Below are 57,671 nucleotides of genomic sequence, written 5' to 3' on the forward strand. Positions count from 1 at the left end.
TTTTTTAAATAAATCTGTAAATTCGGTCAATCCGTTCAGGAATCGACCAGTTTTAAACTTATGGAAAATCAGGCTAATAATCGTCGCAGTTTTATCAAGAACGCATCAATAGGTACTATAGCTGCCATCAGCATTCCTCAAATTGTTTCGTCGGCAATGGCTGCTGCGCCAAAGGGCAAAAAAGTAAGTATTGATCAGGGCGATGTAATTTTGTTCCAGGGCGATTCTATAACCGACTCCGGGCGTGGTAACCGTAACGCGTTCTCGGCAAATAATGCAGGCGCTCTGGGCGATGGCTATGCTTTGATAGCTGCCAGTCAGTTGTTAATGAACAATGCCGGCAAGGACCTCAAAATTTACAACAAAGGCGTAAGCGGCAATAAAGTGTTTCAACTGGCCGATCGTTGGGACGCCGATACCCTGGCCATTAAGCCTAACATACTGAGTATTCATATTGGCGTAAATGATTACTGGCATACCCTCACCAATGGCTATACCGGTACGATAGATAATTACATCAGCGATTATAAAAAATTGCTCGACCGTACCAAAGCGGCCCTGCCCAATGTAAAACTAATCATCTGCGAACCGTTCGGTGTGCTGGGCGTAAAATCAGTAACCGATGCCTGGTATCCAACTTTCAACCTATTCAAAAAAGCTGCCCGCGATATAGCCGAGCAATACGACGCGCCTTTTGTGCCTTACCAAGCCGCTTTTGATAAAGCCATAACCCAGGCCCCGCCCGCTTATTGGACAGGTGACGGCGTGCACCCTTCTGTTGCAGGCGCTGCGCTGATGGCGCATACCTGGCTGGAGGCGGTGAAGGGGTAATCCTATCCGTAGAGACGCAATATTTTGCGTCTGCCGGCGAGCGGTAAAAAAGACGCAAAATATTGCGTCTCTACATCGTCTCATTGTGCTTCTTATTGCCTGGTTAACTTCTAATAAACTAATCACCAATCACACTTTAAAGCGCCACGCAAAAACCGTATCTTTGCGCGCAAATGATTGCTATAAATAACCTTACGTTCGAGATTGGTGCGCGGGCATTATATGACGAAGCCAACTGGCATATTAAACCGGGAGAAAAAATAGGCCTGATAGGCGCTAACGGAACCGGAAAAACCACCCTCTTAAAAATTATTACCGGCGAGTATGCCCCAACATCGGGCACCATATCAATGGCTAAGGACCTTACCATGGGCTACCTTAACCAGGATTTGCTGTCTTACTCGTCCGACAAAAATATTGTGCATGTGGCTATGGAGGCTTTTGAGCGCCAAAACCAACTGCATGACGAGATAGAAGTACTGCTTAAAAAGCTGGAAACCGATTACTCCGAAGACCTGCTGCACAAACTTAGCGACAAGCAACACGAGTTTGAATTATTAGATGGCTATAACATCGAATACAAAGCAAAGGAGATCTTAGCCGGTTTGGGTTTCCTGGAGTCGGATAATGAGCGTAAGCTAAGCACCTTTTCGGGTGGATGGCGTATGCGCGTAATGCTGGCCAAAATTCTGTTACAGGCACCTGATATTTTGTTGCTGGATGAGCCTACCAACCACTTAGACTTACCGTCTATCCAATGGCTGGAAGATTATTTGAAGGCGTTTTCTGGTGCTATCATCATCGTATCGCACGATAGATGGTTTTTGGATAAGGTAATTAACCGTACGGTCGAGTCGCGCAAGGGCAAGCTGAATGTTTATGCGGGCAACTATTCTTTCTATCTGGAAGAAAAAGCTTTACGTGCCGAGATTCAACGCGGTGAGTTCAAAAATCAGCAATCAAAAATAAAACAGGAGGAGCGTTTGATCGAGCGTTTCCGTGCCAAGGCTTCAAAGGCAAAAATGGCGCAATCGCGTATCAAAATGCTGGATAAGATGGAGCGTGTTGATGATGTGGATGATGATAACCCTGAAGTTAACTTCAGCTTTAAATTCAGCAAGCAATCCGGTCGCCATGTGGTGACGCTGGAGCACATCACCAAAAAATATCCTACAATTGATATCCTGGATGATGCCGAAGCTATTATTGAAAAAGGTGATAAAATAGCACTGATCGGTGCTAACGGTCGTGGTAAATCAACCTTACTACGTATCATAGCCGGTGCCGATCATGAATTTGAAGGTACCTCACTAACCGGCCATAACGTTACGCAAACTTTCTTTGCGCAGCACCAGTTAGAGAGCTTGCACCTTGAACACCAGATCTTACAGGAGTTGCAGTCATTCGCACCGAAACATACCGATACCGAATTGCGCTCTATTTTAGGTTCGTTTCTGTTTACAGGCGATGACGTATTTAAAAAGATCAAAGTATTGTCGGGTGGCGAGAAATCGCGCGTGGCTTTAGCCAAAGCTTTAACTGCCGACGCGAATTTCCTGGTACTGGATGAGCCTACCAACCACCTGGACATGGCATCAGTAAATATATTGATTCAGGCTTTGCAACAGTACGAAGGTACGGTGATCGTGGTATCTCACGATAGATATTTTCTGGATAATGTGGCTAACAAGATCTGGTTTATCGAAAATCAAAAGATCAAACAATACCCGGGCACCTATGCAGAGTACGACGAATGGTTTGCAAAACGCAAATTAGAGCCAAAAATAGCTTTGCCTGCCGCTCAACCAAAAAAGGAAGAGAAAAAGCCTGAGCCGGTGAAGCAACAGCAACCATCAGAAAATAAACATCAGCAGCTAAAAAAGCTGAACCTGGATCTTTCCAAAATGGAGGAGCAGATCTCCGCTTTAGAAAAATTAGTAAAAGAACTGGAAGCTAAACTGGCTGATGAAAAAATATATAACGCCCCGGCCAAGTTAAAGGAAGCCGACACTGCTTACAGTCAAAAAAATGCCGAGCTTAAGCAAACCCAGCAACAGTGGGAAGAGCTGGCCGAGCAGATCATGGAACTGGAAGCTTAGTTTCTAATCGATAAATAACAAGAAATGCCATCCTGAAAAGGGTGGCATTTCTTGTTTACGGCCAGCTGTAGCAAATAGTATATTTTAATACCTTTATGGCAATCAATTTAAATAAATCTATGCGTTGGCTTAAACATAGTGTAGTTATTTCGTGCCTGGTGTTAATGGTGTTTGCACTTGTTCAATGCAATAGCAAAACCGGTAAGCCCGCTGCCTCAACGCAAGATTTTAGCCCTGCAGATGTAGTTAAGGGGCATGCCCTGGCCGCAAATTATTGCAAGTCGTGTCATCAACTGCCTGATCCATCATTGTTAGACAAAAAAACCTGGGGTAACGATCTGCTGCCGGTTATGGGTACTTATTTGGGTATTAAACGAGGCGGCGGGGGCAACCTGCAGTCCATGGAGAGCGACGAAAGTTATCTGCCAAGCCAACCTGTGGTCGATTCAGCAACCTGGGCACAGATCAAGGCTTATTATATTACCAAAGCGCCGGAACGTCTACCAGCACCAAACCGACCAACACCAATTCATCAGCTGCCTATATTTGATATACAGCCGGCACCGGTGCAATGGGCCTTATCAAAAACACTGGCATCGTACGTTAAAATTGATGAGAGTGTAAAGCCACACAGAATGATTGTATGCGATGGCCTAAATAACAAATTGATCATCCTCGACGAAAATGGGCAAACGCTAAAATCAAACCCGATAGATGGACCGGTTGTCGATCTGCTGTTTCAAAATAGCAAAATTACGGCTACCACCATTGGTCAAAATCTTTGGGCCAACAATTTTAAAAATGGGTTTATTAAAGAGATAGCTATAGATAAAAGCGGAACCTTGACGCAACAACCTCAACCAATCTTCTACAAACTGGGCCGGCCGTTGTCTGTGCAAATAGTCGACCTGAACGGTGACGGCAAGAAAGATTACCTGGTGGCGCAATTTGGTAAAATGGAGGGACGCTTAAGTTGGGTTGAAAAATTACCGCAAGGTTTAAAAGAGCATGTGCTGAGAGATAAGCCCGGTTGCATCAAAACTATCATCACCAAAGGTAAAAATGGCCCGGACATCTGGGCGCTTTTTGCGCAGGGTGACGAAGGTATTTTTCATTACACTAACGACGGTAAAGGCAATTTTACCGAAACAGAGCTGATTAGTTTCCCGCCATCTTACGGTTCCAGCTCATTTGACCTGGTTGATTTTAATGGTGACGGCCATAAAGACATCATTTATACCTGTGGCGATAATGGCGACTACAGCCAGATCTTAAAACCTTATCATGGGCTATACATCTACCTTAATGATGGAAATGATCATTTCAGCAAAAAATATTTCTATCCGATAAACGGTTGCTATAAAGCCATTGCCAAAGATTTTGACGGCGATGGTGATCTGGACATCGCTACCATCAGCAATTATCCGGGAGCGGGTACACCCTGGGAGTCATTCATCTATTTTGAAAATAAAGGCAACTTTAATTTTCAAACCTATACGATGCCTGTAAATACGCCATTTCATAACGGTACCACTATGGATGTGGGCGATATAGACGGTGACGGCAAGCCGGATATACTGTTGGGTAATGGCTATTTTGCAAAAGATACCACCAGGGATGTTAAACAACCGCTTTTTATCGTTCTGAAAAATAAAAGTAAGGGCTTTCGTAAATAATCATACCCTCTAAGTCATCGTGAGCGAGGTATGAGCGTGACGATCTCTGACCGTGCGATCAAAACGGTGTGCCGGAGATTGCCACGCTACGCTCGCAATGACGTACAGGGGAGGGCATATATACCCACCACGTCATTGTGAGCGAGGTACGAGCGTGACGATCCTCTGACCGTGCGATCAAGACGGCGCGCCGGAGATTACCACGCTACGCTCGCAATGACGTATAGTGGAGGGTATAAATCCTCCACGTCATCGTGAGCGAGGTACGAGTGTGACGATCTCTGACCGTGCGATCAAAACGGCGCGCCGGAGATTGCCACGCTACGCTCGCAATGACGTATAGGGGGAGGGTATATATCCTCCACGTCATCGTGAGCGAGGTACGAGCGTGACGATCTAATAGCCAATCCGTCATTGCGTAGTGGCCGCGTAATGACGCCTTTTTTAGAAGATTTGCGCAGAGTAAGAGCGCAATTGGGTCTAACTATTGTTTTATTTGCACCTTATATCAACTGCTTCTGTTTTTTATTAATATTGCCCTATGAGAAAATGTGTTGTATTGCTATTCCTGTTCATTAGCCTTAAAACCCTGGCTCAGCAAACCTATAGCGACAGCGTTTACAATGCGCACATTAAAACGGTGCAGTTTTACAATACAAAAAAGGAAATGTCTTTCCCGGTTATTGTGCTGCAATCGGCAGAGCAAGCTTTATTGACTTTTGATGATCTGCGCGGTGGTACCCGTAACTACTATTATTCTTTAGAGCATTGCGATAGCAAATGGCAACCATCCAACCTGGCTACGGCCGAATTTCTTGAAGGTTTTCAGGATGATAAGTTGTTAGATTATACTTACTCCATCACTACGCTGCAAAAATATACGCATTATGAGCTAAAAGTGCCTAACGATAACATGAAGCCCAAAATATCGGGTAACTACATCCTGAAGGTTTATGAGGATGCCGATCAAACCAAAATGATATTGACGCGGCGTTTGTATGTGTTGAGCAATAAAGTTAGCGTAGCGGCCAGTATTGTGCCTTCAAATGATCCGTCTTTACGGCAAACCAATCAGAAAATCAATTTTCAGGTTGGCTTTGGTGGCTTGATCGTTCAAAATCCAAACACCGATATTAAAGTTTTCGTGATGCAAAATCATCGCTATGAAACCGGCATCTGGAATACTACACCAAACAGCATCCGCGGCACACAACTTATTTATGACGGGATAAATACGAACGACTTTCCGGGTAGGAATGAGTTTCGGCGCTTTGACACACGGAGTCTGCGTTTAAATTCAGAAAGGGTAGGGCACATCTATCGCGATACGGCCTATACGGTTACTTTATTGACAGATCCGCTACGTAACCAGGATGGCTACAGTTTTCAGTACGATAACGACGGCAAGTTCTTTATCATTAATCAGGATGGCAACAATGACGCTAAGCGCGATGCCGATTACGCACATATGTATTTTAGTCTCTTCGCCAATAAAACAGATAAAGAAGGCTCGGCCTACATAGTAGGAAAATTTAACGACTTTAAACTGGATGATAATAGCAAGCTGGAATACGAACCCATTAAAGGCAGGTTTTTTACCAGCCTGTTCTTGAAACAAGGTGTTTATGATTACGAATATGTTTGGGTGGATAAGAATACGGGCTTAGCCGACGACATTCCCATTGAAGGCAATCATTTTGAGACGGAGAACGAATATCAGCTGTTAGTTTATTATCGATCAGTCAGCGGACGGTGGGATGAGCTGGTTGGTTACCGCAGCTTAAACAGCACCAATAAATAATCTGGGTATAAGCAATTGCTTGCGTTTAAATATCAACGCTCATTTATCAGGCAATAGCAAAACTCTGCTTACCTTTAGCCCCAAATGGATAATCAAACCCCGGCGATTGATACTAAGTGGCTCTACCTGTTTATCGGTATAGCTGTTTTGGTGAATTTTAGCGGGTTATTTGTCCCGGTAATTGGTCCGGATGGTACGCTTTACGCCTCCATTGCCAAAACCATGGCTCAAAGTAACAATTTTGTTGACCTGTACGCGTACGGCAAAGATTGGCTTGACAAGCCCCATTTTCCGTTTTGGATAACCGCCTTTTCATTTAAGTTATTTGGTATCAATACCTGGGCCTATAAGTTGCCGGGTATCCTGTTTATGATGATGGGCGCTTTTTATACCTACCTGTTTGGTAAGGCACTTTACAATAAACAAATAGGCTTATGGGCGACATTGATCTTACTGACGGCCCAGCATATTATCCTCTCCAACAACGATGTCCGTGCAGAGCCTTATTTAACGGGACTCATCATTGCTTCGGTTTATCATTTATATAAAGCACAGACTGGCAACAATTATTGGCAACTGCTATTGGGGTGCATTTTTGCAGCCTGCGCGATAATGACCAAAGGCATGTTCGCGTTGATACCGATAGGTGGCGCTATAGTTGGGCATTTAGTTATTACCAGACAATGGAAGCAATTGTTTAACCTGCGTTGGCTGGTAGCTATCGTTTTAGTGCTGATTTTCATCCTGCCCGAGCTGTATTGCCTTCGCCAGCAATTTGATTTGCATCCTGAGAAGCTGGTGTTTGATAAGCATGGCGTATCCAGCGTTCGATTTTTCTTTTGGGATAGCCAGTTTGGGCGCTTTTTCAATACCGGCCCTATTAAAGGCCATGGCGATCCTACTTTCTTTATCCATACCACGCTTTGGGCCTTTTTGCCCTGGTCGTTATTGTTATTTGTGGCGATATTTCAGTTCATTAAAAAAGGCAGTAAGCAGGTTCGGGCTACAGAATGGTTTTGTATTTCTGGTTCCTTGTTGACTTTGCTATTATTCTCGGCGTCGAAATTTCAGTTGCCGCATTATTTGAATATCGTTTATCCATTGTTCGCCATCATCACTGCGCAGTATTTGTATCATGTGCAGCAGGTTAAAAGCATTCGGGCTATCCGCGCTGCTCAAACGGTCATTGTTGTATTATTACTGGTAGTGATTGGTGTGCTGCATTATTTCTATCGGCCAGAAACCTTGACGGTACTTATCGGCCTATGCCTGTTGATCTTATTTATAGCATTGATCTTTTTACCGCAAGCCATCGCTGATAAAACAATATCCAAAATAGTGCTACGCACTTTGCTGGCATCCTTCTTTATCAATATCTATTTAAATACGGTTTTTTACAGTTCACTTTTAAAATACCAGGCCGGTAGTGAGGCTGCGATGTGGATAAATCATAACAACCCGCAGCATTTGCCGGTGGTGCAGTTGAATGATGAGTATGTGTCGTCAGTAAATTTCTATATAGACAGCCCGATCATTACTATCGTCGACGACAATCCCAAAAACTATCCAACCCAACCGTTTATTCTTTATGCTACGGCCGCCAGAATCAAGCAACTGGGGGAACTGGGATGGCAAATTAAGCGGGTAAAATCTTTCGAGAGATATTGGGTGAGCCGGTTGAAACCAAAATTCCTGAACAAAGCAACCCGCGCCCAACAGCTTACCGAAATGCAAGTGGTGATGATTGATCCTGCTATTAAAACATCACACTAAATAAGTGCATGTTATCTTCAAAGTTATAGGTTAGCTTATAACCATATTGCGTACAAATATTTTTGGCGATAGTGAGGCCCAACCCGGTGCCGTCCGAGTTTGCGCCGCGTTTAAATCGTTCAAAAATCTCCTGGTCGTTTAACTTAACAGCGCCACTATTTTGAAATGTCAGCGCGCGTTGGGTAAGCCTTATATACAGTTTACCTTGCGGCAGATTATGTTTAATGGCGTTATTGAAGAGATTGTTCACCAATATTTCAATCAAATAGCGACTGGCCGTAATCGGTTTGTCCTCTAACAGATCTATTAACTCAATGCCTTTGCTTTGGGCCAGTTCTTGTAATTGATGCTCTTTTTCGAGAATCACCTCCTTGATATTAAATGTGCTTTTATCGTCTATCAGATCATTATCAATCTTAACCAGTAATAAAAGCGACTGGTTTAATCGCGATAACTTATTTGCGGCGGTATAAATGCCGTTGATCTGTGCAAACTGATCGGCCTTTAGTTGTTCGTCCTGAATCAGCGTATCCAGCTTTGAAGTGATAACAGCAATAGGTGTCAGCATTTCGTGCGAAGCGTTTTCTGTAAATGCCTTCAAATTCTGGTAATCGGTTTTCACCCTTGTCGACATGACAGATACCGCATCATTCAATTCTTTAAATTCGTCGATGTTGGTGTCGTACGACTTGATATTGTTGGTGTCGGCTACGTTAAAAGCTTTCAGTTGCTGTAGTATGCTATAAAAAGGCTGCCAGATACCGCTAAAAACATAACGATTGGTGAGCGATAAAATAACCAGCAAAAATGCGGTGAGCAAAATGGTGATGCCAATTACCAGCTGCGTTATGTTTTCTGATGCTTCTTTGGAAATTGCGACCTCGGCAAGATAACTCTTACCCCGTAAAGTAATTGAGGTTTGCACAGCCCTGCCCGGTTCGGTTTTATTATTGCGCTTTTTATGGTAAGGTGTATCGTAAAAATTAATCCCGGCCACTGGCTCATTAGTGAGCGTAAATGCGGTTTGGTCCCCTTCAAAATCCAGGGGCAAGGGCAGGCGCTGGTTAGTTTTTACAAAGTCGCGAATCTCTGTTAATTCCTCCATCAAATCATGATCAAGCTGTTTATTAACAATGTAATTAATAAAGGTATAATAGGCTGTGCCCGCAATCAATAACACAATTACGGTGATGATTAAGGTGGCCCGGTTATATCGCCTGGTTAACTTCATAGCTTATATAAATTTGTAGCCAACGCCATAAATTGCTTTGATATAATCTTTGTGAGCAGCTTCCATCAGTTTTTTGCGGATGTTTTTGATATGGGTGTAGATAAAATCGAAGCTATCTGCCAGATCAATTTCATCACCCCAAAGGTGTTCGGCTATAGCGTTTTTGGATATAACTTTACCTTTGTTGGCAATAAAATATAACAGCATATCATATTCCTTACGGGTAAAGATGAGATCGATAGAATTAACTTTTACCTCGCGTGCAGCTAAATCGATATTAATCAGATCATGAACCAATAAATTATTGGTGTTAAATGCCTTACGGCGATAAATAGCATCGATCCTTGCTTTTAATTCTGCCAGGTGAAAAGGTTTGATCAGGTAATCATCCGCACCCAAATTCAATCCTTTGATCTTGGTGTCGAGCGAATTGCGGGCAGAGATAATGAGCACGCCTTCATTCTTTCCATTAGCTTTCAAGTGTTCCAATACTGCAAAACCCTCGCCATCTGGCAGGCCTATGTCCAGCAGTATACAATCGTAATCGTACAAAGAAATTTTACTGATAGCGCTATCTAAAGTGCCGCAACTTTCGCAAAGCACGCCGGCTTCGGTAAAGTATTTTTCTATGCCTTCGCGCAGTCCCGGCTCGTCTTCGATGATGAGTAATTTCAAAAGAATGTTATTTAGATAAAATTACGAATACATTTTGAGTAAAATTTGAAGAAGCCCCACCAAAATAAAGCCTATTTTTGCCGCGCAATGGATACTTCAATAAAAGACAAATACGACAGCATAATTTTTGATTTGGACGGTACGCTTTGGGATAGTTCGGCTAATGTAGTAATAGCCTGGCAAACCGCTAAAGAACAGGTAAACTATATTAGAGAAGACTTTACCCGCCCCATGATCCATTCTATAACCGGGATGACCTATAAAGCCATCTTCGAAACTTTACTGCCTTACTTAAATGAAGAGCAGCGCGAAGAATTTAAAGCTATTGCCGGCAAATACGAACTGGAGATTTTATACGAACGTGGCGGCGAGCTTTATCCGGGTTTAGAAGACATGCTAAAACAACTCTCGGCAAAATACAAACTGTTTATAGTAAGCAACTGCCAAAGCGGTTATATCGAGGTTTTCTTTAAGATCAGCGGGTTTGAAAAATATTTTATGGGCCATCAATGTTACGGTACCAAAAATCAGCCGAAAGCCGAGAATATTATTGATATCATTAATGATCATGATTTAAAAGCTCCGGTATATATAGGCGATACTTTGGGCGATTACAATGCCGCAACCAAAGCCGGCGTACCTTTTATTTTTGTAGATTATGGTTTTGGCAAGGTTGACGAAGGGCCGGTGGCTACTGCATCGTCGTTAACTGAACTGGCCGAAATATTATAGCTGCAAACCTTTCAACCCGATAATAGGTTTAATCAATATAACATTATCGATATGAAAATTACTAAATACCTGCATTCTTGTTTAGTTTTTGAGTTAGACGGCTATAAGCTGCTGTTTGACCCCGGTAAGTTTAGTTTTGCTGAAGGAGAGGTAATGCCCGAAATGTTTGGTGATATCAATGCAATCATTATCACACACATTCATCCTGATCACCTGGATACTGACAATCTTAAAAAAATTGTAGAACTAAGCGATGCGCCGGTTTATACCAATGCCCAGGTAGGTATGGCTTTACAAAAAGAAGCTATTGACCATACCATTTGGCAGGATGATACTTATAAATTAGGTCCATTTAAATTGCAGGCCATGACCGTGGCGCATGAATTGATCATGGATAACCCGTTGCCGCAAATGATGGGATTTGTAATCAATGATGCTGTATTGCATCCTGTAGATTCTATGGAAGATGAGCTATTGCGATTTAAGAATATCGAACTATTGATTATGGTAAGTATGGCGCCTTTCGCTAACGAACCGCGAATAGCTGCTTTTGCCGATAAACTGCAACCTAAACAAATATTACCTGTGCACGATGGCTACGCTAAAGAGTTTTTTATTAAACAGCGTTACGAGGCTTATACCAAACACTTTGATAAACAAGGTATTAAATTCCATAATGTTTATAAGGTTGGCGATAATATAACTATTTGATTATTAGTGTATATGCCTGGCAGTTGTGATTAACCTTTCTTAAAGGTTTAATTGAATTAAACTTTGGTATAATTTTTCTGTACTTTAAGGAAAATCAACCGTAATGAAAAATACCGTCATATTTATCCATGGAATGTTCCAGAATCCTAAAAGTTGGGAGAACTGGATTAAATTTTTCAAAGCCAGAGACTATGAGTGTATAGCGCCGGCCTGGCCAATGCACGACGGAGAACCTGCCGATTTGCGCTCGTTCCCGCCCGAAGACCTTGGCGGGCTGGAATTGCAAAGTATCGTAAATTTAATGGAAGATATAGCCACCTCAGCGGGGGAGAAGCCAATTGTAATAGGCCATTCTGTAGGTGGGCTTATTGCGCAACTACTTGTAAATAGAGGTTTTGCTAAAATGGGCATCGCTATAAACTCTGTTGCACCTAATGCTATGCTTACCTTAGATTGGGGTTTCATGAAAAACAGCGCGCTGATTGCCAATCCTTTTAAAGGCGATGATCCGTTTGTGATGGACCCTGAAAGCTTTCACTCATCATTCACTAACACGTTAAGTGCCGGGGAGTCGGACGCGTTATGGTCAAAATATGCAGTTAATGATAGCCGTAATGTATTGCGCGATTGTATGGGTGAGGATGGCGAGTTAGACGTAGAGAGTACCCACGCGCCGCTTTTATTTATTGGTGGATCTGAAGACCAAATCATCCCTCCATCTTTAAATCAGAAAAATGCGGAAGCTTACACCGATGAGGAAAGTATAACCGAGTTTAAAGAATTCCCTGCGCGTGGTCATGCCATTTGTATACAACCCGGTTGGGAAGAAGTGGCCGAGTATGTTGCAACCTGGCTAAGTAAAAACGAAAAATTTGCACATCAGCCGGCAGAAAGTTTTAAATAAAATACGTAGTTGTTTGATAGCGGAGAGAAATTAGGACTAATACTTTAAGCCTGATTTTCTCTCCGTTTTTTGTTTACAGCTAAATCGCTATTTATACATACTAATTCGTCTGTTTTATAGCGATATTTTTGTTACAAAGTGAAAACATTAGTTTATATGGTCAACTAATATTTAGATTTGCTTTACATAACACCCCGGTATGTCTGCATCTAACTTAAGATATCCTATAATGGGTATCATTTTATTATTATCTGTCGGTTCGGCCCAAAGTCAACAAAAGGTTTTGAGTTTAAAAGAAGCCGAACAAACCGCACTAAATAACTACGCTTCCATCAAAGCCAAAGCTAACCAGCTAAACGCTTCGAAAGCATCGTTCAATGAAACCAAGTCCGAGCAACTGCCGGATTTTAATCTGTCTGCGCAGCAAGATTATGGTACTGTAAATGGCTCAACCGGTCCTTTATATGGTTACAAAGGCGTTGCTGTAGCTTCATCGGGTCCGGCTTTAGCTAATCAAAATTATAATGCCGGTTTTGGCTCGCTGTATTCAAGCAGCATCAACTGGGATTTTTTCTCATTTGGTAAGGCCCGCGAAAAAACAAAGGTTCAAGGCGCCGTAGTTGCTTTAGATGAAACTGATTTAGTACAAGAGCAATTTCAGCATCAGGTGCGTGTAGCCAGTACTTATTTAAATTTATTGGTGGCGCAGCAATTGTATAAAGCACAACAGGATAACCTGGATCGTACCATACAGATACAAACTGTAGTGGTTGCCCGTGTAAAAAGCGGTCTTAATCCGGGTGTCGACTCTTCGCTTGCCAATGCCGAAGTATCAAATGCCCGCATAGCTTTAACCAATGCGCAGCAAACTGTACAAGATCAAAGCAATTTATTGTCGCAGTACTTAGGTCTGCCTCACCAGGGCTTTGTTTTAGATAGCATTTTTGTAACTAAGGCGCCGCCGCAGCCAAATGCCGCGCCGGGTATACAAATAGATCAACATCCCGAACTGCGGTTTTACCGCAGCCGTATAGGCGTAAGCGATGAGGCGGCTAAATACTACAGTACCTTCGCTTTACCCACCTTCAGTTTATTTGGTGTTTACCAGGGTAGGGGTTCCGGATTTAAAACCGATTACGGTGCCAATAATCTTGACGACTATAGTTCAAGCTACGGCGCGGGCGCAAATCCTACCCGTTATAACTACCTGCTGGGGGTAGGTGTGATTTGGAATTTTACCAATGTATTCCGGACCCATTACCAGGTGCAATCGCAAAAGTTTACGTCAGACCAATTACACAATGATTACGATTTAGTGAGCCAACGTTTGCAGGACGAAAGCCAGCTGGCCGATATCCGCATAGCTACGTCATTAAAAAACTTTAATGAAGCTCCTGTCGAAGTTAAGGCAGCCAGTGATGCTTATAATCAAAAGACGGCGCTTTACAAAAATGGCCTTTCAAACATTGTTGATCTCACCCAGGCGCTTTTTGTGTTGAACAGGGCAGAGGTTGACCGGGACATCGTGTCTAATAACGTATGGCAGGCGGTGCTCTCAAAAGCAGCTGCCACGGGCGATATGAATGTGTTTATGAATAATTTTTAATTAAGATACAGGTACATACACAATGGGAATGATTAAAAGTGCGCTGAGGAAACCAATTACCATACTGGTATTAGTGGCGGGATTGTTTTTCTTCGGTATCAACGCTATCCGGACTATCAAAATTGATATTTTCCCCGATCTAAACTTGCCTGTAATTTACATTTCGCACCCTTATGGTGGTTTTACACCAAACCAAATGGAGGCGTATTTTGGTAAGGCATATGTAAACTTGCTGCTTTACGTATCAGGCGTAAAGAGCATTGAAACAAAAAATATCAGCGGTTTAACGCTGATGAAATTGACATTTTACGAAGGAACTAATATGGCACAAGCCGCGGCGGAGGTCACGGCGTACACCAATAGGGCCCAGGCCAGTTTTCCGCCGGGTTCGCAACCGCCATTTATATTAAGGTTTGACGCTTCTACCTTGCCGGTAGGTCAGTTGGTATTAACCAGCCCAAGCCGAACCAATAACGAACTGTTGGATATGGCAAATATCTATATCCGTTCATCGTTTACGCAAATTCCCGGACTGGTTGCGCCGGCGCCATTTGGTGGTAACGTGCGTTCTATCGTAATTAAGGCCGATCCGCAATTGTTGCGCGAACACAATTTAACGCCCGATCAGATTGTTGCCGCCCTGCGCGATAATAACCAGAACAGCCCGGCAGGTAACGTCCGCATTGGCGATTTTAACTACCTTGCGCCTTCAAATACTACGGTTCAAAAAATCTCTGATTTTGGTAACATCGCCATATATAAAAATGGTATACAGACTGTATTTTTGCGGGATGTAGCTACGGTGGAAGACGGCGCGGATATTACCTCAAGTTACGCGCTGGTTAACGGTAAGCGTTCGGTTTATCTGCCTATTACCAAGTCGGCCGATGCATCTACCTGGGAGGTAGTGCAAAATTTAAAGAAGGCTATCCCTCACTTTCAGTCTTTACTGCCTGAGGATGTTAAGCTGTCTTATGTATTTGACCAATCGGTTTATGTAATTAACGCCGTAAAAAGTTTGGCAGAAGAAGGAGCCATCGGTGCGGTATTAACCGGTTTAATGGTACTCTTGTTTTTAGGCGATAGACGCGGTGCCTTCATTGTGATCCTGACCATACCGATTGCACTTATATCAGGGATACTTTTCCTTTCCTTGTTCCATCAAACCATCAATATCATGACGCTGAGTGGTCTGTCGCTGGCTATTGGTATTTTGGTCGATGAGTCCACGGTAACGATAGAGAATATTCACCAGCATTTTGATATGGGTAAACCCAAGGCCCTGGCTATTTGGGATGCTTGTAAGGAAATTGCGTTCCCTAAGTTACTGATCCTGTTTTGTATTCTGGCGGTATTTGCGCCGGCCTTTACCATGAAAGGTATTCCGGGCGCATTGTTCCTGCCGCTGGCTTTGGCTATTGGTTTCTCTATGATCACCTCGTATCTGCTGGCGCAAACCTTTGTGCCTATTATGGCTAACTGGGTGATGAAAAACGAACACGAAGACAAAAGCCACAAAGATGGTTTTGCTTTAGAGGATGAAGGCGATGCATGGGAACAAAAAGAGCTGGCAATTAAAAACGCTACGAAGAATGACGGCCATCAAACCCGTTTTGATAAATTCAGATTGAAATTTTTAGGGCTGATGGACCGGATGATGCCGATGCGTAAACCTATTGTATTGGTTTATGTCATTGGTGCCTGTGGATTAGCCTTCCTGATGCTGAACATTATAGGCCGTGACGTACTACCTAAAGTGAACTCAGGTACCTTCCAGGTGCGCCTTAGGGCTGCCGATGGCACCCGTTTGGAACGTACCGAAGCCATAACCATTACAAGTCTGCATATACTAGACCAGTTGGTTGGGCATGAAAATATTGAAGTTACTTCGGCCATGGTGGGTCAGCACCCGGGTCAGTTTTCAACCAGTCCAATTTATTTGTTCATGGCTGGCCCGCAAGAGGCTGTATTACAGGTAAACCTGAAAGAAGATTACAAAGTTAACCTGGATGAGTTGAAAGAGCGTTTCAGGGCGGCAATGCATAAACAACTACCCAACGTTGCGCTGTCTTTCGAGCCGATAGATTTAACTGATAAAATATTGAGCCAGGGCTCGCCAACGCCTATTGAGATTGCTCTTTCGGGCAAAAACAAACAGCAGAATGTCGATTTTGCCTTTAAAGTAGTAGATAAACTAAAAAAGATCCCTTACCTGCGCGATGTGCAGATTGGTCAATCGTTCAGATATCCTACTATTAATATCAATATAGACAGACAACGTGCTTCGCAATTGGGCGTTAGTTTAAATGATATATCGCGCTCGTTAACGGCGTCAACTTCGTCATCGCGCTTTACCGAGAAAAATGTTTGGCTGGATGAAAAGGCCGGTCAAAGTTATGCGGTACAGGTTGAGGTGCCCGAATATCAAATGTCAAGCATCAATGATATTAATGAGATACCGGTACTTGCTAACCAGGCCCGCCCGGTATTAGGCGATGTCGCGACCGTAACACCCGGCATTACTTTTGGCGAAAACGACGACATTGGTGCTGTGCCTATGCTAACTGTTACCGCTAACCTGAACAATATGGATTTGGGTACCGCAACCAGGGATGTTAATAAAGCTATTGCCTCGTTGGGTAAAATACCACGCGGATTGACCGTAGAACCACGGGGGCTAAGCACTACGCTAACTGATACATTGGATAGCTTGCAAAGCGGTTTATTGGTAGCCGTTATTGTGATTTTCTTAATGTTGGCAGCTAACTTCCAATCGTTTAAAATGTCTTTCGTAATATTGTCAACAGTGCCTGCGGTATTGTTTGGCTCGTTATTGCTGGTTAAAATAACAGGTTCAACATTGAACCTGCAATCATACATGGGTATGATCATGTCCGTGGGGGTATCTATATCCAATGCGGTGCTGCTCATTACCAACGCCGAAGAATTACGTAAACATAATGGCGATGCATTAAAGTCGGCCCGTGAAGCAGTAGCTTTGCGCCTGCGCCCGGTGTTAATGACCAGTTTGGCCATGGTGGTAGGTATGATACCTATGGCGTCAGGCCTGGGTGAAGGTGGTGATCAAACATCACCGTTAGGCCGCGCGGTAATTGGTGGCCTGGTAGCCTCTACCTTTGCTGCGTTATTGATATTACCACTGGTGTTTGCCTGGGTACAAGGCAATACTACCACCGACTCTGTTTCATTAGACCCTGAAGATAAAGAAAGCAAATTCTATGTTCCCCTGCACCATCATGAAAACTAAATCTATAGCCTTATTAGCCGGAATGGCTATAACCTGCACCCTGATGCTTGGTGCCTGCCACTCTGATAAAAAAGAAAAGGAAGAGGCAAAACAAGCACAGGCACAAGAAGCCGCATTGGATGATCCGGCGGTTAAAACCGGTACTGCCGAAAAAGGAAGCCTGAGTTCAAACATCGCCGTTCCCGGCGAGCTGGTACCTTATCAGGAAGTTGATCTTTTTGCTAAGATCAATAGTTATGTGAAAAAACTAAATGTCGATATCGGGTCGCAGGTACATACCGGCCAGCTTTTAGCTACGCTTGATGCTCCCGAGATCAACTCACAATTGGCCGGCGCTCAATCGCGTATCAAACAGCAGGAAGCTGTTTACTTTGCCAGCAAAGCTACTTATGACCGCTTGGTGAGCACCAGCAAAACACCCGGTACCATTTCGCAAAATGACCTGGAACAAGCCGAAGCTAAAAAGAATGCAGATTACGCCAATGTAGAAGCTGCTAAGTCTGCTTATAAAGAAGTAGCGTCAAATTTGGATTACCTGCAAATTAAGGCGCCTTTTGATGGAATTGTAACGGCACGTAATGTCAACGCAGGCGCATATGTTGGCCCGGGCGGTAAAGGGTCTGACCCACTGTTTGTTGTGCAAGATCAAGGCAGACTACGTTTAGTAGTATCTGTGCCTGAAGCTTATGTTGGTGGATTAAGCCAAAAAAACGAGGTGAAGTTTACGGTACGCGAATTACCCGGCGAACACTTTACTGCTAAGATAGCCCGCCTTGCCGGTGCGCTTGACGAAAAACTGCGTTCTGAACGTGTGGAGATGGATGTTTACAACAAGGGCAAAAAGTTATTACCGCATATGTATGCGGATGTGGAAGTTCCGCTACCATCAAATGATAGCACCATGAACGTGCCAAGCACCGCGGTTGTATCATCAACAGAAAAAGTATTTGTGGTTAAAGTGGTTGATCATCATGCCAAATGGGTGGATGTAAAAAAAGGTTTCCAGGCTAAAGATAGAATAGAAGTTTATGGCGATCTGAAAGCCGGTGACAAAGTGATCATCAACGCTACTGATGAGATCAGAGATGGCCAAAAAGTAAACGATTAGTATTTAGATATCAATATACAGTCGCGCCGGACTCATTTTCGGCATCCCGTTATTGTAGTGTGTTGCTAGTTGAGGATTGTTTAGCTGCGACGATGGGGTGTTGAAAAGGGTTCGGCGTAATTTTTACTGTAATTTAGAAATAATACCAACTCCTGTATTATCGGTACTGGCACCTGAGTTAGACAAGATCACCACCACCAATCCTTTCTCGATATTATAAGCCAGGAAACTACTGCTGCCTTCGGTGCCGCCATTATGGAAGATATAGCTCACACCATCCACTTTAATGATATGCCAACCCAAAGCTACTTCGCTATCGCCGTTGTTAAAAGTTATCTGATGTGCTAACTGGAAAGCTTTAGAGAGCTTGCTGTTAGACTTAGTCATGTTAGCCCTGGCATATATCAACAGATCATTAATAGTTGATTTAAGCGAACCACAGGCCTGCAAAGCGTCGAAATCCCAGGGTGGGGTGGGTACACCATTCTCATTATAAACTGTAACGAACCGCGGCGCTGTCTGCACGTTTAAATGTTGTTCGGTCGATTTCATGCCTAAAGGCTTGCAAATAATCTCGGTAACCAGTTGCTCGTATGGTTTACCGGTAACGCGTTCCAGTATAACACCTAATAACCCAACTGCCAGATTTGAGTAGGCATATTTAGTGCCTGGGGTACTTCTTAGCGTGCAGTTTTTCAAATAACCGAACAGCATTTCGCGAGTGTAGTACCGATACGGGTTAGCATCGCTGTAATTTATTTGTGCCGAAAAGTTGCCAGGTAAACCCGGTAAGCCAGATGAATGGTTACTTAGGTTAACCAGTTTGATGTCTTTTAACGCCGGATTAGCCGCTACCGAGTCTGGCAGATATTTGGTAATAGGATCATTCAGGTTAAGCTTTCCTTCGTTTACATACCAGGCCAGTAGGGTAGCGGTAAATGTTTTGCTGATGGATGCGATCTCGAAAATGGTATTAACAGTTGGCAGCTGACCATTATCCCGCTTGGTTTCGCCATAGTTATAAGTGCTAATGGCGCCGTTTTTTAAGATACCAAGACTTAACCCTGCCGTATTGGCTTTTTGAATATACTTACGGGCCACCACATCAACTACGCTGTCTGTTTTAGTTTTTAAAGAATTGGTTGATGGTACAAGCGACTTTTTATTTTTAACGGGTTCAGTATAAGGCTCGAGTTTAAATAGATCAAGTTTATCACCATCGTCCAAACTAAGACTTAATAGAAACGCTGCGTTTTCGTATTGTATTTTATAAGCAGCGGTTACATTGTTAACAAAGCTAACCAGTGAATCTTTTTTAATAAGGCCCAGCGAAAATACCTCCCGGAATAGAAAGTCGCGAAATACGCCTTGACTAATGGATTGCCTGAAACGTGTATCTGCCAGGTCATAGATAGCATCTGCATCTTTAGTGTAGATATGTTTTTTGATGAGCTTAAAAACTGAATCTGTTTTGCGGAGCTGGCGTGCCTGTGCATTTACCTGGCTGGTTAACAATAAGCCAAAACAACTTATCAATATGCCACGCAACACCTTGGTCATGATTATTCAGGGTTTTGACCGGCCAGCAGGTAAAGAACCGCCATACGGATGGCTACACCGTTTTCAACCTGGTCTAATATGATGGATTGTTTACTGTCCGCCACGTCGCTGGTTATCTCTACGCCGCGGTTAATAGGGCCTGGGTGCATCACGGTGATCTCCTTGTCCAGCGAGTCCAGGATTTGTTTGTTCAAGCCATACAGCATGGTATACTCGCGCAGTGAGGGGAAGTATTTTATATCCTGACGCTCCAACTGGATACGCAGCATATTGGCTACGTCGCACCAGTTCAGGGCTTTGATCAGGTTATGCTCAACTTTTACGCCTAAAGCGCCAATATATTTAGGGATTAAGGTTGTTGGTCCGCAAACCATAACCTCTGCGCCCAATTGTTTCAGACAAAGTATATTTGACAGCGCTACACGCGAGTGCAGGATATCGCCCACAATCACCACCTTTTTACCGGCCACGTCGCCATACTTTTCGCGGATAGAGAAGGCATCCAGCAAAGCCTGGGTTGGATGCTCGTGCGCACCGTCGCCGGCATTTACTATTTGGGCCTTTACATGCTTAGATAAGAAGGTGGCTGCACCGGCATAGGGGTGACGCATTACTACCATATCCACTTTCATAGCCAGGATGTTGTTAACGGTGTCAATCAGCGTTTCGCCTTTGCTAACTGATGACGATGATGCCGCAAAGTTCACCACATCTGCCGACAGGCGCTTTTCGGCCAATTCGAACGACAAACGTGTACGGGTTGAGTTCTCAAAAAAGATATTGGCAATAGTCACATCGCGCAATGACGGCACCTTTTTGATAGGACGATTAAGAACCGTTTTAAAATTGTCGGCTGTTTCAAAAATCAACTGAATATCAGCTTCATTTAAACCTTTAATTCCAAGTAGGTGACGTGTGCTTAATCCTGGCATATGTTTATATTTCGAATATATTGTTTGTCATTGCGAGCGATAGCGTGGCAATCGCAAGGAGGTAGGAAGTTCGCGATTGCTTCGTCGTTCCTCCTCGCAATGACAGGTTTAATTTATTTTACCTCCGATAGCAATACTATCTTATCTTCTCCATCCGTCTCTTTCCAACTCACCACTACCTTTTGCGACGCGATAGAATCGACCTCAATACCTACATAATCTGCTGCTACCGGTATATGGCGCGAGTATCTGCGATCAACCAATGCCAGCAGCTCAACCTTTTCAGGGCGGCCAAAGGCCAGCATAGCGTCCATAGCCGCGCGGATGGTGCGGCCGGTCCAGAGTACATCGTCCATTAAAACCACTTTCTTACCTTCAATAATAAAATCGATCTTGGTTTGATTAGGTACCAGTGGGGCACCAGGGCGGCGGAAATCGTCACGGTAAAAGGTGATGTCCAGATTGCCTTGTTCGATGGTATCGTTAGGTAGGATCTTGCGGAGTTCTTCGGCGACACGCTTGGCCAGGTAAATACCTCTTGGCTGTATACCAATTAATACCGTTTGCGAGAAATCGTTATGATTTTCGATTAACTGACGACATAAACGCTGTATAGTGATTTGAAATTTCTGACCGTCGAGCAGCGTAAGATTTTGCATCGTGTGGGTGGATTTGGGCAAAGGTAATAATTTTTGTGATTAATGTGTTAGGGTAATAATCAGAACTTATCTGCAAATATTGTGTTAATTTGTTGTATTCCTGAAAAGTGTAAACCTTGTTGGCTCATTTGCGTAAAACGCGTCATATGTCGAAATTTAAATACTTTCTGCTTTTATTTTTCATCAGCAGCGCCGCATTTGCACAGCAGCCATTGTCAGCCTTGCGCACTCGTTTAAAAAACGAAAACGATCCTCAGAAAATTGCCACTTACCTTGAAATAGGTAAGTTTTATGAGGCCGACCAACCCGATTCGGCAGTTCATTATTGTAATCAGGCCATGCGTTTGGCAGAAATGGCCGGCGACCATCATAGCCAGGGCATTCTGTTAATAGAGTTGGGGCACATCAATATTTTGCATCATCATGATGATCTGGCCCGCAGGTTTACTAATGAGGCGCTGTCTGTTTTTAGAAATCTGCGCGATGAAGAGGGCGTAGCGATAGCTTATGATCAACTAGGGCTGCTGGATGGCGAAGGGAAGAACGTAGCCATGGCGGTTACAGAATTAGATAAATCGCTTAGTTTTTATAAAGATAGCCATGATAGTTTAGGTGTGCTGGATACTTACAATGGTTTAGGCAAGGTTTATGAAGAGAAAGGAGATGTAGAAAAAGCATTGACATACTATCTGCGAACACTTGTTCAGTACGAACATCGTAAACAAAAACCCGAAGCCTATTTCATTCTATTAGATAGGATAGGCCATTTGTACCTGCGCAAAGGCGACAACCGCACCGCTGTCAAATACTTGGAAGAAGGTGTTCAAAACAGCCGCATACCTGCCCAGCGTGATACCGAGATCAACATGCTTGATGAAGAAGGCAAGATCTATCAACAGGAAGGACAGGCTGCGCATGCACTGGCCACTTATAAAGAGGCGCTGTCTGAAGCTAAAAAGTATAACCGCCCGGAGCAACAGGCCGAAGCTTTGATTGATATAGCAGGCGTATTAAAAAATGACAACACCAGCCAAAGTTTAACCGACTTAAAGCGGGCACTGCAAATTGCCGACAGCTTAAAACAACCGCGCTTAGCCGCTAATATTTATGAGGCTATGGCCGGCGTATATCAACAGGAAAAAGATTATAAAGAAGCTATGGCTGCGCTGGAGGAAAACCACAGGTTGCTGGACAGTTTGCTCAATGCCGATACCACCAAAGATATAGCTGCGATAGATAGCAGTTACGCGCTGGAGTCGTCGCGCGAAAAGATTGGAAACCTGCAGCAGGTGAGCAAAGTGGAGAAAAAGGAACTCGATCTTACCTTTGTAATACTGGCCATGGTTGCCATAGCTTTAGTGCTGATCTACCGCTACGTACACAAAATAAGGCGATTAAACAAAGAGCTTAAAGCAGCTAACCAGGTGAAAGATACGCTGTTCTCGGTGATAGGGCATGATTTAAAGGGGCCGGCCGGCAGTGCAGCGCAACTGTTCGCGCTAATGGAAACGGAGGAATTTACCGAGGAGGAGCTGAAAGCTATAATATCAGATCTTCGCAAGCAAACGGAGGCGTCCTTCGAGTTGCTGCAAACCTTGTTTGAATGGGGTAGGGCGCAATTGCAGGGTATCAAGGTGCAGCCCGAACAGTTGGATACTAAAGCAATTATCGACAAGAATATTAACCTGCTTGCCAGGCAAGCAGCATTAAAGAATATATCGGTTATTGACAGTGTACCGACGGGATCAGGCATTATTGGCGATCTGAATCATTTTGATTTCATTGTGCGTAATCTACTGTCGAACGCTATTAAGTTTACGTATGAGCATGGCAGCATTGAGCTTGGTGCAAAGCGGCAGGATACTAAAGTGGTATTTATGGTTAGAGATACCGGCACCGGCATCTCTAACCAGCAACAGCAGCAATTTCTGACCTCAAACCTGCAGGTATCCTACGGTACTAAAGGCGAGAAAGGAAGTGGGTTGGGACTTAACCTCATCAAAGAGTTCGTTGCGGCTAACCACGGCAGCATCTGGCTTGAAAGCGAGCAGGGCAAAGGCACTACGTTTTACTTCTCGTTCCCGGCGGCGTGAGCGGCTGGTATCCTTTGTTTGAAGCTACAAACTAAAAACGTCATTGCGCGGCCACTACGCAATCTATACAACAGACAGTCAATAAGAAAAATCTCGTCGGCGATAGCCAGCACGATGACTACGGACATTGATTAGCAAGTGTGGAGATTGCTTCGTACCTCGCAATGACGCGCGAGGATAGAGCGTAAAGCAACCAACTCAACAAAAAAGCCCTGTCAATTGCTTGACAGGGCTTTGGTAAAATATTCGGTTAAAGCTTATTTAGCTTCTTCTTCAGATTTTTTAGCTGCAGCTTTTTTGTTAGCAGCTTTAGTTTCTGCACCTTCCATTTGTTCTTTCAATTGGGCAAGTACAGATAAATCACCTAGTGTAGATTTTTCAACCGATTCTTTCACTTTCTTAACCGCATTGTTAGCAGATTTTGCTTCTTTTTTACGGTTTTCGAAGTCTTGTACACGAGCATCAGCGCGAGCTTCTTCCCATATACGTGAGTGTGAAATTACAATACGTTTGTTTTCTTTGTTAAACTCGATGATTTTGAAATCAGCTGTATCTTCAGCTTTCAGGCTTTTGCCATCTTCTTTAACCAGGTGTTTGGTAGGTACGAAACCTTCAACACCGTAAGGTAAAGCAACAATTGCACCTTTGTCAGTTACTTTGATCACGGTACCTTCGTGGATTGAATCCAGGGTGAAGATAGTTTCAAAAGTATCCCAAGGGTTTTCTTCTAATTGTTTGTGACCTAAGCTCAGTTTGCGGTTATCAACATCCAATTCTAATACAATCACGTTTAATTTTTCACCAACTTTAGTGAATTCATTAGGGTGATTGATTTTCTTAGACCATGATAAGTCAGAGATGTGGATCAAACCGTCAATGCCATCTTCAAGCTCAACAAACACACCAAAGTTGGTCATGTTTTTAACTGTAGCTACGTGGGTTGTACCAACTGCGTAACGTTCAGCAGCATTTTGCCAAGGATCTGGGGTTAATTGTTTGATGCCTAAAGACATTTTGCGCTCGTCGCGATCTAATGTCAATACTTGTGCTTCAATTTCGTCGCCAACTTTCAGAAATTCCTGTGGATTGCGTAGGTTTTGAGACCATGACATTTCTGACACGTGGATCAAACCTTCAACACCCGGGATGATTTCTAAGAAAGCACCGTAATCTGCAACAGTAACTATGCGGCCTTTAACTTTCGAACCAATTTGCAAAGTTTCGTCAAGTGATTGCCAAGGATGAGGAGTTAATTGTTTTAAGCCCAAAGCGATACGTTTTTTCTCGTCATCAAAATCCAACACAACAACGTTGATTTTCTGATCCAATGCCAAAACTTCTCTTGGATGCTCAATACGGCCCCATGAAATATCTGTAATGTGTAATAAACCGTCAACACCACCAAGGTCAATAAATACACCAAAGTCTGTAATGTTTTTAACTGTTCCTTCCAATACCTGACCTTTTTCAAGTTTGGCAACAATTTCGGTTTTTTGGTTTTCTAAGTCGTCCTCGATCAACACTTTGTGTGATACTACCACGTTTTTAAACTCGTGGTTGATTTTAACAACTTTGAACTCCATTGTTTTGCCCACATAAACGTCATAATCCCTGATAGGTTTAATGTCGATTTGTGAACCTGGTAAGAAGGCTTCAACGCCCATGATGTCTACAATCAGACCACCTTTAGTTCTGCTCTTAACAAAACCGGTAATGATCTCATCGTTATCTAATGCAGAATTAATTTTCTCCCATGATTTTTGAGTTTTTGCACGTTTACGAGAAAGTACTAACTGACCGTTAGCATCTTCTTGCGACTCAACAAATACGTCAACTGTGTCACCGATTTTCAAATCAGGTGTATCACGGAATTCAGAAACAGATACCAAACCGTCAGATTTAAATCCTACGTTTAATACTACATCCTTATTGTTAACATTTACAACAGTACCGGTGATAATTTCGCCTTTGGTGATAGAGCTAAAAGTTCCATCATACAATTTCTCCATTTTCTCGCGCTCGCTGTCGCTGTAGTTACCAAATTTTTTGTCGTCAGCGTCCCAGTCGAAATCTTCGCGGGGTGCTGTAACAATTTGAGATTTGATCTCTTCGATTGATATTGAATCAGCCTCTGATTCAATAGTTTCTTTTTCGCCAGATGCGGTAACTGTTCCCAGCTCTGCTTCTTTAGCTTTTAATTCTTTTTCTGCTTCTTGTTTTTTTGCCATTAAATGATTTATCTCCTTTTCCCAATTTGTTAATTGGGACTGCAAAGGTACGACTATATTTTATTCTGAAAAATTTAATTTGATCTTAAATGCTGATTTTTAGGGGTTTTTGCCTACTAATGGGTGTTTTTTGGCGATATTCTTCACCGTCAACCTATTAACCTATCAAAAAAGCACTAAAATTAGGCTATAGTTTACTTTCGATTTCTTGAAAAATCGACATAAAATCGGGTAGTAAAAGCTCGCGATAGGCAACCAATACTTCATTCATGCGCGCTTCGTGTTCGGGAGTAAACGGATTTTCCCAAACGCGCATACAGATCCGTTTCAGGGCATAAGCAATTTGCTCGGTCTCTGAATAGGTGTGGAGATAAGCAGAACGTTTGAATCCCTCAAAAAAATGAAAGAAGCGGGTGCTGTCTTTTAATCCTGCTGCAGTAAGGAATTCCTGGATAACATCGGTATTGCAGCCTTTTAAATGATCATAGAAATCTTCGACAGTTATTTTGCCGGTGGTAAGTAATAGGTTATCAATAATCAATTCTACCCCGATATGTCCCAAAAAGAATGGTTTAACCGGCGAACCTTCAATAGCAGGTATCAATTGTTTTTTAAGCTGATGCGAATGCGTAGTGAAAAAATCGGCTGAGTGAAAATAGCGGTCGACATCCAGGTGTTTGTTCCAACCGGCAACAATGCTGTTTACGTTGGGGCTTGGGTGATGTAGTTTTTCGGGATGGAGGACGATGCTTTTATCCGCATTCTTTAAAAGATCGGGCAGTACCGTGCCTAGTATAAAGTAGCAGTCGGTAACCTCTCGGTCAAAATAAAAGTGGGATAAAAAATTCATAAACGGGCCTCAGCTAAAAATAAAGAAAATGTTTGATTGGGCGATATTAATATTTAACATAAACTGCTTTTAACAGTTTTTAAATGGATTAAAATGCCCGACAGGTTAATCTTTTCTGCATAAAACTGTTTAAAAGTGTATAATCTGTTATCTTTGGCGGCCCGCTAATTATAGGGTATTTAAAAAGATATTACATCGATGAATTTTGTTGAAGAATTACGCTGGCGGGGCATGCTGCATGATATTATGCCCGGAACTGAGGAGCTGTTAAATAAAGGTATGGCATCTGGCTATATCGGTTTCGATCCAACTGCCGATTCGTTGCATGTTGGGCATTTAACTCAGATCATGACACTGATCCATTTTCAGCGTGCCGGCCACAAGCCTTATGCGTTAGTTGGCGGTGCCACCGGTATGGTTGGCGACCCTTCGGGTAAATCGGCAGAGCGTAATTTGCTTTCTGAAGATGTCTTGCAACATAATCTGGAAGCAGTAAAAGCGCAGTTGCAAAAATTCCTGGACTTTAATAGCGGTACAAACAGTGCCCAAATGGTTAATAATTACGATTGGTTTAAAAACTTCACCTTCCTGGATTTTATCCGCGATGTGGGTAAACACCTTACCGTAAATTACATGATGGCGAAAGACTCGGTAAAAAAACGCCTTGAAGGCGATACCGGCATGTCTTTCACTGAGTTTACTTACCAGTTGGTTCAGGGCTATGATTTCTACTACCTATGGAAGCACAATAATTGTGTGCTGCAAATGGGTGGCTCAGACCAATGGGGGAATATAGTAACCGGTACAGAACTGATCCGCCGTAAAGATGCCGGCGAAGCCTATGCGTTAACTACCCAGCTTATAAAAAAGGCTGACGGCACCAAATTTGGCAAAACAGAAAGTGGTGCGGTTTGGCTTGATCCGGCACGTACATCGTCTTACCAATTTTACCAGTTTTGGTTAAATACTACCGATGTTGACGCTAAATCATATATACGCATATTTACCCTTCTAGACCGCGAGGTTATAGAAGCAATGGAAGCCGAACATGATACTGCACCGCATTTACGCGTATTGCAAAAAGCTTTAGCTAAAGATATCACTATCCGCGTACATGGAGAGGCCGAGTATGAGAAAGCCATCAAGTCATCAGAGTTTTTGTTTGGTAATACCGGCATTGAGTTTTTGAATGAGCTAAATGAGGCCGAAGTAATTGGCTTATTTGAAGGTGTTCCTAATTTTAAAATCGTGTTGAGTGATTTGCAGGCGGGTATTAGCGCTACTGACTTATTAGCTGGTAATACACAAGTTTTCTCATCAAAGGGCGAAGCTAAAAAAATGATTCAAGGTGGTGGTGTTGCTATCAACAAAAATAAAATAGGTACTCCTGAAGATATTTATACTGCTGATCATTTGATTGGTGGTAAATTTCTTGTCGCACAAAAAGGGAAGAAGAATTATTTTTTAATTATTGCGGAATAAATTTGTGTTTCAGACATTTTGTAGTTATTTTTGATTAAATGTCTGAATATTATGAGCGACGATACTTCAAATAACCAGTTAAATGAGCCTATGATGGCTTATGGTGCGCAACCTAATCTGTTTGCAACGGTGTTAGGGCAGGCTGTGAGGCAGTTTAATGGCATGGGTAGCCAGGAGCTTTTAAAAATAAGTCGCCAGGGTTTGCCAAAGCGCGGTTTGATGGCTTTGGCTAAAAGGATCTCTCTTACTATCCAGGAGTTTTCTAACATCATGCATATATCTGAGCGTACTTTGCAACGCTACGATGATGATGCTATCATTAAAACTGAATACGCAGAAAAAGCTGTTGAGCTTGCACGCCTTTATACTCGTGGTGAAGAAGTATTTGGCTCTTTAGAAAAATTTAAAACCTGGATGAAAACCCCGCTTTATGTTTTTAGCGGCGAGGCTCCGGTATCCTTATTAGATACTTCTGTGGGGTTTGATATCGTTTTTAAAGAATTGGGCCGTATTGAGCACGGCATTTTTGCCTGATGCTTCTTTATCGTATTACCAGGAAAGACTTTGCAGACTTGAGCGGAACAGGCTCACGCCTATATGGCGGGCGTTGGAACAGCGAGGGTAAGGCGGCGGTTTATTTAGCCTCTTCGCGCTCATTAGCTATGCTGGAAGCGCTGGCGCATTTAAGCCCGACGAATGTTCCTGACGATCTGTGCCTGATGGTGGTAGACGTTCCTGAAAACTATGTCGAACTTGATCTTAAATTGCTACCTAACACATGGGAGCGTTATGACGATCAATACGCACTCAAACAAATAGGAAATAATTTCTTGCTAAAAAAAGAAAAACTCCTGCTTAAAGTGCCATCGGCGCTGGTTAAGCAGGAGTTTAATTTTTTATTTAACCCTCTTCATCCTAAGGCAGGCGAAGCAAAGATCATATCAACCGAGCCTTTTGCATTCGACTCGAGATTGACTTAAACGATTATAAATCGCTCAATAATTCTAATTTCTTAGCGTTATATTCTTCCTGGGAGATCAAACCGTTATCAAACAATGTTCTCAGTTTTTTCAATTTCTCGGTTAATACATCCGGTTTTGCTTCTTCGTGTTGAGATACTACCGGTTCTGGTTTTACTTCGGGCTCCGGTTGTTGAAATTGTGGCGTTTGTACAGCAGGTGTTGGATGAAAGGGCTGCTCATATTGCACAGAGCCAGATTCTGCGCGTTTTTCTTCCAGGTCGCGCAGACGGCGGGCTTCGCGCTCGGCTTCTTTACGCTCTTGTGCGTATTGATACAACTTCCGGGCTTGTATTTTAGGCAGGTAATCAACCCCCATTTCGGCGCCATTGGTGGTTTTTACGCTGAATATAGCGCCGATGATTTCTTCCTTGGTATAAACGTCCACAACGTCCTTCCAAACAAAATCAACAAATTTTATAGAAAGGCCCAGGTTTGCCGGGGTGAAAAATAACACACGTTTATTGGTGATAGCAATACAGTCTGGCAATATGTTTACCAAAGGTTTTTTCTGTACGGCTATGTATATAATTTCTTCTCCGGTTGTAAGCAGGTCCACCAGTCTGGTGTAAACTTTTTCTAAAGCTTTCGGGTCCTGCTCGTCACGCAAAAATTTATCCATCATTTTGAATCAGTATTTATTATGAGCTGCAAAAATATATAAATTCTGTTAGTTGTATGTTAAGTTTTAAGCTATCAGCAAATTACAGCCGCGTATGTCGGCATTATCAAAACGCCCCAAAACTTCAAAGCTACCATCAGCATAAGCCCTGCCTAAATCTTTTGTGGCGATAAACGAGCAGGAGTTAATATTAGCCAAATCAATCACATTGATACCGCCAACCTTACCATCGGTAACTAAGCTCAGCGGGTCATTGGTATCGCGGGTAATGATCTTCATCCAGGGTGGGCAGTTAAAAATACCTTCACCCTTGGAGTATCCTTGTGATAGTAACTCAGTCATCCCGTATTCCGAATGAATAGCCGACACGCCAAACCCATTGCACAAAACTTCATGCAATTCTTCCCGAATCATTTCTTTGCGACGGCCCTTCATGCCGCCTGTTTCCATCACAATCAGTTCGGGGAAATTAATTTGATGCTGTTCCACAAAATCCAATAAGGCAAAGGTCACACCTATTAATAGGGTAGGCTTTTTGGCTGCTTGTTGTTTGGCTAATTGTACTGCTAATTCATCGTAATTATAAAGGTAAAAGCCGCTAGCGGGGTTGTTGGACTGGGTGATCAGATCCTGCGCCATATAAATTAGTGACGATCCTTGCCGTTCCAGGTAGGAGGGCAGCAGGGCCAATACCGTGTAATCCTTTATATCGCCATAAAATAAATTGAACGCCTTACGGAAACTTTCTTCATACCAGCTCACATCCGTTACATAATGACTGCTGGTTATCATTCCAGTGGTGCCTGAGCTTGTAAAAGTTACCTGCATTTCGTCTTTTGAACTCAAAATATGGTGGCCTTTAAAAAACTCAATGGGTAAAAATGGAATTTGCTTAACGGTATTAATGGTCTGTGGATCAACGCCCAGCCCACTAATGAAATTGTTGTAAACCTTACAACTTTCAGCTTGATGCCTGAAAATCTGCAAAGCTGTTTCGGCAAATGCTTCGTCACTATTAATACAAAATACCTGCTGTTTGTCGGGCTTCATTGCCGCAAAGATAGTGAGACTGAAATATTTGAGCGAAACCAAACTCAGATAGGATAATTTGATGACCAATCAATCTGATATTAACGAAAACAACTGATAGGTTTACAGGTTTTTCAAGAAACAATTCAAATAACAAAATGAAAACATTCAAATTATTTATAGTGCCGATGCTTTTAAGCGTATTTATTGTATTAGCATCTGCAACCGATGTAAGTAAAGAAACAGAACGCGTCAACAAATCTACTCAGGTATTAAAAGACTTTAGTAAAATGAAGGAAAGCATTCCGCATGATTTGATTGCCGAATACGAAGGTGTGGTCATCATTCCGGGCTTATTAAACGCTGGCTTTGGCATAGGCGCCAAACGCGGTAAAGGTGTAGCCCTGGTAAAATTACCTGATGGTAAATGGAGCGACCCGGTATTTATAACCATGACCGGCGGCAGCCTTGGCTTGCAAATTGGCGTGCAGTCTACAGATCTGGTACTGGTATTCCGCCATAAAGGTGTGCTTGCTAAGGTTAAAAATGGCGACTTTACTATTGGCGGCGATATCTCTGCAGCCGCTGGTCCGGTTGGTCGCAGCTCGCAGGCTACTACCGACTATAAGCTGGAAGCCGAAGTATATTCATACTCGCGCAGCCGCGGTTTATTCGCAGGTATCAGCATCCATGGTTCAAACCTGGCTATTGATAAAGATGCCAATCATGCATTTTATAATAACAAACTAGCTTCTGCAGAGATCTTTGAAACCGGTAAAAGCAGCGATGAAGCGGTAGTTAGCCTTAAATCTGCTTTAAGCGCATTATAAAGTTTTTAACGGTTTAATAGCAGTGGGTTTTAAGCCCATTGCTGTTAGCCTTACTTTAAAGTACTGAAAATTATGAGTTTCATAATTTTTCACACTTGTCAATCTTTTCCGGCTGTATTGTAGTCTTTTTATAGAATAAAAGTCGTTTATTAGCTGTTGAAACAGGCAATTGCCGTCAATTTTTTGGCTGTTAGTGCGATGAATTGTATGCATGGTGCCGACTCGATCTGAATAGTTATATGGAAGAGAATACGATAGACCCCGAATTAGATATAAACAAAGTTGTTGCTGATGACGATACGTTTCAGCATATAAATAACCCTATAGTTGGGATAAAACCCATCATCAAAAAATACCTGGGCGTGCCAAATCATGCCGACCAGATAGGAAATAGATTTTATTTTACCGATGGGGAGGCCAAGGTTGAGATAATTGTTGTTACTGATGAGATTATCCGCGTAAGACTGGCACCCCACGGTGTTTTCCTTGAGGAATTCTCATACGGGGTACCCAAGGTGCCTAACACCGCTACAGCCTTTACTTTGTTTGAAAACGATACCGAATTTCGCGTATCTACAGGCGTTGTAAATTGCCATATCCGTAAGGCCGATTTCTTTATTTCTTTCTCGGACAAGAACGATAATATTACCAGCTCTGACGCGGTGCCTATGCACTGGGAAGAAAACGTAGCTGCCGGGGGGTATTATGTATTTTGTACCAAGGTAGCTCTGGCTAAAGAAGCATTTTTTGGTTTAGGCGATAAACCGACCGAGCTTAATTTAAGAGGCAAGCGTTTTGTAAACTGGAATACCGACGCTTACTCTTTCCAATGGAACCAAGACCCGATTTATCGTACCATACCTTTTTACATTAGCATTAACGAAGGTATTTCGCACGGTATTTTCTTCGATAATACCTTTAAATCGCACTTTGATTTCGCGTCCGAAGATAATACCCAAACCAGTTTCTGGGCAGACGGTGGCGAATTACAATATTATTATATCCACGGTCCGCATATGATGGACGTGGTTAAAAACTACCATACATTAACCGGTACGCACCCTATGCCGCCACTTTGGGCACTGGGTTATCACCAATGTCGCTGGAGTTATTATCCTGAGGCTAAAGTGAGAAAGATTGCTACCACCTTCCGCGAAGAAAATATTCCTTGCGATGGGATCTACCTGGATATCGATTATATGGATGGCTACCGTTGCTTTACCTGGAACAACAAATATTTCCCTGATCCTAAGAAAATGGTGAAGGAATTAGCCGACGACGGATTTAAAGTGGTCGTGATTATCGACCCGGGTATCCGTGTTGATGATAATTATTGGGTATTTAAAGAAGGCAAAGAGAAACGTTATTTCTGTCGCCGAAGTGATGATTACTTTATGGAGGGCCATGTATGGCCGGGCCGCTGCCAGTTCCCTGATTTTACAAACCCAGAGGTGCGCGAATGGTGGGGTGGTTTATTCCAGGGCCTGGTAGATGCTGGCGTAGCGGGTGTTTGGAATGATATGAACGAGCCGGCGGTTTTTGGCACCCAAACTTTCCCTGATGATGTTCGTCACCAATATGATGGTCACAGAGGATCGCACCGTAAGGCACATAATGTTTATGGTATGCAAATGGTGCGCGCCACCTACGAAGGCTTGCGTACGATAATGAAAAACAAACGTCCGTTTACCATTACCCGTGCGGGATATTCGGGCGTGCAACGTTACTCGTCTGTTTGGACAGGTGACAACGTAGCTACCTGGGAGCATTTGAAACTGGGTAATATCCAATTGCAGCGTTTGTCAATGTCTGGTATTGCTTTTTGCGGTACCGATATAGGTGGTTTTAGCGGCGAGCCTGATGGCGAACTGTTTACGCGTTGGATCCAGTTAGGCACCTTCTCGCCGTTTATGCGTGCGCACTCTGCGGGCGACACCAAGGAGCGCGAGCCGTGGAGCTTTGGCGAGCCTTATACCTCTATTAACCGTACATTCATTGAGCTACGTTATAAACTATTGCCTTACCTATACTCAACTTTTTGGGAGCATCATCGCTATGGTTTCCCTATTTTGAGGCCTATTGTAATGCAAGAGCAGTTGGAGTCTGATAACTACTTCCGTCAGGATGAGTTTACTTATGGCGATAAGATCTTGATTTGTCCGGTACTGGAAGCAGGTCAGAAAAGCCGCCGTGTATACCTGCCTACCGGCACCTGGTACAATTTCTGGACCTTGGAGATTGTTGAAGGCGGTAAAGAGGTAGAAGTACAGACACCGTTAGAAACCATCCCGATCTTTATTAAAGCCGGCGCGGTAATACCAGAGTACCCGGTGCAACAATATGTTGGCGAAAAAGAGATTGAAGAGGTTAAACTAAACATCTATTTCAGCGAAATTGAAGTGAATTCCTTCTTCTTTGAAGATTACGGCGAAACTTTTGCCTACGAGCAGGATATCTATTCGGAGAAAAAGTTTGTAGTAGGCGGCAACAAAACCGGTATGAGCATACAACAAAGCCTGGAAGGTTTGTATACCCCACGCTATGAAACTTATGCATTGACTATATCAGGGCTGCCATTTAAACCGTCAAAGATAACTGCTGATAGTAAAGCCATTAAAGATTTTACCATAGAAGGTGGCCTCTTAGAATTTAAATACAGCAAAAACTTTAAGCGGATCGAAATAGCTTAAGGTTAATTGTTATCATAAACAAAAGCCTTGCCTGTTTAAATGGGCAAGGCTTTTGTTTTGTATGCCGGGTGTCATCCTGAGCCGGTCGAAGGATGAGCGTAAAGGCCCGCCGCTTTGCAAGGCCCGCCCGCATGCTTCGAGAGCCTCAACATGACACCCATTATTTAAGTTTAAAGGCATTCCTAGCCGTTTATTCTCAAACTATTTACCGGGTTAGCTAATGCCGCTTTTACTGTTTGCAAGCCTATCAGTATCGCCGTTAAAACTGTGAGCAGCCCCATGGTAATTAAAAAAGGCAAAGGGGTAATATTTATGCGGGATGCATAACTGTCTAACCAATGCGTCATGATTATATATGCCAATGGACAGGCTACTATGCCGGCGATCGCCACCGTCGCCAGGAAATCTTTCATAAACAGCATCATTATGCCGTTTACAGATGCACCCAACACTTTGCGCACACCAATCTCTTTGGTGCGTTTTTGTACGCTTAAAGATATCAGCCCTAATACGCCCAACAACACAATGATGATGGAGAGTGCAGTCGCAATTGACGCTGCTTTTCTTAACTGAAGCTCGGTAGCGTAAACTTTTGCCAAAGCATCATCCATAAATTTATATTCGAACGGCGTGCCTGGCATTAACGCGGTCCATTTTTTCTGGACAGCGGCCAGGTTGCTTTGCAGATTGCCTGGTTTTAGGCGGATAGAGAAATACCGATACATGGAAATATAATTATTGTTCATGAAGGTTATTGGCTGAACTTTATTATGCATCGACCCGAAATGAAAATCAGCTGTAACGCCTTGTACAATAAAAGGTTTTGACGAATAAGCCCAGATCATTAATGGTTTGCCAATGGCATCTTCGGCTCGGTCCCATCCCAATATTTTAGCTTCTGTTTCATTGATGACGATTTTTAAGCTATCGCCTTTGGCATAAACAGGATTGAAAAATTGCCCGGCTTTTAGCGGGATTTTATAAGTTGCCAGATAGCCGTCATCGCATTCCATGCCGGTGCTGCTAATTACCTTGTTGGGTAGCTCGGGGCGATTGATAATATAATTACCGCCGTTGTGTCCGTCAGGTATTTCATAAGATAATGATACATTACGTACCTCGGGCAGTTGCGACAACCGAGAACGAACGTATTCCATTTTTTGTACCCCTTTGGGCGACCAGTCGCGCGATGGTTGAGCGTAGACCACGTTCTCTTTATTGAATCCCAAACTATCGCCAAAAAATAAACTAATCTGTTGCGAAATAACAATGGCGCTGATTAATACCACAGCGGCTATGCTAAATTGAAATGCAACTAAGGTTTTGCGAAGTAATACACTTTCTTTTACCGAGCTTAATTCCCCTTTTAAGGCGTCAACAGATTTTGAAGCCGATAGTACAAATGCCGGATACAGGCCGGCCAAAGCGCCAACTAACATCGCAAATACAAACGGTATCGGGATTATGTATGCCGGGAACGAAAACAGTCCCGGAACTTCTTTACCTAAAACATCACTAAAATAAGGTTTGGCTACTAAGTAAATAATCACTGCAATCAAAGTTGATATCATCACCAAAACGATAGATTCAATCAGAAACTGTAGGATAATCTGTTTGCGCAAGCTGCCCAGTACCTTGCGAATCCCCATCTCGCGCATACGCCCCGCCGAACGTCCTATACAGATGTTGACGAAATTGACTATCGCCATAAATAATATAAACAGCGCTATGCATGATAAGGTATAAACCATTTTTTTGATCAGCCCGTTATTGGACTCAAGATTATAATCCGTCAATTTTACCAGATAGGGTGTCACCTGCTTTTTGATAGTATTGTCGGGTTCATACTTTGCAAGAATTTGCTTCATGGCTGCATTTACAGTTTTTGGGTCGACGCCAGGTTTTAATTCCAGATAACAAGCCATATTTAAATTCCACCAACTTGAAATATCGCGCTTAAAAAATTTACCTGCTTCAATGTTGAAGAAAAATCCATTGTCAGAAACAATGCCGGTTACAGAATTTTTGGGGATATCATCTAACACGGCGCTAACAGTAAAATCATGCCGTTCTGAGCTGAAGTTTTCAAAATTTATGGTTTGCCCCACTACATCTGTACGCCCAAAATACTTATCAGCCATTTTGCGGCTGATGACTACCGAAAAAGGATCTTTAAGCGCTGTCGTAACATCGCCGCTTATATGTTTAAATCCATATACTTTTAGCAGCGTGCTGTCGCCTATTTGAAGGTCTTCTCTAAAATGTTTATCGTTTTTTGCTACGTAGCTGGTTATTAAATCGGCCCGGTAGTAGTTGGCAATAAGGTTGGGGTAGTTGTCTTTCAAAGCTTTTGGCAGCTCAGCTACTGTACCAACGTCATTGCTGAAATTAGGATCGATAAACTTGTTCATAATAATGTATTGGTTATCGACATTTTTAAGCTGCCGGTTTACCTGGAGTTCGCTCCACACATAAGCACCGATCAATAAAGTGAAGGCAATGCCGATAGACAATCCAAAAATATTAATCAGCGAGAATGCCTTGTTTTTAAGAATGTTTCTCCAGGCAATGATAAAGTAATTGTGCAGCATAAGTGTTTGGTTTTAAACTAAGTTAAACCCTAACTGTTAAGGAATGAAAACATTAACATTTTTTAACGTGCCTAAATTGCCCCGGCTCGTAACATATATTGTTAATTATATTGTGCACCAAACAATAATGATATATTTGATTGTTATTACTAAACTCATTAACTTAATTGAGTTTATCTAAACGCCTGCAAAGGCTATCCACCATGGCAAAAAAGACCACCACTACACAACCCGAATCTGCGAAAGCGAAACCGGAAAAAGCCGCTACAACCAAAGTCGTTAAAGAAAAAGCTCCTGCAGCGAAAGCCCCGGCAAAACCGAAGGCCGCAGCCAAAAAGCCAGTAACTAAAAACGTTGTAGCTGCAAAAAACGTGGTTAATGCTACCGAATCCTTAAATGATGTTCGGCGGGTTATTCCTTATAGCCGTTTTACAGATTTTGATGTGGCGCTGTTTCAGTCGGGCAAACATTACAGGTTGTATGAGAAGTTGGGTTCGCACGTGGTGGAGTATAATGGGGTAGTGGGTACTTACTTTGCTGTTTGGGCGCCAAACGCACAATATGTGGCCGTAATAGCTAATTTTAATTATTGGGATCGCGGATCGCACCCTTTATATAACCGTTGGGATGGCTCGGGCATTTGGGAAGGCTTTATACCTAACGTAGGTAATGGCGAGGTTTATAAATATTTCATCAATTCAAATACCGGCGAGGACCTGGAAAAAAGTGACCCCTTTGCTTTACGCTGGGAAATACCACCGCTCACAGGCTCAATCGTAGCAGATACTTTTTATGAGTGGAAAGACGCCGGCTGGATGGCTAACCGCTATCAGCATAATGCCTTAGATAAACCATACTCGGTTTACGAGATGCACCTGGGGTCATGGGCACGTGATTGGGACAAGCCAGACGAGTTTTATACTTACGAGCAACTGGCCGACATGCTGGTGCCTTACGTGCGAGATATGGGCTTTACCCACGTAGAGTTTATGCCGATTGCCGAGCATCCGTATTATCCAAGCTGGGGCTACCAGGTTAGCGGTTATTATGCGGCTTCATCCCGCTATGGTACACCGCAGCAACTGATGTATTTGATAGAGCTTTTTCACCAGGAAGGTATTGGTGTGATCTTAGATTGGGTTCCATCACATTTCCCCGGCGATGCGATGGCGCTTTATAAATTTGACGGTACGCACCTTTATGAGCATGAAGATGCCCGCAAAGGTTTTCACCCCGATTGGAAATCATACATATTTAACTACGGCCGTAATGAGGTTAGGGCTTTCCTGATCAGTAACGCAATATTTTGGCTTGATCGTTACCATGTGGATGGTTTACGTGTGGATGCGGTAGCATCAATGTTGTATCTGGATTACTCGCGTAAAGCAGGTGAGTGGGAGCCAAACGTTTTTGGGGGTAACGAGAACCTGGAGGCGATATCTTTCTTAAAAGAATTTAATGAAGCGGTGTATAGCCACTTTCCAGATATACAAACCATTGCCGAAGAGTCTACCTCATTTACAGGCGTAAGTCGCCCTGTATTTTTAGGCGGATTGGGTTTTGGGATGAAATGGATGATGGGCTGGATGCATGATACGCTGAAGTATTTTGCAGAAGATCCTATCAACCGCAAATATCACCATAATCAACTAACCTTTAGTTTGATCTATGCCTTTACCGAAAACTTTATGCTGCCTTTCTCGCATGATGAGGTGGTATACGGCAAAGGCTCTTTGCTACGTAAAATGCCCGGCGATGAATGGCAGCAATTTGCCAACCTGCGCTTATGTTATAGCTATATGTTTACCCATCCCGGCACTAAATTATTATTTATGGGTGCCGAGTTTGGCCAGGGTGATGAGTGGAACTTCCAAACCGCATTGCCTTGGTATGTTACCGACTATCCAAACCATAAAGGCATCAGCGAAACTGTAAAAGCGTTGAACCATTTGTATCGTGCGGAACCTGCACTATATGAAAAGGGATTCTCGTCTGACGGTTTTGAGTGGATTGACGGCGGAAATGCTGACGACTCGATCGTAGTTTACATGCGTAAGGGTAACAACCCTAAAAATGATTTACTGGTAGTGTTAAACATGACACCGGTTACGCGTCATAATTATCGCATAGGTGTACCTACAGCGGGCGAATGGGTAGAGATCTTTAATTCGGACGCGGAGAAATTCTGGGGTAGTGGTGCGGCGAATGTTAAACCGGTAACAACCGAAAAGGAAAGCTGGCACGGCAGAAGCAACTCAATAAACATCGCTTTGCCTCCATTGGGCGCAGCTATATTTAAGATTATATAATATAAACAGATAGCAAGGAAATTACATTTTTTGGTAGGCTGGATATACTTTTAGGTAAAATTTTGCCTAAAGGTATATCTGTTTTAAATCAAGACTATATTTTTACCAAAATTTTGATTTTTAGCGATTTAGGTGATTATATTTAGGGTAGTAACCCCTAATAAAATGAAATTATTCCTATCGCTAATTTTTGCTTTAGCCGCTATAGCCTCATTGGCATTTGCCGTTTACACTGCTATTCCAATTTTTCCTTACATCAAAGATCCTACCGTTGCATTAAGTTTTGTGGTTTTCCTGATTTTTTATTACCTGGCTTATCGCACCTATAATGGCCGCAAGAAAGTAGTGAACTAACCCAGGCTACTGCGCCCACACTTTATTTTCGACTTTTATTCTTACTGTTAACATCATAGCGTTAAGCAGCGAGAAAACTATTGCGGTATAGTAAAGATGAAACACCAGCGGGATGATGGCTATCTCGCAAACTACCTCCATATAATTAGGATGTTTGAAGATTTTGTAAGGCCCTTTTTTAACCGGGTAAACGCCCGGTATGCGGTATATTTTGGTGTTCCAATATTTGCCCAGCGATGACAGTGCCCAGAATTTGAAGGACAGCACCACTAAAAATGAACTCAACGCGATCCAACTGATAGGTTCGCCGCCACGCCAGTTATATTCGGTTATAATAGAAAGAATAAAGAGCGTATGCATAGAAACCATATACGGATAATGGCTTTGACCGTATTGAATGGCGCCGTTTTGCAGCAACCATTTCTCGTTACGCCTGGCGATGTAAAGCTCTGATAGTCGCTGCAGGATCAGGAAAGAAATGAATACGATAAAATACATTTTAATCGTTAGTCAACTTTAACAACACCATCTCGCTCGAAAACCCCGGCCCCATGGCCATCATTAATCCGTAACCGTCTGTAAAGCCCTCGGTCATAAATCGTTCTAAAACATAGAGTACCGTAGCACTGCTCATGTTGCCGTTATCGTTCATTACTGCACGGGTTTTGTTTAGAAAATCTCCCTCAACCTGCAGGGCATCGGCATAGGCGTCTAAAACCTTTTTACCGCCTGGATGAAATATAAAGTTTTTGATATCGCCGAGCTGCAAATTGTGCCTGCCTAAAAAATCAGTGATATCAGCCTTCACATTTTCATGAATGAATGTAGGGATATCTTTTGAGAAAAGTACCTTGAAGCCAGTATCGTTAAAATCCCAGCCCATCACATCCAGCGAGTCATAATATAATTTACTGCTGGCTGCCACGTAGGCCACTTTGTTTTGTTTTTGAGTATGATTATCGCCTTTAACAATAACAGCTGCTATACCGTCCGAAAATAGGCTTGAACCTATAAAATTACTCTTGCTGTAATCGGTTTTAATCAGCGTCAATGAGCATAGTTCAACTGCTACTAACAGCACTACCGCATTAGGGTTAGCAATGGCCGCCATATTAGCTTTAGCCATGCCCGATACCCCGCCGCCGCAACCCAAACCCCATAGCGGGCTACGATTTACATGCGGGTTCAATCGCATCTTGTTGATGATTAAACCGTCGAGACTGGGTGTGGCCAAACCGGTTGTAGATACAAAGAAAATGTCTGTGATATCTTCCTTGCTGATGCCTGCTTTTACAATGCACTCCCCGATAGCTTGTACCGAATAGTTCAGTGCGTTTTCTATATAGTCATTATTACGCTGTTCAAAGCTATTTGGCTCGGCGTAGTAAGACAAAGGTTTACAGAAATTGCGGGTGATGATCTCTGTGTTATCGAACGCGAAGATCAGTCGGTCAGTCTGTGGGAAGTTAGCCGAAAAAAGCTCGTGCGCTTGTTGCTTAACATCTTGTTGTTTTGTTTTGTAAGGTAGATCTATGGTAGATGCTGCTGCTATATGGGGCATACTTTAAATACGGCGTTTTATGAGCGTTAGTTGCCCATAGACAAGCAAGATAGGCGATATTTGTTTGATTAGACCCTATAAAAGAAAAAGACCGGCACATTAACAACGTACAGATCTTTCTTCGTTTGTTTTTATGCCCATTACAGCAGGCCGCGTTTTACGCCCAACTCTAAACCGCGTAACTCTGCCAAACCTTTCAGGCGGCCAATAACCGAATAGCCAGGGAAAGTTTTGTAGTTGAAGTCATCCAATAATTTATGTCCATGATCCGGGCGCATGGGTATGGCTACATCATCGCGACCGGCTTCTTGTCTTTTTTGTTGCTCCAGCACCAGTGCTTTCATCACCGCGTACATGTCGGTACTGCCTTCCAGGTGATTATCCTCATAAAAACTGCCATCCGCTTCGCGCTTAACGTTGCGTAAATGCAGGAAATGAAAATGCTGCCCCAATCGCTCAACAATACCCGGTAAATCATTATCGCCACGGGCACCTAAAGAGCCGGTGCAGAAGGTAATGCCATTGCTGGTAGATGGCGCGGCATTCACCACGTCATTCAGATCCTGCTCGGTCGAAACTATCCTGGGCAAACCAAAGATCGGGAACGGCGGATCGTCAGGATGAACGCACATTTTAATGCCCAGTTTCTCCGCGTCAGGTACTATGGCTTGCAGGAAGTAAGCCATGTTAGCCTTTAACGCAGTCGCGTCGGTATCGGCATAACGTTTTAAAAACTCTTTAAATTGGTCAATGGTCAGTACATCTTTGGTGCCCGGTAAGCCGGCCATTACATTGTTGATGAGTTGTTGTTTTTGTTCGGGAGTAATGCTATCCAGATACGCTTTGGCCGCCTGTTGCTGTTCTGGGGAAAATTCATCAAATGCACCGGGGCGTTCTAAAATATAAAGATCAAACGCTGCAAGGGCAGGGGCATGAAAGCGTAAGGCAGAGGCACCGTTTGGCAACCGATAATCAATATCGGTCCGCGTCCAGTCTAACACAGGCATAAAGTTGTAGCAAACCGTTTTAACGCCTGCGGCAGATAGGTTCTTTAAAGTCTCGATATAGTTTTTGATATGCTGATCGCGACCAGCAGAAGCTGTCTTGATCGTATCATGCACATTCACGCTTTCGACAACAGACCAGCGGAAGCCCGCCGTCTCAATGATATCCTTACGTTTCTTTGTTTCTTCCAAACTCCATACCTCGCCGGTAGGGATGTGGTGCAGGGCATTGACAATGCCCGTAGCACCGGTCTGACTAATGGCCTGCAGTGTAGCGGCATCGTTTGGCCCATACCAACGGAAGGTCTGTTCTAAATTACTGATCATTCAGCGTGATGTTTTGAGATACAAATAAACAGTATTTCACTTATAAAAAACAACCCCCTTGTTTTTAACAAGAGGGTTGAAAATGCACGAGCATTAATATATCTTACCAGAACATAGAGTACAATGCCACCAGGATGCCGCAAATTAATACTGTACCTACAGCAAAGCCTTTTGATGTTCTAAACATTTTGGTATCAACCTCTAATCCGTGAACTTTATCACCCTTAGCGTTTTCAATCATGGAAATGATATACATACCAACTACACAGATCAGAAACACGAAACCCATGCGGTCAATAAACGGCATTTCGTACACACCAGCGGCGTTTTTAGCAGAGAAACCATAAGGCGCCAATGATGCAAGATTAATGTAATTAGGCATAACCTTGAACCCGCATGAAAGAATGAAACCGCCAATAGTTGCAAATAATGCCGCGTTTGACGTTGTTTTTTTCCAGAAGAAACCTAAAATAAACATGGCAAAAATACCCGGCGACACAAAGCCCGTATACTCCTGGATGTATTGGAAACCACCTTTTTTATCAATGCCTAAATGACGGCATAAAATAATACCAAGTAACATGGCTACAACAACAGTTATTTTACCAACAACTACGGTTTGTTTTTCGGTCATGCCCGGGTTAATCTTTTTATAAACATCTAAAGTAAAAATGGTAGCGATACTGTTTGCTTTACCTGCTAATGAAGCAACCACAGCAGCAGTTAATGCGGCGAATGAAAGGCCCTTTAAGCCAGATGGCAATAAGTTTAGCAAGACAGGGTAAGCACGGTCAGGCGTAACATCTGCGCCGATACCTATTTTGTCGTAAAATCCAAATACGTTTTGTTTGTACAAAATGTAAGCCGCAATACCCGGTAATACCACGATAACCGGCATCAATAATTTCAAGAAAGCTGCAAATAAAATACCGCCACGGGCAGTTTTTAAATCGGCACCTAAAGCACGTTGGGTAATGTATTGGTTACAGCCCCAATAGTTAAGGTTCACAATCCACATACCGCCAATCAGTACGCTTAAACCCGGCAGGTCAAGGTAGTTGGCATTGTCATGGCTAAAAATCATATGGAAGTGATCTGTCGCCTGGCTTCTCATAACGTTTAAGCCGCCTAATATACCATGCGCACCATAATGGGTTGACACAAGGTTAACAGCTATATAGGTGGTTACTAAACCACCTAATATTAAAAAGAATACCTGTATAACATCGGTATAGCCAATAACCTTCATACCGCCTAGTGTAATGATCACCGCGAAGATGGCCATGCCCCAAATACAGGCTTCTAAGTTAACACCCGATATTGCGCTAACTGCCAGAGCACCCAGGAACAATATTGAGGTGAGGTTAACCACCACGTATAGTAAAAGCCAGAAAATAGCCATGATCATGGCCACCGTACCGTTATACCGCTGGTTCAGAAACTGCGGCATGGTAAATATTTTGTTCTTGAGATATACGGGGATAAAAAATATCGCTACAACAATCAGGGTAGCTGCAGCCATCCACTCATAAGTAGCAATTGCAAGCCCCATTTTGAAGCCAGAGCCACTCATGCCGATAAATTGCTCGGCCGATATGTTTGAAGCGATTAGTGAAGCGCCTATGGCCCACCAGGTTAAAGAACCTTCTGCTAAGAAATAATCATTAGATCCGGTTTCGGCTTTACGCTTGCGCCAGTAAACCCATAATCCGTAAGACGCAACTACTACAAAATAAATTGCAAATACTACATAGTCGCCGGTTGTCAGCTTATTCATTTTTAAAGTTTATAAATTGGTTAGGCAATTATAAACTTTATATCACGCTTTTTCAAACGATAAGTGCCGATTGTTACAAAAACTGACTAAAAGGTAAATATCACTTATCAATCGTGATCTGGTTAGGCTCTGACGCAATAATCTGTATGGTGTTTTTGTAGAGTAGAAGTGTACCTGTTACGCATAGATGTTTGGTTTTAAGATTGGCCCAATCCAGTTGCAGTTTATTGCCTTTCACAGCAATGGTGAATTTTTCGTGAGGGACATTACCACCCATATAAAGATAAGTAACGGTGTCACTCAGTATTTTTACCTGATAAACAACATCGCGCAGCGTAGCTTCTTTGTATAAATGACTACGATATTCGGACGGCGCAAGTGGTTTATCCTGAGCTTTAGCCGCTATTGCGACACTGCTTATTAAGCCGAAGGCGAGTAATATCTTTTTCATGGTTGACGGTATATCACTATCAACCCTAAAAATGTCTGAATGTTCTTATAATAGCGCCAATTACTTTACGATTGTAAAATAGGGGAACCCTGTTTGCGACGGATAGCTTACATCATACTTTAAAACACCGTTAACCCAAATTTTATCTATTTTGTTGTCGTCGGTGGTTGTACTGGTGATAGTATCCTTTTTTAGTTTTCCGAAGCCGATAATAAACGGGTTGTGCTCATGATCAGCAGTAAAACGATAAGCTTGCTGGTTATGCTCATTAGTAATTAGATAGCCAGACTCTTTTGCAAAGCTAACCGTCATTGAATCGGTGATTGATTTGGAGGTAACAGCATTAGTATTATATTGATAGGTTTCATAAATATAACCTTTCATCAGAGCTGAATTTGCGTTTGCAAATAAATTATTACCTGCACTATCAAGAATAGCAAACTCCACCACATAGCTGGTAGAAGGAGGCATAACAACGCAACAAAGTCGATTTGCTTTTTTGCAAGAGGCAATAGCTAAAACAGATAGAAAAATAAGGGAGACGGTTTTTAGTTTCTTCATGACAGGTATCAGGTTTAAAAGGTTAAGTCTAAATTAATAATAATAAAGTAACAAAACAAAAAATCCGGCCATCGTAAAATGGCCGGATTCCAAAAAAAACTTATAATAATTTTACTTATAATAATTTATTGAAGTTCAGCAGCAAAGCCACCGTTACGCGCCATTTTAATAGTCATTTTATCACCAGCTTTAACTTGTGCGGTTTTGCGGCGATAATCCATAGCCTGGCGGCCGGCGTTTATGCCATCTTCAAAATAAGTCATGGTATAAGTTTTACCTTTTTCCAGGAAGTCGAAATTCAATTCGATTGTTCTGGTTTTTTCTTGATTGTTGGTAATGCCGCCAATAAACCATTTATCACCTTTCCGTTTTGCTACCACGGCTACCTGGCCAACATCGGCTACCAAAGCTTTGGTTTCATCCCAGATGGTAGGTACACTTGTTATAAATTCGGTACAGTCAGGGTTACGGTAATAAAGTGTAGGGTTATCGCACAACATCTGGATGCTGGTTTCAAATATTACATATAACGCCAACTGAGAAACCCGAGTGCCTATGCTAGCTGCGTTAGGGCGCTCGGCCCTGTAAGACTCAGGCTGCATGTTAATCATAGAGCCGGGCGTAAAATCCATGGGGCCAACTGCATTACGCATGAAAGGCAGGTAAATGCTATTGTCTGGCCTGGTGCCCCCCATCTGCTCTAAACCACGCACACCTTCGTACGATACCAGGTTAGGATATTTAAACTCTAAACCAGCGGGTGTAAATGCGCCGTGGAAATCAACAAAAACTTCATTTTTAGCAGCTTCTTTAGCTACGTCTTCGTAATAGTTAACCATCCACTGGTCGCTGCGCTCCATGAAATCTATTTTAACACCTTTGATACCCCACTCGTGGAAGGTTTTAAACAGCTCCATATGATTGTGTACCGTTAACCAGCTTAGCCATAGTATAATACCCACATGTTTTTCCTTACCATAACGAATCAGCTCTTTTACATCTACATCCGGATTAGGTGTGTATGGATCTTCAATGGTTTTGGCCCAACCTTCGTCCATCACAATGTACTTAATACCGTATTTTGAAGCAAAGTCAATGTAATATTTATAAGTAGCCAGGTTATAGCCCGATACAAAGTTTACATCTGGTCCATAAGGCGCAGCATCGTTCCACCATTCCCAGCTGGCCTGGCCCGGCACAACCCAGGTTGGGTCGCCAATAACGCTTTTTGGCGCCAGCTTTAGGTTCATGGTATTTTCAAGGATCTGTTTGTCGTTGCTGGTGATGACAAAATAGCGCCATGGAAAATTACGTGTGCCTTTAGTTTTGGCTATGTAATCTGCAGATTTAAGAATTTTCTGACTACGATCTCCGTCAAAGCCAAACTCAAGCGGCGTTTTTGGGAATGTACCTACAGCGCCATTATCGCCGGTGCTTTTTAAGAACATGCCCGGGTAATCGCTCAGGTCAGTCTCGCTGATCAGTATTTTATAATTTTGTTTGGTGTCGATCAAAAACGGCAGGTTAGCCATTTTATCGGTTGGTTTCCAGTCGGCCGACGAAATATGAGTATATGCTTCTTCGTAAGCACTTTTAAAGCCCGGCGGCTGCTGTACATGCAGTAAGTAATCTGCAGGGAAATTGATTCCGAAGTCTTCATTTAGTACTTCAACATCACCTTTTTTAGTCGTAACAAAACGGTAAGCTATACCATCATCAAAAGCACGAAATTCAACCGCATAATCGCCTTTAAAAGTTAAAAGCACCCAATTGTAAACGCTGTGAACAGTCGAGAATTTTATAGGGAGATAAGGTTTGATAACCTCATCGCCTTTTCCTTTTTTAGTGTTTACCAGTTTAGGGTTTTCGCCTAAAACGCCGTCGCGCAGGCTCATAGCTAAATGGTTTTTGCTTAATAGCTCTTTGCCCTGGCCAGATACCGAGTAGTAAATTTTATCGCCTATGGTAATGGCTACTTTGATTTCGCCGTTTGGCGATACCAGGTTAATGGGCTTGCCTTCTGCATGCAATTGTATTGTTGCTATTAAAAGCAACGATATGCAGCAGACAAATTTGTTCAAAAATTTCATAATAGTAATTGGTTTATAACTAAATGTCGGGGCTAAAAGTAAGTTTTTTTAGGCAATCCCGAATATTATTTTGAGTTATAAAACAAAACCTCCGTTACTATAACAAAATGGTTACGTAACAGGAGGTTTGTCAATTATGAGAGATAATTAGGGGCTTATCTGATAGTCATACTATCTGAAAATATCTGTGATTACTTTACCTTGTCCATAATCCATATTAAAATGAAGCAGTTTGGCAACGGTGGCGCTAATATCCACCTGTTCATAAGGGGTATCAAAACCTATACCTTGTTGAAAATCAGGGCCTAAACCCAGGAAACCTATATGGCGGCAGCCATCACAACCATCGCCATGACTAATAAAACCATCAGCTACATTAGGCAGATGACGGCCATGATCATTTGTTATAATAAAAGTGGTTTTACCGCGATAGACGTTATCGTTTTCAACAAAGTCATAAATCTGTTTAATGTATTCGTCGGTTTTCTTAATTGCCGCTATGTAGCCGGGCCAATCGGATGAATGCCCGTGAACATCAGGATCTTTAAAATTAATTAGCATTAAGTTGGGGTGATAAGTTGCAAGTACCCGTTCTGAATGTACAAATGTGGTATCGTCTGACCGATAGCCGCTAAACAAACCATTGATGCCGCAATCTGCACGGGGCATGTATTGGTTGGCCCAGCCCGCAGTTTGACAGTTGGCCAATATTTGTAACTTATCTTTCGAGGCAACTACCCATGCTTTTTCGGCCGGCTTACCGGTGGCTTTTAAAAACTCTTGAAAAATACTAGGATACATTGGTAGCACCTGTCCGGTGTTTTCCAGGTTTTCGTAATTGCCGGTGCAAATTGCATCATGCCCCGAGTCGGTGTTAGTGGTACCCAGATTGCGGAAATTGGCCAACATTACGCCATGGCCATATAAAGCAAACTCGTTTGGGATATTTGCAAAGGTATAATCGCCCCAGGTTTCGCTGTAACGAGGGCCATCCATTACGATGATAATAACGTTTTGGGTAGCGCAGCAGCCATTATACGGGGTGCTGTTATCAGGATTGCTTTGTACAACAGGCGATTGGCTGCTGTGGGTACTGGTAGTAGTGCCTCCGGCAACCTTCGTTGTGGTGGGCGCAGTTGCAACGGTACTATCGTTACTATTCGGGTCGGATACTGGTATTTTAGTTTCTTTGGCGCATGACACTGCGCAAAAAACTAAAATAACAATAGCCGCCCGTAGTAAACGGTTTGGGCATCGCATAGTTTAAATTAATTAGGGCTTATAGATACAAGTATAAAGCATTTATTTTGTTGTAACAAAAAAGATACAACATTTTTTATCGAATATAAATATCTGATTTTTAGTTGTTTATAATTTAAATTCTAATTATCGATCAAAAAAAAGAAAATACAAATGATTTGAACGTCGAAATTCTGCGCGTTTTGGCTTACTACGTTAAGTGGTAATAGTAAATGGTAAGAGAAAGAAAAATTAATTCTGCAATCGATTGTATTTTAAACGTTAAAAAAATTAATTTGCGGGCTGCAATCAGCAACCAGTTATAAAACATTTCACCATCAGCCCATCACAGCATGTTATTATTAGGAATTGATATAGGCACGTCTTCAATTAAAGTATCAATTGTCGACTCCCAAACCCAAAAAACCGTAGCGTCGGCACAATACCCCGAAACCGAGTCGCCCATTACCTCTTTAAAGCCCGGTTGGGCAGAGCAATCGCCGGATATGTGGTGGCAGCATGTACAACAGGCCTTAAAAGCCTGTAACCAAAGCGGTAAGTATAACCCATTAGATATTGCCGCTATTGGCATTGCCTATCAAATGCACGGCTTGGTTTTGGTTGACCAAAATCAAAATTTGCTGCGCGATAGTATTATATGGTGCGATAGCCGTGCGGTTGAATTAGGCGAGAAAGCCTTTGATGCCATAGGCCATGACAAATGCCTGTCGCATCTTTTGAACTCGCCGGGTAATTTTACCGCCAGCAAACTGGCCTGGGTAAAGCAAAACGAACCCAGGGTTTATGAGCAAATAGACAAGATCATGCTGCCCGGCGATTTTATCGCCATGAAACTAAGCGGCGAGATCACCACTTCGATATCCGCACTTTCAGAAGGCGTTTTCTTTGATTTTGTAAATAACAGTATATCTAAAGATATCATTAATCATTATGGCTTTAGCGAGAGCTTGTTCCCACTGGTACAGCCTGTGTTTTCAAACCATGGCGGTGTGCTCGCGTCGGTGGCTCAACAATTGGGTTTAAAAGCAGGCATTCCGATAGCTTACAAAGCCGGCGATCAGCCTAATAATGCCCTTTCATTAAACGTGCTTAACCCAGGCGAGGTGGCAGCCACCGCCGGTACATCGGGCGTTATTTATGGCGTTAGCGATAAGCTGACTTACGATCCGCAATCGCGCGTAAATACGTTTGCGCATGTAAACTATACCGAACAGCAGAAAAGCCTGGGTGTGTTATTATGTATCAATGGCACCGGCAGCTTATACCGTTGGACGAAAAATTTGTTCGGTTCGGCAGTGAGTTATAACCAAATGAATACCGAGGCGGCTAAGGTTTCACTGGGCAGCAACGGCTTGCGTATTTTGCCATTTGGTAACGGTGCCGAAAGGATGCTGAATAATGAACAGATAGGCGTTCATTTTCATAACATCGACCTAAACCTGCATACCCAGGCGCATATTTTCCGTGCTGTGCAAGAGGGGATAGCTTCGGCATTCCGCTATGGGGTTGATATTATGCGAGAGAACGGCATGAACCCAACGGTGATTCGCGCGGGTAAAGCCAATTTGTTTTTAAGCGATCTGTTTGCCCAAACCTTTGTTAACGCTACCGGTATACCGGTCGAATTGTATAATAACGATGGCAGTGTAGGCGCGGCTTTGGGTGCCGGGATAGGCTCACAAATATTTACATCGCCGCAGGAGGCGTTTAAGCAGATGCAGCCGTTGCAGCTTATCGAACCGAATGCTGATGATTTCGAACCAATTTACCAGGAGTGGAAAAGCTTGTTGTTGAAGCAATTGTCGATATCGAAATAAATTTAAATACATAGATTTAAAGTCCCGGCCAATTAGTCGGGACTTTTTGTTTTAAAGACGACTAATTCAGTCGTTTTAATCCTGTATATTTGCGTAAGCATGAGCTTAGAAAAACGAGATTACGACGCCATTATAGTAGGATCTGGCCCTAATGGCCTTGCAGCGGCTATTTTAATGCGGCAGCAGGGGCTATCGGTTTTACTGATAGAGGGTAAAGATGTTATAGGTGGGGGCCTAACCTCGGCCGAATTAACGTTGCCTGGGTTTATCCATGACGTTTGCTCGGCTATTCATCCCATGGCGCTTGCCTCGCCGTTTTTTAAGACACTGCCTCTTGCAGATCATGGTTTAAAATGGCTACAACCTGATTTGGCCGCTGCCCATCCATTTGATAATGGTAACGCGGCGATACTGGATCATTCTATAGAAAATACGGTTCAGCATCTTGGTGTCGATAAAGACACTTATATCGACCTGATGAATTCGGTAACCAAAGCCTGGCCGCTGATTGATCAGGACGCACTAGGTCCATTAAGCTATCCTAAACACCCCATTGCAATGGCAGGTTTTGGATTGAAAGCGTTAACCAGTGCTACCAGCTTTGTTAATCGTTTTAAAACGCAAGAAGCACGCGGATTTTTCGGCGGCATGGCGGCACATTCTATACAGCCTTTAAATAATTTAAGCACTACGGCTATTGGTTTGGTATTAATGGCAACCGGCCACATGCAGGGCTGGCCAATACCCAAAGGCGGCTCGGCTAGTATTGCCGGGGCGTTGGCTGGTTATTTTAAATTGATAGGTGGCGAGGTACAAACTGGTACTTATGTTAAATCTTTAGATCAATTGCCATCTGCCCATACCGTTTTGTTTGATGTTACACCAAAACAGTTGCTTCAAATAGCCGGACATCAGTTCTCGTCGATCTATAAATGGCAGTTAGAACGCTATCAATATGGCATGGGGGTATTTAAAGTAGATTGGGCGCTGGATGGCCCAATACCCTTTACCAACGCCGATTGTCGCCGCGCAGGGACTCTTCACCTGGGCAATACCTTCGAAGAAATTGCCGCCGGCGAACTTTCTACCAGTCAGGGCAAACAGTCTGATAGACCTTTTGTACTGCTGGCTCAACAAAGTCTTTTTGATAACACCCGTGCTCCTGAAGGAAAGCAAACTGCTTGGGCCTATTGCCATGTACCCAATGGGTCAAAGCAGGATATGACTTCCATTATTGAAAATCAAATAGAACGTTTTGCTCCGGGATTTAAGGATCTCATCCTGGCCAAACACACCATGAATACCGAACAAATGCAGGCGCATAACCACAACTACATAGGTGGCGATATTAACGGTGGGATGATGAATCTAGGCCAATTATTTACACGGCCGGCACTGCGTTGGTCGCCTTATAAAACATCGGCTAAGGGTTTGTACATCTGTTCGTCGTCAACGCCGCCCGGCGGGGGAGTGCATGGTATGTGCGGCTACAATGCTGCTAAAAGAGCTTTAAAAGATGTCTTCAATATTAGTGTGAGCTTGTAATCGATTGCCCGGCGTTTAGGCGCCATTCTCTCCGTATGACCTTCAAATTATTTTTTATTGTACGCTTTTTGCCAGGTGTGTGTACGAAAAAATATACGTCAGACACTTAAAAAGGCCTTTTTTGAGCTTGAAACCGCCATGGCACAATTTTTATTTATGTAAACATGAAAAACAAATGAAAATATCAGCCAATATGAAAAGCACGCAAATACTATTGAAGGCCCTGGACATTGAATTGAAAAAAATGTTATCGGCAGATATTAAAAAATTCAGAGATCAACAACAAGCCAACAATGCTATTAACCAACAGTTGGTTAAAAAAGCGGCTTAATTGATATAATAACTAATAAAACAAAAGGCGCTCAATTTGTGCTAGTTGTTTAAAATAAATTCTACCAAACGATATGAAAAGATTTGATGAAAATGTATCTGTTGTATATACAGATACTGAGGGAAGGCAGATAGATACTTTTGTAATTTTTGCTACAGATGAAGAAACCGGGCTTACACGTATTAATCACGAAAACTTAAGCGTGCCGGCGGAGAGTTTACGTCTACACGCTAAAACAGTGGGCAAGTACCATTTACCGATAGCCGATGCTTTTAGTTTCGAAATTATCAGAAAACTAAGAGATAAATATGCTGAGTTAGATGCCCGGGTAAAACAAGAAATTTTAAAACCAGAATTGTCTTCTCCATTAACCTTATTGGCAAGAGCTTCTTAAGACCTTTGTTTTAACTATAAATTGTAATATCCCTTTGCGGCGAAAGCTACAAGGGGATTTTTTGTGAAGGTTATAATAAGGCCTTGTTTTACTAAATCTTATAAAGTGTAAAACTACATACGCAACCTTAAAGAAATTGAGCGACCTAATGCCTGAACCAATTCAGAATCGATGTTATTTAGACCATCTTTTTGTGTCCAGACAAGCTTTATATCTCTTACAATACCTAGTTTTTCACCATTCAACAACAGTTGAATTTCGGTAGTATTATGATTTATTTGTTTACTATCAATGATTTGATAAACGTAATCATTGTCTTTAAATGTTATTCTTAGCGGTAACCCCATGCTCTAATCCTCGGCAGTAAAGATATAAGTTCAGGTCAATTGATTGCTGTCTGTCTTGATTTATATTTGATAATAACGAAATGTATAACAACAAAAAAGCCTCCGGTTATTTAACCGGAGGCTTGTGATCCCATTTGGATTCGAACCAAAGACCTACAGATTAGAAATCTGTTGCTCTATCCAGCTGAGCTATAGGACCAGCACGAATTAGTGGTGCAAAGATGCAAAAATCTCATAAATTATAGAAGCTAAAATAAAAATAACACGTCATGAGCTTTGTCATTTACGAAAGCACGCGGGTGGTAAGTTGATTTTATAGCATGACGATTTATGGATGCTTACGAATAGTGAAGTAAGTTTTTTAGCTTACAATTAATAATTATTCTACCCGCAAAACATAGCTTGCCTGGCGTTTTTTAGTAAAAACTTAATGACATGTTAATATAAAGCATAAGGCCCATCATATTTTTTTGGACACAAAGTGTTTAAAATACAATAAGAAGTTATACATTTAGCGCACTATTTTAAAACTTAAAGTTATGATCATAATAGCTGACGGCGGCTCAACCAAAACCAACTGGTGCCTACTGAATGAGGAGGGTAAAAAAGTATACTTCAATACTGAAGGATACAATCCGTATTTCTCAAGTGTGGAATACATCATTAATTCGCTAAATGAAAGTTTACCTGCTGATTTGGATACAAAAAAAATTACAGAGGTAAACTACTACGGTGCGGGTTGCTCAACTCAAGAGAAGCGTGACCTGGTTAAAGAAGCCATGAGTGCGGTTTTTACCAGTGCTACTGTTAACATTGGTCATGACCTGTTAGCCGCTGCACGTGCCTTACTGGGTCGTAATGCAGGTTTTGCTGCTATTTTGGGTACAGGTACCAATACTTGTATTTATGACGGTAAAGACATTGTTAACAATATCGACTCTGGCGCTTATATTTTGGGCGATGAAGGTAGCGGTTGTTATATCGGCAAAAAATTGCTGACCGACTATATTCGCGGTTATATGCCTGAAGTGGTACGTAGCTTATTTTGGGAGACTTTCCAACTTACCCCCGATGATGTGAACGAACAAGTTTACACCAAACCGCTGGCAAACCGCTTCTGCGCAAGCTTTAGCAAGTTTGTTTATGACAACAACGTACACATTGAATATTCGCGTAACCTGGTTAGAACATCTTTCGAAGATTTCTTTAAAAACCTGGTAACCCATTACCCTGATTATCAAAAATATACTTTCAACTGTATAGGTTCTGTAGGCTACAACTTCCGTAACGTATTGGAAGAAGTTTGCCTGGAAAACGGAATGCAGGTGGGTAACATTATCCGCTCGCCTATAGATAGCCTGGTTAAGTTTCACCAGGAATTAGCTCAGGAAGCACATTAATAAAGAGACAAGAATCAAGAATCAAGAGTCAAGAATCAAGAGTCAAGAATCAAGACTGAAACCAAACCGGGATTTAAGACTAACAAAAAATGCAGACCATATTGGTCTGCATTTTTTGTTAGGTGATATTTAAAAGAGCAAAGATTAACCAGGTAAAAATCTTGATTCTTGTCTCTCGATTCTCGAATCTATTCCGCTGTTAGCTCATTCTGAAAGATTTTGGCGTATTTGCGACGATCGAATTTATAAAGTTTTGCTGCGCGATAGGATACGCCCTTTTGTTTTTCAACCAGTTCTTTCAAGAAGCCGTAACTCAGCATCTTTTTGCGGAAGTTACGTTTATCCAGTTTCTTATCCAATATAGCTTCATACAAGCCTTGCAGTTGCGTAAGCGTGAATTTCTCAGGCAATAAGTCAAATGCTATGGGTTGATAATTTAAACGGCGACGGATCTTGCCAAAGCCGTTTTTAAATATCTCGGTATGGTCAAACGCCAATTTTGGTAAACTTTTAACCGGGTGCCATACTGCTTTACGGGCATATTGGCTTATTGGTCTCAGTTCTTTTTGCCCATTAATGCGGATCAAGGCGTAGTAGCCAACCGTAATAACACGACCTTGAGGGTGGCGGTTAACTTCGCCAAAAGTGTGGAACTGCTTCATCTGCAAATCTCGCAGGCCGGTTAGCTCATAAAGTATTCGGTCGGCAGCGTCATCGAGGCTTTCGTCTTCCTTTACAATATATCCGGGGAGCGCAAACCAGCCGCCAAAAGGCTCTTCGTTACGTTCAATTAATAGTATTTTAAGTTCACCAGCCTCAAACCCAAAAATAAGACAGTCGATACTGAAAATCGACTCAAACGTGGGTAATTTCTCTTCCAAAATAGCGTTACAATTAAGATGTTATTTTATTACGATAAATGCTTTACTGGCATCAAAAATAAATAAAAATAAATTTAACGGTGTAATTTTCACACCTTATATTCGTGCAAAATTTTTTTGGTTAAAAAGATGAGTAAAATTTCGAAAATAGGAGTGCTAACTTCAGGCGGCGACGCACCGGGAATGAACCCGTGTATTCGTGCCGTGGTACGTACCGCTATATTCAACGGATTAGAAGTTGTTGGTATAAAACAGGGTTACAAGGGCATGATCGAAAACGATATGTACGAGATGGGCACCCGCTCTGTTAGTAATATATTAAATTTAGGGGGCACTATTTTAAAAACGGCCCGCTGCCTGCCTTTCCGTACAGACGAAGGTATGGAAACCGCTTACCAGAACATTAAAGCAAAAGGTATTGATGGTTTAGTAGTTATTGGTGGCGATGGTACCTTTACCGGCGCTTTACGTTTCTCGCAAAAATATCCTGATATCGCGGTAATAGGTGTACCGGGAACTATTGATAATGATCTTTACGGTTCAACCTATACTTTAGGTTTTGATACCGCTACCAATACTGTTATTGAAGCTATCGACAAAATACGTGATACCGCAGATTCTCACGATCGTTTGTTTTTTGTAGAGGTAATGGGTCGCGATTCGGGCGCTATTGCTTTGCGTGCCGGTATATCTTGCGGTGCAGAAGCTATTTTGTTGCCTGAGAAATCAACTGCGTTGGCAGACTTGATTGACCATCTTAAGAATGGCGCTACCAATAAAAAATCGTCGAGCATCGTAATTGTTGCCGAAGGTGATAAAACCGGGGGTATTTATGACCTGGCTAAAGCAGTACAAAATGAAATTACGCATTACGATATTAAAGTAACCGTACTGGGCCATTTGCAACGCGGTGGTGCACCAAGTAGCTTTGACCGTGTATTGGGCAGCCGCTTAGGTTTTGCTGCTGTAAATGCGCTTATAGCGGGCCAAAGTCAAAAAATGGTGGGCCTTGAGGCAAACCACATTAAACTGACACCGCTTGACGAGGCATTGAGTCATCATGATTTCAAGCTGGAATCGGACCTTTTACAAATGGTGGAGGTACTTTCCATATAATGATTGCGGTTGTATATAGCGGATCTAACCATGCAGACTGGCGCTTGTCAGACAAAGGGCGTACTGTTGCGTCGTTCAAAACTAATGGTATTAATCCCTATTTTATTGATGAGAAACACATCGTACAACTGCTAAATAAAAATATCAACCTCATCCATCACGCCGAAGAGGTTAAACGCATTTACTTTTTTGGGGCGGGTTCTTCGTCTAAAGAGTTGCAGGCTGTGGTTCAGCAGGCGTTTGAATCGTTCTTCAAGTTTGCCAAAGTCACCGTATCGCATGATATTGAAGGTGCGGCTATAGCTTGCTGCAAAAATACGCCCGGCATTATCGGCATTTGCGGCAGCGGATCAAACGCAGCCTGGTATGATGGACGTAAGGTTAAATCTAACAACTACGGTTTAGGTTATATTTTGGCTGATGAAGGATCTGGCAATTGGCTGGGCCGGGAGCTGATCAAAAACTTTATGAATGAGACTTTGCCTGAACATTTGCGTAAGAAGTTTGTACATAAATATGAGGCCGATAGAAAGACTCTACTGGAGAAAGTCTATCGCCAAAAACAGACCGCATTATACCTAAGTACGTTCAGCGAATTTTATATCGAAAACCATGACGACGAATATCTTAAGAGCGTCATAAAACAAGGTTTCAACAAACTAATAGCCACATACTTATTACCTTTACATAAGCAATATCCGCAAGCGCCACTACATTTTGAGGGCTCGGTAGCTTTCGCTTTTCAGGAATACCTGCACGAAACTGTTGCCGAAGCCGGGCTTACTATAGCGGGCATTATCAAAGAACCTATAAACAATCTATTAACGTATTATTCAAATAAAAACTAAAAATCATGAAAATAGGAATTAACGGTTTCGGCCGTATTGGACGCCTTGCCTTCAGAGCTGCAGTTGAAAGACCAGACATTGAAGTTGTTGGTATTAATGACCTTGTTGAGCCGGATTATATGGCCTACATGTTAAAATACGATTCAACTCATGGTCAATTCAAAGGCACTATCGCTGTTGAAGGTGGCAACCTGGTTGTAAACGGTAAAACTATACGTGTAACTGCTGAGAAAGATCCTGCTAACCTTAAATGGGGTGAAGTAGGTGCTGAGGTTGTGATCGAATCAACCGGCTTATT

47 protein-coding genes and 1 tRNA gene (1 of these 48 only partly in view) are annotated in these 57,671 nt (G+C 42.6%); 27 read left to right on the forward strand and 21 right to left on the reverse strand.

Annotation, left to right across the window (positions count from 1 at the left end; all coding sequences use genetic code 11):
- Nucleotides 1–60: 60 nt before the first annotated feature.
- From HB679_RS09245 to HB679_RS09265, 5 genes are all read left to right on the forward strand, one after another.
- Nucleotides 61–831, forward strand: coding sequence for an SGNH/GDSL hydrolase family protein (locus HB679_RS09245; RefSeq protein WP_214071675.1), 771 nt, complete (start codon nt 61–63; stop codon nt 829–831).
- A 173-nt stretch (nt 832–1,004) separates the two neighbouring features.
- Nucleotides 1,005–2,930 (forward strand): ribosomal protection-like ABC-F family protein, encoded by a 1,926-nt coding sequence (gene abc-f, locus HB679_RS09250; RefSeq protein ID WP_214071676.1) that lies wholly within the window; start codon nt 1,005–1,007, stop codon nt 2,928–2,930.
- A gap of 95 nt (nt 2,931–3,025) precedes the next feature.
- Nucleotides 3,026–4,606: a VCBS repeat-containing protein gene (locus tag HB679_RS09255; protein ID WP_214071677.1), complete on the forward strand. Its 1,581-nt coding sequence runs from the start codon at nt 3,026–3,028 to the stop codon at nt 4,604–4,606.
- 541 nt (nt 4,607–5,147) lie between these two features.
- On the forward strand, nt 5,148–6,407 hold the full coding sequence (locus tag HB679_RS09260) for a DUF5103 domain-containing protein (RefSeq protein ID WP_214071678.1): 1,260 nt from the start codon (nt 5,148–5,150) through the stop codon (nt 6,405–6,407).
- Between the two features lie 84 nt (nt 6,408–6,491).
- Nucleotides 6,492–8,180 carry a glycosyltransferase family 39 protein gene (locus HB679_RS09265; RefSeq protein WP_214071679.1) on the forward strand — a complete coding sequence of 563 codons (1,689 nt, stop codon included), beginning with the start codon at nt 6,492–6,494 and terminating at the stop codon, nt 8,178–8,180.
- Here HB679_RS09265 and HB679_RS09270 read toward each other — a convergent pair.
- Together HB679_RS09270 and HB679_RS09275 are read right to left on the reverse strand one after the other, a co-directional pair.
- Nucleotides 8,164–9,411 carry a HAMP domain-containing sensor histidine kinase gene (locus HB679_RS09270; RefSeq protein ID WP_214071680.1) on the reverse strand — a complete coding sequence of 416 codons (1,248 nt, stop codon included), beginning with the start codon at nt 9,409–9,411 and terminating at the stop codon, nt 8,164–8,166. The two genes, HB679_RS09265 and HB679_RS09270, sit on opposite strands and share 17 nt — an antisense overlap.
- Before the next feature lie 3 nt (nt 9,412–9,414).
- Nucleotides 9,415–10,086 (reverse strand): response regulator transcription factor, encoded by a 672-nt coding sequence (locus HB679_RS09275; RefSeq protein WP_214071681.1) that lies wholly within the window; start codon nt 10,084–10,086, stop codon nt 9,415–9,417.
- 87 nt (nt 10,087–10,173) lie between these two features.
- Between HB679_RS09275 and HB679_RS09280 the strand changes: the two genes are divergently transcribed.
- From HB679_RS09280 to HB679_RS09305, 6 genes are all read left to right on the forward strand, one after another.
- Nucleotides 10,174–10,818, forward strand: coding sequence for an HAD family hydrolase (locus tag HB679_RS09280; RefSeq protein ID WP_214071682.1), 645 nt, complete (start codon nt 10,174–10,176; stop codon nt 10,816–10,818).
- 51 nt (nt 10,819–10,869) lie between these two features.
- Complete coding sequence (locus HB679_RS09285) at nt 10,870–11,529, forward strand: MBL fold metallo-hydrolase (protein ID WP_214071683.1); 660 nt, start codon at nt 10,870–10,872, stop codon at nt 11,527–11,529.
- A gap of 103 nt (nt 11,530–11,632) precedes the next feature.
- Entirely contained in the window at nt 11,633–12,433 is an 801-nt protein-coding gene (locus tag HB679_RS09290) for an alpha/beta hydrolase (RefSeq protein WP_214071684.1), read from the forward strand.
- A gap of 199 nt (nt 12,434–12,632) precedes the next feature.
- Nucleotides 12,633–14,039: a TolC family protein gene (locus HB679_RS09295; RefSeq protein WP_255547567.1), complete on the forward strand. Its 1,407-nt coding sequence runs from the start codon at nt 12,633–12,635 to the stop codon at nt 14,037–14,039.
- Nucleotides 14,040–14,061: 22 nt separating this feature from the next.
- Entirely contained in the window at nt 14,062–17,307 is a 3,246-nt protein-coding gene (locus HB679_RS09300) for an efflux RND transporter permease subunit (protein ID WP_214071685.1), read from the forward strand.
- Nucleotides 17,297–18,415, forward strand: a complete 1,119-nt coding sequence (locus tag HB679_RS09305) for an efflux RND transporter periplasmic adaptor subunit (protein ID WP_214071686.1) — start codon at nt 17,297–17,299, stop codon at nt 18,413–18,415. The genes HB679_RS09300 and HB679_RS09305 overlap by 11 nt, the downstream gene beginning before the upstream one ends.
- 123 nt (nt 18,416–18,538) lie before the next feature.
- Here the strand turns inward: HB679_RS09305 and HB679_RS09310 are convergent, their stop codons facing one another.
- The 3 genes from HB679_RS09310 to pyrR form a co-directional block, all read right to left on the reverse strand.
- Entirely contained in the window at nt 18,539–19,975 is a 1,437-nt protein-coding gene (locus tag HB679_RS09310) for a serine hydrolase domain-containing protein (RefSeq protein WP_214071687.1), read from the reverse strand.
- Nucleotides 19,976–19,977: 2 nt separating this feature from the next.
- Nucleotides 19,978–20,907, reverse strand: a complete 930-nt coding sequence (locus HB679_RS09315; RefSeq protein ID WP_214071688.1) for an aspartate carbamoyltransferase catalytic subunit — start codon at nt 20,905–20,907, stop codon at nt 19,978–19,980.
- Between the two features lie 113 nt (nt 20,908–21,020).
- On the reverse strand, nt 21,021–21,566 hold the full coding sequence (gene pyrR / locus HB679_RS09320) for a bifunctional pyr operon transcriptional regulator/uracil phosphoribosyltransferase PyrR (protein WP_214071689.1): 546 nt from the start codon (nt 21,564–21,566) through the stop codon (nt 21,021–21,023).
- Between the two features lie 146 nt (nt 21,567–21,712).
- Here pyrR and HB679_RS09325 point away from each other — a divergent pair, with 146 nt between their 5' ends.
- Nucleotides 21,713–23,659 (forward strand): tetratricopeptide repeat-containing sensor histidine kinase, encoded by a 1,947-nt coding sequence (locus HB679_RS09325; protein ID WP_214071690.1) that lies wholly within the window; start codon nt 21,713–21,715, stop codon nt 23,657–23,659.
- Nucleotides 23,660–23,916: 257 nt separating this feature from the next.
- On the opposite strand, the gene rpsA is transcribed toward HB679_RS09325, so the two are convergent.
- Both rpsA and HB679_RS09335 read right to left on the reverse strand, forming a co-directional pair.
- The gene (rpsA, locus tag HB679_RS09330; RefSeq protein WP_214071691.1) at nt 23,917–25,887 is read right to left on the reverse strand and encodes a 30S ribosomal protein S1; all 1,971 of its coding nucleotides are present in this window, start codon (nt 25,885–25,887) and stop codon (nt 23,917–23,919) included.
- 187 nt (nt 25,888–26,074) lie between these two features.
- On the reverse strand, nt 26,075–26,737 hold the full coding sequence (locus HB679_RS09335) for a hypothetical protein (protein WP_214071692.1): 663 nt from the start codon (nt 26,735–26,737) through the stop codon (nt 26,075–26,077).
- A gap of 198 nt (nt 26,738–26,935) precedes the next feature.
- On the opposite strand from HB679_RS09335, the gene tyrS reads away from it, so the two are divergent.
- From tyrS to HB679_RS09350, 3 genes are read left to right on the forward strand one after another with little or no spacing between them, the layout of a single operon-like run.
- Nucleotides 26,936–28,219 carry a tyrosine--tRNA ligase gene (gene tyrS / locus HB679_RS09340; protein WP_214071693.1) on the forward strand — a complete coding sequence of 428 codons (1,284 nt, stop codon included), beginning with the start codon at nt 26,936–26,938 and terminating at the stop codon, nt 28,217–28,219.
- A gap of 51 nt (nt 28,220–28,270) precedes the next feature.
- A complete protein-coding gene (locus HB679_RS09345) occupies nt 28,271–28,753 on the forward strand; it encodes an antitoxin Xre/MbcA/ParS toxin-binding domain-containing protein (protein ID WP_214071694.1) in 483 nt (160 codons plus the stop codon).
- Nucleotides 28,753–29,199: an RES family NAD+ phosphorylase gene (locus HB679_RS09350; RefSeq protein WP_214071695.1), complete on the forward strand. Its 447-nt coding sequence runs from the start codon at nt 28,753–28,755 to the stop codon at nt 29,197–29,199. The genes HB679_RS09345 and HB679_RS09350 overlap by 1 nt, the downstream gene beginning before the upstream one ends.
- Nucleotides 29,200–29,203: 4 nt before the next feature.
- On the opposite strand, the gene HB679_RS09355 is transcribed toward HB679_RS09350, so the two are convergent.
- On the reverse strand, nt 29,204–29,863 hold the full coding sequence (locus tag HB679_RS09355) for a PH domain-containing protein (RefSeq protein ID WP_214071696.1): 660 nt from the start codon (nt 29,861–29,863) through the stop codon (nt 29,204–29,206).
- Nucleotides 29,864–29,926: 63 nt separating this feature from the next.
- Complete coding sequence (locus HB679_RS09360; protein WP_214071697.1) at nt 29,927–30,910, reverse strand: acyl transferase; 984 nt, start codon at nt 30,908–30,910, stop codon at nt 29,927–29,929.
- A 137-nt stretch (nt 30,911–31,047) separates the two neighbouring features.
- Between HB679_RS09360 and HB679_RS09365 the strand changes: the two genes are divergently transcribed.
- Complete coding sequence (locus HB679_RS09365; protein WP_214071698.1) at nt 31,048–31,719, forward strand: lipid-binding SYLF domain-containing protein; 672 nt, start codon at nt 31,048–31,050, stop codon at nt 31,717–31,719.
- A 239-nt stretch (nt 31,720–31,958) separates the two neighbouring features.
- Nucleotides 31,959–34,409, forward strand: coding sequence for a TIM-barrel domain-containing protein (locus HB679_RS09370; protein ID WP_214071699.1), 2,451 nt, complete (start codon nt 31,959–31,961; stop codon nt 34,407–34,409).
- 182 nt (nt 34,410–34,591) lie between these two features.
- Here HB679_RS09370 and HB679_RS09375 read toward each other — a convergent pair whose 3' ends face one another.
- Nucleotides 34,592–37,000: an ABC transporter permease gene (locus HB679_RS09375; protein WP_214071700.1), complete on the reverse strand. Its 2,409-nt coding sequence runs from the start codon at nt 36,998–37,000 to the stop codon at nt 34,592–34,594.
- Nucleotides 37,001–37,203: 203 nt separating this feature from the next.
- Here HB679_RS09375 and glgB point away from each other — a divergent pair, with 203 nt between their 5' ends.
- Both glgB and HB679_RS09385 read left to right on the forward strand, forming a co-directional pair.
- Nucleotides 37,204–39,309 carry a 1,4-alpha-glucan branching protein GlgB gene (gene glgB / locus HB679_RS09380; protein ID WP_214071701.1) on the forward strand — a complete coding sequence of 702 codons (2,106 nt, stop codon included), beginning with the start codon at nt 37,204–37,206 and terminating at the stop codon, nt 39,307–39,309.
- 165 nt (nt 39,310–39,474) lie between these two features.
- The gene (locus HB679_RS09385) at nt 39,475–39,663 is read left to right on the forward strand and encodes a hypothetical protein (protein ID WP_214071702.1); all 189 of its coding nucleotides are present in this window, start codon (nt 39,475–39,477) and stop codon (nt 39,661–39,663) included.
- A 6-nt stretch (nt 39,664–39,669) separates the two neighbouring features.
- Here the strand turns inward: HB679_RS09385 and HB679_RS09390 are convergent, their stop codons facing one another.
- The 8 genes from HB679_RS09390 to HB679_RS09425 all read right to left on the reverse strand — a co-directional run bounded on the left by HB679_RS09390 (nt 39,670) and on the right by HB679_RS09425 (nt 48,694).
- The gene (locus HB679_RS09390; protein ID WP_214071703.1) at nt 39,670–40,161 is read right to left on the reverse strand and encodes an isoprenylcysteine carboxylmethyltransferase family protein; all 492 of its coding nucleotides are present in this window, start codon (nt 40,159–40,161) and stop codon (nt 39,670–39,672) included.
- A 1-nt stretch (nt 40,162) separates the two neighbouring features.
- A complete protein-coding gene (locus HB679_RS09395) occupies nt 40,163–41,224 on the reverse strand; it encodes a 3-oxoacyl-[acyl-carrier-protein] synthase III C-terminal domain-containing protein (RefSeq protein ID WP_214071704.1) in 1,062 nt (353 codons plus the stop codon).
- 140 nt (nt 41,225–41,364) lie between these two features.
- Nucleotides 41,365–42,555 carry a mannonate dehydratase gene (gene uxuA / locus HB679_RS09400; protein WP_214071705.1) on the reverse strand — a complete coding sequence of 397 codons (1,191 nt, stop codon included), beginning with the start codon at nt 42,553–42,555 and terminating at the stop codon, nt 41,365–41,367.
- A gap of 103 nt (nt 42,556–42,658) precedes the next feature.
- The gene (locus tag HB679_RS09405) at nt 42,659–44,332 is read right to left on the reverse strand and encodes a sodium/solute symporter (RefSeq protein ID WP_214071706.1); all 1,674 of its coding nucleotides are present in this window, start codon (nt 44,330–44,332) and stop codon (nt 42,659–42,661) included.
- A 100-nt stretch (nt 44,333–44,432) separates the two neighbouring features.
- On the reverse strand, nt 44,433–44,783 hold the full coding sequence (locus HB679_RS09410) for a hypothetical protein (protein ID WP_214071707.1): 351 nt from the start codon (nt 44,781–44,783) through the stop codon (nt 44,433–44,435).
- A 60-nt stretch (nt 44,784–44,843) separates the two neighbouring features.
- Complete coding sequence (locus HB679_RS09415; RefSeq protein WP_214071708.1) at nt 44,844–45,344, reverse strand: hypothetical protein; 501 nt, start codon at nt 45,342–45,344, stop codon at nt 44,844–44,846.
- Between the two features lie 125 nt (nt 45,345–45,469).
- Nucleotides 45,470–47,434 (reverse strand): glycoside hydrolase family 97 protein, encoded by a 1,965-nt coding sequence (locus HB679_RS09420; protein ID WP_214071709.1) that lies wholly within the window; start codon nt 47,432–47,434, stop codon nt 45,470–45,472.
- A 171-nt stretch (nt 47,435–47,605) separates the two neighbouring features.
- Complete coding sequence (locus HB679_RS09425; RefSeq protein WP_214071710.1) at nt 47,606–48,694, reverse strand: alkaline phosphatase family protein; 1,089 nt, start codon at nt 48,692–48,694, stop codon at nt 47,606–47,608.
- 332 nt (nt 48,695–49,026) lie between these two features.
- Between HB679_RS09425 and HB679_RS09430 the strand changes: the two genes are divergently transcribed.
- The 4 genes from HB679_RS09430 (at nt 49,027) to HB679_RS09445 (ending at nt 52,781) form a co-directional block, all read left to right on the forward strand.
- Complete coding sequence (locus tag HB679_RS09430; RefSeq protein WP_214071711.1) at nt 49,027–50,511, forward strand: FGGY family carbohydrate kinase; 1,485 nt, start codon at nt 49,027–49,029, stop codon at nt 50,509–50,511.
- Nucleotides 50,512–50,610: 99 nt separating this feature from the next.
- On the forward strand, nt 50,611–52,056 hold the full coding sequence (locus tag HB679_RS09435) for an NAD(P)/FAD-dependent oxidoreductase (RefSeq protein WP_214071712.1): 1,446 nt from the start codon (nt 50,611–50,613) through the stop codon (nt 52,054–52,056).
- Between the two features lie 175 nt (nt 52,057–52,231).
- The gene (locus HB679_RS09440) at nt 52,232–52,387 is read left to right on the forward strand and encodes a hypothetical protein (protein WP_214071713.1); all 156 of its coding nucleotides are present in this window, start codon (nt 52,232–52,234) and stop codon (nt 52,385–52,387) included.
- Nucleotides 52,388–52,460: 73 nt separating this feature from the next.
- Nucleotides 52,461–52,781 carry a hypothetical protein gene (locus HB679_RS09445; protein ID WP_214071714.1) on the forward strand — a complete coding sequence of 107 codons (321 nt, stop codon included), beginning with the start codon at nt 52,461–52,463 and terminating at the stop codon, nt 52,779–52,781.
- 113 nt (nt 52,782–52,894) lie between these two features.
- Here the strand turns inward: HB679_RS09445 and HB679_RS09450 are convergent, their stop codons facing one another.
- A complete protein-coding gene (locus HB679_RS09450) occupies nt 52,895–53,128 on the reverse strand; it encodes a hypothetical protein (protein WP_214071715.1) in 234 nt (77 codons plus the stop codon).
- A 125-nt stretch (nt 53,129–53,253) separates the two neighbouring features.
- Nucleotides 53,254–53,327, reverse strand: a tRNA-Arg gene (locus tag HB679_RS09455).
- A 340-nt stretch (nt 53,328–53,667) separates the two neighbouring features.
- On the opposite strand from HB679_RS09455, the gene HB679_RS09460 reads away from it, so the two are divergent.
- Nucleotides 53,668–54,528, forward strand: coding sequence for a BadF/BadG/BcrA/BcrD ATPase family protein (locus HB679_RS09460; protein ID WP_214071716.1), 861 nt, complete (start codon nt 53,668–53,670; stop codon nt 54,526–54,528).
- A 188-nt stretch (nt 54,529–54,716) separates the two neighbouring features.
- Here HB679_RS09460 and HB679_RS09465 read toward each other — a convergent pair whose 3' ends face one another.
- The gene (locus tag HB679_RS09465) at nt 54,717–55,409 is read right to left on the reverse strand and encodes an NUDIX domain-containing protein (protein ID WP_214071717.1); all 693 of its coding nucleotides are present in this window, start codon (nt 55,407–55,409) and stop codon (nt 54,717–54,719) included.
- 129 nt (nt 55,410–55,538) lie between these two features.
- Between HB679_RS09465 and pfkA the strand changes: the two genes are divergently transcribed.
- The 3 genes in view from pfkA to gap are tightly spaced (at most 5 nt apart) and all read left to right on the forward strand, a layout consistent with a single transcriptional unit that may run on beyond the window.
- Nucleotides 55,539–56,525 carry a 6-phosphofructokinase gene (pfkA, locus tag HB679_RS09470; RefSeq protein ID WP_214071718.1) on the forward strand — a complete coding sequence of 329 codons (987 nt, stop codon included), beginning with the start codon at nt 55,539–55,541 and terminating at the stop codon, nt 56,523–56,525.
- Entirely contained in the window at nt 56,525–57,373 is an 849-nt protein-coding gene (locus tag HB679_RS09475; protein WP_214071719.1) for a hypothetical protein, read from the forward strand. The genes pfkA and HB679_RS09475 overlap by 1 nt, the downstream gene beginning before the upstream one ends.
- A gap of 5 nt (nt 57,374–57,378) precedes the next feature.
- A protein-coding gene (gene gap / locus HB679_RS09480; RefSeq protein WP_214071720.1) for a type I glyceraldehyde-3-phosphate dehydrogenase crosses the window boundary here: on the forward strand, nt 57,379–57,671 show its 5' end (the start). The gene runs 703 nt beyond the window's last position; the window shows 293 of its 996 coding nt (coding positions 1–293); the start codon lies at nt 57,379–57,381; the stop codon falls past the right edge of the window.

This window comes from Mucilaginibacter sp. dw_454, assembly GCF_018449775.1.
GTDB lineage: Bacteria > Bacteroidota > Bacteroidia > Sphingobacteriales > Sphingobacteriaceae > Mucilaginibacter.

Bases quoted from the DNA above. Each gene is read 5' to 3' on its own strand.
- HB679_RS09335 (WP_214071692.1), bottom strand. From the start codon at position 26,737: ATGAATTTTTTATCCCACTTTTATTTTGACCGAGAGGTTACCGACTGC.
- uxuA (WP_214071705.1), bottom strand. From the start codon at position 42,555: ATGATCAGTAATTTAGAACAGACCTTCCGTTGGTATGGGCCAAACGAT.
- HB679_RS09435 (WP_214071712.1), top strand. From the start codon at position 50,611: ATGAGCTTAGAAAAACGAGATTACGACGCCATTATAGTAGGATCTGGC.
- HB679_RS09305 (WP_214071686.1), top strand. From the start codon at position 17,297: ATGAAAACTAAATCTATAGCCTTATTAGCCGGAATGGCTATAACCTGC.
- tyrS (WP_214071693.1), top strand. From the start codon at position 26,936: ATGAATTTTGTTGAAGAATTACGCTGGCGGGGCATGCTGCATGATATT.
- HB679_RS09325 (WP_214071690.1), top strand. From the start codon at position 21,713: ATGTCGAAATTTAAATACTTTCTGCTTTTATTTTTCATCAGCAGCGCC.
- HB679_RS09355 (WP_214071696.1), bottom strand. From the start codon at position 29,863: ATGATGGATAAATTTTTGCGTGACGAGCAGGACCCGAAAGCTTTAGAA.
- HB679_RS09365 (WP_214071698.1), top strand. From the start codon at position 31,048: ATGAAAACATTCAAATTATTTATAGTGCCGATGCTTTTAAGCGTATTT.
- HB679_RS09370 (WP_214071699.1), top strand. From the start codon at position 31,959: ATGGAAGAGAATACGATAGACCCCGAATTAGATATAAACAAAGTTGTT.
- HB679_RS09405 (WP_214071706.1), bottom strand. From the start codon at position 44,332: ATGAATAAGCTGACAACCGGCGACTATGTAGTATTTGCAATTTATTTT.
- HB679_RS09270 (WP_214071680.1), bottom strand. From the start codon at position 9,411: ATGAAGTTAACCAGGCGATATAACCGGGCCACCTTAATCATCACCGTA.
- HB679_RS09345 (WP_214071694.1), top strand. From the start codon at position 28,271: ATGAGCGACGATACTTCAAATAACCAGTTAAATGAGCCTATGATGGCT.
- HB679_RS09395 (WP_214071704.1), bottom strand. From the start codon at position 41,224: ATGCCCCATATAGCAGCAGCATCTACCATAGATCTACCTTACAAAACA.
- HB679_RS09430 (WP_214071711.1), top strand. From the start codon at position 49,027: ATGTTATTATTAGGAATTGATATAGGCACGTCTTCAATTAAAGTATCA.
- HB679_RS09290 (WP_214071684.1), top strand. From the start codon at position 11,633: ATGAAAAATACCGTCATATTTATCCATGGAATGTTCCAGAATCCTAAA.
- HB679_RS09310 (WP_214071687.1), bottom strand. From the start codon at position 19,975: ATGACCAAGGTGTTGCGTGGCATATTGATAAGTTGTTTTGGCTTATTG.
- HB679_RS09265 (WP_214071679.1), top strand. From the start codon at position 6,492: ATGGATAATCAAACCCCGGCGATTGATACTAAGTGGCTCTACCTGTTT.
- rpsA (WP_214071691.1), bottom strand. From the start codon at position 25,887: ATGGCAAAAAAACAAGAAGCAGAAAAAGAATTAAAAGCTAAAGAAGCA.
- HB679_RS09260 (WP_214071678.1), top strand. From the start codon at position 5,148: ATGAGAAAATGTGTTGTATTGCTATTCCTGTTCATTAGCCTTAAAACC.
- HB679_RS09280 (WP_214071682.1), top strand. From the start codon at position 10,174: ATGGATACTTCAATAAAAGACAAATACGACAGCATAATTTTTGATTTG.
- HB679_RS09385 (WP_214071702.1), top strand. From the start codon at position 39,475: ATGAAATTATTCCTATCGCTAATTTTTGCTTTAGCCGCTATAGCCTCA.
- pfkA (WP_214071718.1), top strand. From the start codon at position 55,539: ATGAGTAAAATTTCGAAAATAGGAGTGCTAACTTCAGGCGGCGACGCA.
- HB679_RS09415 (WP_214071708.1), bottom strand. From the start codon at position 45,344: ATGAAGAAACTAAAAACCGTCTCCCTTATTTTTCTATCTGTTTTAGCT.
- HB679_RS09375 (WP_214071700.1), bottom strand. From the start codon at position 37,000: ATGCTGCACAATTACTTTATCATTGCCTGGAGAAACATTCTTAAAAAC.
- HB679_RS09295 (WP_255547567.1), top strand. From the start codon at position 12,633: ATGTCTGCATCTAACTTAAGATATCCTATAATGGGTATCATTTTATTA.
- HB679_RS09475 (WP_214071719.1), top strand. From the start codon at position 56,525: ATGATTGCGGTTGTATATAGCGGATCTAACCATGCAGACTGGCGCTTG.
- HB679_RS09315 (WP_214071688.1), bottom strand. From the start codon at position 20,907: ATGCCAGGATTAAGCACACGTCACCTACTTGGAATTAAAGGTTTAAAT.
- HB679_RS09350 (WP_214071695.1), top strand. From the start codon at position 28,753: ATGCTTCTTTATCGTATTACCAGGAAAGACTTTGCAGACTTGAGCGGA.
- HB679_RS09460 (WP_214071716.1), top strand. From the start codon at position 53,668: ATGATCATAATAGCTGACGGCGGCTCAACCAAAACCAACTGGTGCCTA.
- HB679_RS09360 (WP_214071697.1), bottom strand. From the start codon at position 30,910: ATGAAGCCCGACAAACAGCAGGTATTTTGTATTAATAGTGACGAAGCA.
- pyrR (WP_214071689.1), bottom strand. From the start codon at position 21,566: ATGCAAAATCTTACGCTGCTCGACGGTCAGAAATTTCAAATCACTATA.
- abc-f (WP_214071676.1), top strand. From the start codon at position 1,005: ATGATTGCTATAAATAACCTTACGTTCGAGATTGGTGCGCGGGCATTA.
- glgB (WP_214071701.1), top strand. From the start codon at position 37,204: ATGGCAAAAAAGACCACCACTACACAACCCGAATCTGCGAAAGCGAAA.
- HB679_RS09285 (WP_214071683.1), top strand. From the start codon at position 10,870: ATGAAAATTACTAAATACCTGCATTCTTGTTTAGTTTTTGAGTTAGAC.
- HB679_RS09420 (WP_214071709.1), bottom strand. From the start codon at position 47,434: ATGAAATTTTTGAACAAATTTGTCTGCTGCATATCGTTGCTTTTAATA.
- HB679_RS09255 (WP_214071677.1), top strand. From the start codon at position 3,026: ATGGCAATCAATTTAAATAAATCTATGCGTTGGCTTAAACATAGTGTA.
- HB679_RS09410 (WP_214071707.1), bottom strand. From the start codon at position 44,783: ATGAAAAAGATATTACTCGCCTTCGGCTTAATAAGCAGTGTCGCAATA.
- HB679_RS09450 (WP_214071715.1), bottom strand. From the start codon at position 53,128: ATGGGGTTACCGCTAAGAATAACATTTAAAGACAATGATTACGTTTAT.
- HB679_RS09245 (WP_214071675.1), top strand. From the start codon at position 61: ATGGAAAATCAGGCTAATAATCGTCGCAGTTTTATCAAGAACGCATCA.
- HB679_RS09425 (WP_214071710.1), bottom strand. From the start codon at position 48,694: ATGCGATGCCCAAACCGTTTACTACGGGCGGCTATTGTTATTTTAGTT.
- HB679_RS09445 (WP_214071714.1), top strand. From the start codon at position 52,461: ATGAAAAGATTTGATGAAAATGTATCTGTTGTATATACAGATACTGAG.
- HB679_RS09440 (WP_214071713.1), top strand. From the start codon at position 52,232: ATGAAAATATCAGCCAATATGAAAAGCACGCAAATACTATTGAAGGCC.
- HB679_RS09300 (WP_214071685.1), top strand. From the start codon at position 14,062: ATGGGAATGATTAAAAGTGCGCTGAGGAAACCAATTACCATACTGGTA.
- HB679_RS09390 (WP_214071703.1), bottom strand. From the start codon at position 40,161: ATGTATTTTATCGTATTCATTTCTTTCCTGATCCTGCAGCGACTATCA.